Here is a 41,043-nt window from a genome sequence, read left to right on the forward strand (position 1 = left end):
GCTGTGAGGCGTTGAGCTAACCCATACTAATTGCCCGTGAGGCTTGACCATATAACACCCAAACAATCTGCCTTGTGCAGTGGGTGCTCGAACGGTCGAAGCCGATGTAAGCCGAAAGCTTGGCAGGACTTGTAAAAGACACCTAAGCCACATCACATACCCATTCGGGGAAGCGACTCAACACCGATTCCCCAACCCAATTGCTTGACGATCATAGAGCGTCGGAATCATCGTCAAGCACCTATACCTAAAACCCCCAGCCTCGAAAGAGACTGGGGGTTTTCTTTTGCGGGCGGAAAATAGCGGCATGAGAAGGGCACGAGAGCGCGTGGTTACCGCTACGGCGGCCTACGCGCTTGTGCTGGAAGCTGTTGATCCGAACGTGCTTACGCTTTACGGCGTACTGGATGCGTTGAGGGATGCCACAAACGGCGGATTTGAGCCGGCTTCCGTTGAGGCTAGGGTTTTGAGGATTTTGTGCGCCTCACAGGCAGGCGTAGGTATCGCCGCTATCGGGCTTGCGAAGTAGAGATGGTAGAAACGGCGCCTACTGCAAGCGCCGTCTCTGTAATGACGTCAGCTAACGCTGCTGCGACCGCCCCATTCCATGAATTGAATCTTGTGCAAGGCGCCAGACGTATCGCGATAGACGACTTCGGTGGGCGCCACGCCGATCTTGTCAGAATTGTCTGTGCGGTAGAGTACTTGCTCAACATCAAGCTTCATGCCGTATTGATATTTCACGGCTGGAAGGCCCTGGCCGACTTTATCGGCCGGACCTTCCGCGAAGGCAAAAGGAGCAAGGCTGGCTATGAACGCAGATACTGCTTTCGATATTTTCACGCAGACATTCCTTCTTCTTAACTGGAGGTTGGCTAGGCCATTTTCTAACGAAGGGCCTGCCGCTACGTCTTTATAAAAGCGCCTGGAAGGGCCTACTGAACAATTGAAATAATTGTTAGTAAGTATTACCTAAACACATGCTGCGACTTTTGTGAAGCGCTGAAGCTGTTCTCGGATCTCCCGACATGGGCATTGCATGCGTAACCAAGTGCGGGTGATTAGGTTGGCGCCCGTAAGCATTGGATCGAAAGGGCTTACCGCGCACTGCCTCGTACCCTTCGAGGTGCAGCGATACGTGTCTGCTCTTGATTACGCGGATCCGCCTTATTCGCCATAGACTTACGTGTCCGAATTGCTTATTTGCGCTAGCGGACGATTCACTACCCGCTTCCCATATGCGTATTGGCTGCGCTTATGCTCATCGCCTGTTGTGCACTTAGCATGTCAGCCTTGGAAGGGATTGCATTGCTGCATTTCAGGAGGCATCGATACGCTACCGCCCTGCTGCGTCCTAGCGCTTATCTAGACCGGCTGCTGCTGAAACGGAGAGGACTCGCCCATGTGATCAACGGAATAGACACGTGTAGGCGCCATCGATTTGGTTAAGAGTGTGTTTGTTTAGGCCGAAGCTAGAACGACGGAGATATTAGGACCGGTACACAGGGCTGCGAACGGCCGCTGCGGCCATGGTTGGGTCGCTGCTTACGAACATAATACGGCGGTACGTCTCACCTCTATCTCAAAATGCACCGCTGTCCATCCTTGTGTGAAAACGTACCCAACAAAAAGGCCGCCAACGCCGATGCGCTGGCGGCCTTTTTGTGCTGCGATAACGATATCAGTGTTTTATGGTGCCAAAATCGTCGCTAAGCGCGCCTGTAACGTCGTCTCCCTTAGGAGCGTAGTCTTTTGGTGCTTCCGTACCTGTCGGTGCTCTTAGCCGCTCTTTCGAGTTGGAATAGCGGTCATCTTCGTGAAGCGAGGCTAATAAACGCTGCCTTGTCATTTCGTCCAGCGCTAAGCGATTCGCCCCTTCGGACAAATGTTCCTGAACATCCTGGTAGCTCTTAGTTAATTTGCGGACCAGGTTTGCCGTCGTGTTGAAGTGGGTAACCACTTCGCTTTGATAGGCTTCGAACCTTTCCTGCATTTCGTCCAGCTGACGCTGAGTACGCGAGGGCGCCGCGCCGGGTACAGCGCGTGCGATAACGAAACCGATGCCGATACCGGCAAGTAGTGTGAGCACTGGCAATAACCAGGCCATGAGCGACTGTTCCACGAGTCCTTCCTCTATAGGGAGCTTTGCATTACGTTAACGGCTCAAGCCTGCGCTGTATACCGAGACGTTCGACCCGATCCGAGCAGCATAAATTCAGGCGCTCTTTTCAAGTCTTGGGCGGGTGCGTTGTGCAGCCGGGCCGCATTATCCAATAGGTGGGCACGGTTGTCCGCTGGTGCGTCCGCGGAGCACAAACATTCCTCACCTCGCAATGGAGTTCTATCCAGTCATGCGTGAAACACCTGTCACACTCGAGGGGCCAGTTGGCGCGCTCGAGGCGCTTTTGCTCGAAGTACCAGATGCCAAGGGGATCGCCTTGGTTTGCCACCCAAATCCTGTCCAAGGCGGAACGATGCTGAACAAGGTCGTATCAACCTTGCAGCGCACAGCGCGTGATGCTGGCTACACGACCTTGCGCTTCAACTACCGTGGAACCGGAGCAAGCGAGGGCGCACACGATATGGGGCTAGGAGAGGTGGACGACGCCGAATCGGCAACGAACTGGCTTCGGGCACGCTATCCGGATCTGCCACTTGTCATTCTGGGATTCTCATTTGGCGGGTTTGTCGCGGCAGCGCTGGCAGGGCGTCTGGAGGCACGAGACGAAACGGTAGCCAAGCTCTTCATGGTCGCGCCTGCTGTCATGCGGTTGCCAAAGGGCATGGAACTATCGACTCAGTCATCGATGACGATCATTCAGCCGGACGCGGACGAGGTCATTGCGCCGGAAGAGGTCTATGCCTGGAGTCAGGGGTACGCCGAGCGTCCACATGAATTGCTGAAAGTGGCAGAATGCGGCCACTTTTTTCACGGCAAGCTGACCGATCTGCGCGATCTGGTTCAGCCACGCCTCTGACGAGACAGACCGTTACCCATGACCACTCGCGTTCTTACTGGCATTACGACAACCGGCACGCCGCACCTGGGCAACTATGCTGGCGCTATTCGACCCGCCATCATCGCGAGTCGCGACCCAGGAACGGATTCGTTCTATTTCCTCGCGGACTATCACGCGCTCATCAAATGCGATGACCCTGCCCGTATTCAACGCTCCCGAATGGAACTGGCTGCGACCTGGCTTGCATGTGGTCTGGATCCGGACAAGACAACGTTCTATCGTCAATCCGACATTCCCGAGATCACCGAACTTACGTGGCTGCTGACATGCGTCGCCGGCAAGGGCTTGCTCAATCGCGCGCATGCGTACAAAGCCTCCGTGGACAAGAATGTCGAGCAGGGCGAAGATCCCGATGCTGGCGTCACCATGGGGTTGTTCAGCTACCCAATCCTGATGGCCGCCGACATCCTGATGTTCAATGCGCACCGTATTCCGGTAGGGCGGGATCAAATTCAACACGTCGAGATGGCGCGTGACATCGCGCAGCGATTCAACCATCTCTTCGGTAAAGGCGAGGAATTGTTCGTTCTACCCGAAGCGATCGTTGAGGAAGACGTGGCAACGCTCCCCGGGCTCGATGGCCGAAAAATGTCGAAGAGCTATGACAACACCATTCCGTTGTTCGGCTCTGCGAAGCAATTGAAGGACGTGATTGCCCGTATCGTGACGGACTCTCACTTGCCAGGCGAGCCCAAGGATCCGGACAACTCGCATCTATTTACCCTGTATCAAGCGTTTGCTTCCGCGCAGCAACTAGCCGAATTCCGGGAGCAGTTATTAGGTGGGCTCGCGTGGGGTGAAGCGAAACAGCGGCTGTTCGAATTGCTGGATGCCGAGCTCGGCGAGGCGCGCGAGCGTTATCAGCAGCTTATGGAGCGACCTGCGGATCTGGAAGATATCTTGCTTGCCGGAGCCACCAAAGCACGTCAGACGGCGACGCCGTTCCTGGAGCGCTTACGTGAGTCGGTGGGTCTGCGCTCATTCCGGGCTCAAACCGTCACACAAGAAACCCGGAAGAAAAAAGCGGAAAAGACCCTGCGCTTCGTCAGCTTCCGCGACGAGGAGGGCAAGTTCCGCTTCCGGCTGCTGGACGTGAACGGAGAGCAATTGGTGCTCTCCGTTCCCTTCGATGACGGCAAATCTGCTGGCCTCGCAAGCAAAGGGCTGCAAGGTGGTGCGGAGGTCTCTGTTCGTGTCGAGGAGACGTCTGCGGTCGTGCTTGCGGATGACTGTGTCGTCGCACGTAGCGAGCCACTCGCGAGCGCGGTTGACGCTGAAGCCTTCGCGCAACGCATCCGGCAAAGCTTGGCCAGCTGAGGGTAACCTGCGCTTGCCAGGCGCCTAGTTTCTACGCGAAGAGGCGGAGCCGTAGCAAGCCAGGGTTGCCCTGGCTTGCGAGTCATAGACCTCGCGGCTACAGTGTTTGCCCCGTTTAGCCATCTGAATCCGCTATGACTCCCCTAGAGCGCTACCAGGCCGACCTGAAACGCCCCGATTTCTTTCATGACGCGGCGCAGGAAAATGCCGTACGTCATTTGCAGCGTTTGTACGACGATTTGATCGCAGCGGGCGAGCCTAGCAAGCCAGGGTTGTTTGGGAAGTTGCTTGGAAAGAAACCACAAGGCCCCGTAAAGGGACTGTATTTCTGGGGCGGCGTCGGTCGCGGCAAGACTTACCTGGTTGACACCTTCTTCGATGCACTTCCGTTCGAGCAGAAGATGCGCACGCACTTCCATCGCTTCATGAAGCGCGTGCATGAAGAGATGCGGACCCTGAAGGGCGAAAAGAACCCGCTGACCGTCATCGCACGGCGCTTTGCCGATGAAGCGCGAGTGATCTGTTTCGACGAGTTTTTCGTCTCGGATATTACCGACGCGATGATCCTGGCAACGTTGCTCGACGAACTGTTCAAGAACGGGGTCAGCCTTGTCGCGACGTCCAACATCGTACCGGATGGCCTGTACAAGGATGGTCTACAGAGGGCGCGTTTCCTGCCCGCCATTGCGTTGCTCAAGGAACACACGGAAATCGTAAACGTCGACAGCGGCGTCGACTACCGCTTGCGTGCATTGGAGCAGGCCGAGTTGTTCCACTATCCCTTGAGCGAAGAAGTCGAAGCCCAGTTGCTCAAGAGTTTCAAAAGCCTGCTTCCCGAGGGTAGCAAGGTGGAGGAGGGCGTTTCGCTAACGGTCGAAAATCGCGCGCTGACGGCTCGCAAAGTTAGCGGCGACGTCGCGTGGTTCGAGTTTCGGGAGCTGTGCGACGGCCCTCGTAGCCAAAACGACTACATCGAGCTCGGCAAGATCTTCCATGCGGTGATCCTTGCCAATGTCGAGCAAATGGGTGTGGCATCGGACGATATTGCCCGCCGCTTCATCAACCTTGTCGACGAGTTCTACGATCGTAACGTGAAGCTCATCATCTCGGCGGAAGTCGAGCTGAAAGACCTTTATACGGGCGGGCGTCTTAGTTTCGAGTTTCAGCGCACACTCAGCCGCCTGCTGGAAATGCAGTCCCACGAATTTCTTTCTCGGCCACACCGTCCGTAGACGACGAACCTGCGCGGGCAATGAACCCTCCAACCTATTTTGGAGGGTCTATGAGCGACAGCGTACCTTTTCAGGATTGGGATGGCAGTACTGCCGGCGCCCGCGCGCTGCAAACGGAACTGGCCCGTCAAGTATGCTTGGAAGACGATTTCCCTGAGCTACGGATCATCGCGGGCGCGGATGTAGGTTTCGAAGAGGGGGGAACGATAACTCGCGCGTCCATCGTGTTGCTTGATGCGCAAACCCTGCAGCCCATTGCCGAAAGCCTCGCTCGCATCCCAACATCGATGCCGTATATCCCAGGTTTGTTATCGTTTCGCGAGCTGCCTGCCTTGTTCGAGGCGTTGAAAAGGTTGCCCCAGCGTCCAGATCTCGTATTCGTGGACGGTCAGGGTATCGCGCATCCGCGTCGGCTTGGCATCGCGGCGCATTTTGGCGTGGCGACCGGGTTGCCTGCGATCGGTGTGGCGAAGAAGATTCTTACGGGCAAGCATTCACCATTGCCCGACACCCGGGGTTCGAGTGTTCCATTGCATGATCGCGGCGAGGTCATCGGGCACGTGGTGCGCAGCAAAGAGCGCGTGCGCCCTTTGATCGTTTCGCCTGGGCATCGAGTGAGCCTTGCAACCTCCGTTGAGCTTGTATTGCGCTACGTCACCAAATATCGACTGCCCGAACCTACTCGCCTTGCGGACCGTCTGGCATCACGACGCGATCGCCAGCGGCCCGGTGATCAGCAGCAATCATTGCTCTAGCTAAGGGGCGGGATTCGGCTGACGTTTATGAAGCGCTTCGATCTTCTCGAGCAGCTCGTTACTCAGCGTCAGCTCGACGCTGGCGAGGTTGCTTTCCAACTGTTGCAGTGATGTTGCGCCAATGATGTTGCTGGTAACGAACGGGCGGGAGGTGACGAACGCGAGTGCCATTTGCGCCGGGTCCAGACCATGCTCGCGTGCGAGCGCGACATAGCGGGATGTGGCAGCAATGCTTTCAGGATTGTTGTAGCGCTGAAAACGCTCGAAAAGCGTGAGCCGCGCGTTGTTGGGCTTTGCACCATCTTCGTATTTGCCGGTTAGCATGCCGAAAGCGAGCGGCGAGTAAGCCAGTAGTCCGGCCTGCTCGCGAATGGCGATTTCCGCCAGTCCCACCTCGAAGGTGCGATTGAGTAGGCTGTAGGGGTTCTGGATCGAAGCGACGCGGGGCAATCCGCGCGATTCGGCCAGGCCCAGAAATTGGGTCAGCCCCCACGGCGTCTCGTTCGACAAGCCTATATGGCGGATCTTTCCCGCTTTGACCTGCTCTTCCAGTGCTTCGAGTGTCTCCGCAAACGAGGTAAAGCTCTCCTCATTGTGTTGATACCCGAGCTTGCCGAAAAAGTTGGTGCGACGTTCCGGCCAATGCAACTGATAGAGGTCGATCCAGTCGGTCTGTAGTCGCTGGAGGCTGGCATCCAGCGCCGCGACGATATGCGTGCGGTTGAATTTCAGCTGGGCATCCCTAATGTGACTGATGCCGTTACCGGGGCCGGCAACCTTGCTGGCGAGAATCCAGTCGGCGCGGTCGCCGCGTGCCTTGAAATAGTGGCCAATGATGGCTTCGGTACGCGCGTAGGTTTCAGGGCGCGGCGGAACAGGGTACATCTCGGCGGTATCGATAAAGTTAATGCCGGCTCGCTTGGCCCGCTCGATCTGCTCGAATGCCTCCTGCTGTGTGTTCTGCTCGCCCCAGGTCATCGTACCCAGGCAAAGTGCGCTGACGTTCAGGTCCGTACGACCTAGCTGCCGGTACTCCATCGATACAATCCTCGCTTAGTTGAAAGGCGACCATCAAATCAGGTTGCTATTTTCTGTGCAATCTGGATAATTCCGCAGCTTTCCTGGCGGGGATGCCTAGCCTGCCGGGAAGCAGAGGTAGGGGATGCCTAGCCTGCCAACTACGCCGTAATAGGACGCGATGACCCGAGCCCCCGATAGCGTCTGGATTCGGCTGCCCTGAGCTTGCCAGGGCGTGCACTATTCAGTAAGATTCGCCGTCTTATTTTCAGGGCGGCCCCTGAGGCTATAAAGAATGAAGACTTTTACTGCTAAACCGGAAACCGTTAAGCGCGATTGGTTCGTCGTCGACGCTGCGGGTCAGACTCTGGGTCGTCTGGCCACCGAAATCGCTAGCCGCCTGCGTGGCAAGCACAAGCCTGAGTACACGCCTCACGTCGATACTGGCGATTACATCGTCGTTATCAACGCTGAGCAAGTTCGTGTCACTGGTGCCAAGACCACTGACAAGATGTACTACTCTCACTCCGGTTTTCCGGGTGGCATCAAGTCGATCAACTTCGAAAAGTTGATCGCCAAGGCGCCTGAGCGTGTGATCGAGACCGCGGTCAAGGGCATGCTGCCCAAGAACCCGCTGGGTCGCGACATGTACCGCAAGCTGAAGGTGTACAAGGGTGCCGCTCACCCGCACACCGCTCAGCAGCCCCAAGAACTGAAGATTTGACGGAATAGTTCATTATGTCGGCGACTCAAAATTACGGCACTGGCCGTCGCAAGACCGCAACCGCACGCGTTTTTCTGCGTCCGGGTACTGGCAAGATCTCTATCAACAACCGCAGCCTCGAGCAGTTCTTCGGTCGTGAAACCGCTCGCATGGTTGTTCGTCAGCCGCTCGAGCTGACCGAAAACGTCGAGAAATTTGACGTCTACGTTACCGTCCTTGGCGGTGGTGTAAGCGGTCAAGCAGGTGCTATCCGTCACGGTATCACCCGCGCTCTGATCGAGTACGACGAAACCCTGCGCAGCCCGCTGCGTAAAGCCGGTTACGTTACGCGTGATGCTCGTGAAGTCGAGCGTAAGAAGGTCGGCCTGCGTAAAGCACGTAAGCGTCCTCAGTACTCCAAGCGTTAATCGCCTGGTTACGAGAAAACGCCCAGATCCCCAGGGAGCTGGGCGTTTTTTTATGCATTTTTTTTTACGGTGCAGGCTCGCTTTTGAAGAGGCCTCCCGTATGTATCCGCGTCTTGCATGGGCCCGCCCGTTATCTGTTGGCGGTAAGTGAGGACGCGTTGCACGTCGAACAAGGAGGGATGTCTTGGCTGCAGTGAACCGGCTGACCTGTTTTTCAGATCCTGCTGACCATTATTCGCACCGTGTGCGCTTCGTGCTTGCAGAGAAAGCGGTCGAAGTAGATGTCGTCGATGTGCCGCTGGGCCAATGCCCCTCGCGACTGGCAGAGCTGAATCCCTATGGCAGCGTTCCAACGCTGGTCGATCGCGATCTCTGCCTTTACGAGACCACTGTCATTCTCGAGTACCTCGAAGAACGCTATCCGCACCCTCCGCTGTTGCCTGCCTATCCAGTGGCGCGCGCGAATTCCCGTCTGCTGATGCATCGCATAGGGCGCGATTGGTGCGTATTGGTCGACCGAATACTCGATACGCGACAGAATGCGAATTTGCGTGCACAGGCGCGCAAAGAGCTGAGAGAAAGCCTGACGGGAGTATCGGCGCTGTTCGCCGAAAAGCCGTTCTTCCTCAGCGACGACATGAGCCTTGTGGATTGCTGTCTGATACCGATTCTATGGCGCTTGCCGATCCTCGAGATCGAGCTGCCGCGCCCCGCGAAGCCGTTGCTCGATTACATGGATCGCGCATTCGCGCGGGACAGTTTCATTGCAAGTTTGTCGCAAGTTGAGCGCGACATGCGCTGATCAAAGAGGAGTGTATACATGACCTCGAGTCGTCCCTATTTAATTCGTGCGCTGTATGAGTGGATCGTGGATAACGAATGCACGCCGCATTTGTTGGTTGGTGTGGAATATCCGAATGTCCAGGTGCCGGACGGGTATGCAAGTGAGGGGCAGATCGTTCTCAACGTATCGCCGAGCGCGGTACGCCATCTGAATCTAGGAAACGACGCGGTTAGCTTCGAAGGCCGTTTCGGTGGCGTTGCACACAACTTGTTCATTCCAGCGGCAGCGGTCATGGCGATTTACGCGCGGGAGAACGGCCAGGGCATGGTGTTCGAGACGGAAGCACCCACCGTCGCCGAGGATGCCGCACCGGTGGCGCCCGAGGTGGACCGTGGGCCGAAAGACGAGGGCCCTGATGACGAGCCACCGCGTCCCAGCGGCCGGCCGAGCCTCAAAGTAGTGAAATAAGTCCGACTTTCAACTGTACCCTGCATGACTTAAAACGCCCGATGCAATCCATGCATCGGGCGTTTTTGTATTGCCGATAAAGCGCGCCTTTCAGCGACGCCACGCTGGGATGAAAGCCGGAGTTCAGCCGACTTTCGCTCAGGTGGAGAGATCCGCTTCCCGTTCTTCCGCTGCCGCAGCGCGAGACACGCGGGATTTGATGTACTTCCAGTCGGCCTCGTCGATATAGATTCCGGACGGACCGCTGCCGCCTTCCAAATCGATTGCAACGTGCGCAGACACCTGGGGTTTTACCGATGCAAGGATAGGTACGAATCCAAGTTGCAGGCTTGTCTCGATGAGTGCTTGCTGGTTTCGTTCGTCGATATCGGCAGCTTCATCGAGGTAGTAGGGGAGACGTATGCGGCCTGCCTGCTCGCGGTCCATCAAGTGCAGCAGCAGATACATATTCGTAAGCGCCTTAATGGTCATGGTCGTCCCATTCGACGCTGCGCCATCGATGTCGGTGTGGATGACGGGCTGCCCATGCACCTTGGTAATCTCGAACGCCAGCTCGAAAAGGTCCTTCAAGCCCAACTGGTTTTGATTGGCCGCCACTAGACGAGCGAGATACTCCTTCGCCTCTTCGTTCTTTGCATCCTGCTCTGCCGTATGAGAAAGATCGAAGACAGACAGCGTCTCACCTTCCTCATATTGCCCGGCGCTATGGATGATCTGGTCGATGTGGCGCAAGGCGTCCTTATTCGGGGCCAGCACGATTCTGAAGCTCTGCAGGTTGGAAACTTGCCGCTTATTGATCTCCCGGTTGAACAGCGCCAGTTGATGTTCGAGATTGTCGTAATCGCTTCGGATATTGCGCAGCGTGCGTGCGATATCGGTTACCGCTGCGCGGCGTGCTTTCGCGAGCGTTAGGGCCTCATCCTGCCGGTGGGCATAGGCATTGACCAACAGTTGAAGACGACGCTCTGGATCATCTTCGCTATCGAACTTTGCGACACCTTTAAGGCGGATCTGGGCATAAAGCGCTTCTATCTGCCCATCGATCCGCTGAAGTGCGGACCAACTGTCCTGATAGTCGTTGAGCAGTGGGAGCAGGTTATCCAGCGAATCATCGACGGGTTCCATGTAGGGCGTGCCGAATGGAAGATCGGCCGGCAGCAGCTGGCGACGGCGTAGCGCGTCATCCAGCGTGCGCTCTTTGGCCTCGAGATCGGCTACCTGTCGACCAATTAATTGCAGCTTTGCCGACAGTTGTTGAACACGCTCGCTGAAGGCGTCACTGGATCGCTGCAATTCTTCCTGGCGCGCTTCGGATTCGGCCAGTGACTCCAGTTTGCTGGGCTCTTCGGCCATCAGCGTTTGGCATTTACGGAATTCCTCAACGGCTTTTTGCGCATCGAGGACCGCCTGGTAAAGCGATTCAGCCTGCGCTTTGCTGGCCGCTTTATCCGCGGCAATGGCCTGCTGCGTCTTGAGCTGCTTGAGCTCTCGCTCAAGACGATCCTTCTGGTCGCGAAGTGCTGCGCGATCAGCGAGCGCCTGCAGCGCGGGCGGGTCGATGTTCGACAGATCGATGGACAGTCCCGGTGCCTCAAACTGTTCGCCTTTGAAGCCATCGAGTATCGCCTCGATAGACTTGACCCATGCGCCCTCGCCATCGAGCACGATGCCTTTCTCACCCAGCGGCAAGCTGAACAGCTGCCCATTGAACAACCGCATGAGCCGGTCGACATCCTGCTGGGAAAACTCCTCGCGCAAACGGGAATAGCTGTTGTTGTCCGCATGGTCGAGCTGTTGCTTGACGGTGCGCAACCGTGTTTCCAAATCGCGAACACGCTCGCCCAGGTCATCGGCCGAGAACTGTCGCGCCTGAGCCAATGCGCCAGCGAGTTCGTCGTGAGCATCTTTTGCCGCCAGAAGTTGCTGCTCTAAAACCTTGACGTCATCGACCAGAGCGAACCGGTTCTTCAGAACTGAAAGCTCACCAAGCCAACGCTGCAAATCACTGATTTGGCGCTCGAGGCGCATCAGTTCCTGCGTGCTGTCCCGCTGGCCTTGCTGCAGACCATCCTGCTCCTGCTGGAAGTGTTCTGCCTGCGCCACGAGCTCCGCTTTGCGATCACCGGAATAGTCCTGCCAGGTACCCAGAAGTGAGTCGAGTAACGGCGAAAGACGATGGAGTTTGCCTCGGAGAATGTCTCGCTGACTCACACCGGATGACAGGGCCTCGACAAGCGGGCCGGCGGAGACCAGCGCGCGGTAGTCGCCCTCCATGCGCCGCACATCCCGGAATGCCTCTTCGGTCGCGGCAATGTAATCGACGCTACCGGAGCGAAGGCTGTGTTCGAAGGCGTCCAGAAACAGCTGTTTGAGCTTGGCCGCGGTGATCTCACGCATGTGCAGCAAGTTGATGAACAGTGCGCGGAACGTCTTCAGGCTTTGCTCGCTGGTGGAACGGAGGGGAATCAGCGTCAAATCGAGCGGAATCGATGTATGCCCGCCCACCAGCAAACGGCGCAGTTCGTCGGGCTTGAGTTCGTATGCATTGATTCCGTCGGTCGCCAGCGCTTTGAACAATTCCCGCTGGCGAAGGCAGGTGCCGTTCTGCTGATAGTGTTCGAGCTTCAGCTCGCCGGCATAGGCGAAGAATTGGTGCCCGAAGCCGCCCCCAGGGCCGCGCCCAGCCACCCCGATGACGTGCGGCCCGTGAGGCAGCGCGATTTCCACCAGGATGTAGCTGGTGTCGGTTGCGAAATAGAATTTGCGTGATTGTTCCAGGCTGTACTTGCCAAAGCTCATGTCCGACATGCGCGCAAGGATTGGAAACTGCAGCGCATTGATCGACGCGGACTTGCCGAGGTTGTTCGCGCCGTATACCGACAGCGGGTTTTCCAGCGGAAACAGGCCAAGGCTGTATCCAGCGGTGTTCAGTAGTGCAAAGCGGCGGATGCCATAGCGTTCCTGGGTCATGCGTCAAACTCCTGTTCTTCGGCTATGGCGCGAGCCAACGCGTCTTCCTCGGATTCCTCTGCACTTTGCTCGTCGAGCAGCACCGGCGCAGGGAGCGGAAGATCCTTGCTGTGCAGTGTCGCCGCGAGGTCGCGGTCCTGTTGGACGGAAAGGCAGACGTCGAGGAATCGATGCATCGGTGGAAGAAAGCGGTAGATACCATTGCTGTCTTCGGCGAACCCGAGCTGTGTCAGGCGCCGAATGATCTTTTCCTCGAGTTCTTCGAGGGTCGTTACCTCTGCCTGCACGAACAGGTCACGGTACTTTTCCAGCAGCGCGGGAAGCTCATCGCGCCCGACGGTTCCGCCATCAAGTACGGCGAGCGGATCACGCCCTTGATCTGCCAGGCTCTCCACGAGAATGAACGTGAACAGCGCAAGGCGTTGCGCGGTCTTGTTGACACCGACACTGACTTGCTCGGGTACGAAGTAATAAAAGCCGCGCGGGTCGCAAACCAGTTCATAACCGAGCGCCTTGAACAGCGCGCGGTATTGGTCCTGCATCGTGGATAGCTGCGCGTAGCATTCCGGCTCGCTACGCGAGAGGTGGTAGCCCTTGAACAGTTCGCGGAAGATCGGCGCCAACTGCGTCATTTCTTTCAAATCGATATTCATCGTGGCACTCACTGAGGTGTCGCGCGTAAGACAGGCATCATCCACACGCGCACGTTGTTAGCCTTGAACGGAAGGGGGTGACAGCAGCGCGAAGGAACTCAGGCTGACGTGGTGCCCGGCCGTGAGGTACTCGCGGCGCTCCAGGCGTTCGCGTTGGAATCGTGGGTCGCGGGACAGCCGGGAGAACCAATACAGCAACTCATCGGTCGCTCCTTCAGGCTCTTGTTCCAATAGCCAAGCCATGAGGTCCGGCAGAGGGAGCGCTTGTTCGCAACGATCGAGCATTTCCCGGGCGGTTTGTGGCGCGCGCGCCGTGCCGCTTTTACGGTTGCCGGTGGCCTTGGGAAAAAGCGCGGGTTTGGGCTGGAAGCGCGCCAACGCGTAGACGTAGGCTTCGACCTGGCTGGCGGCGCCCAAAAAGTTGCTTTGCGGACGGGTGAACAGCGGCATCGCGGCCTGGGGCACGGCGTCGAGACCGCGCTTGCGGATCACCGACAGCGCAAGGGCTGCGCCACGCGTTACCGCGTTATGCCGACGAGCCTCTTCGCGCAATGGCAACAGCAGCTCGCGCGCCCGGCGGAGGGTCAGCTGAGCGCTCGTTTGCATCTCGAGGATGCGCGCGTGCGTGCGCAACAGCAGATCGTCGTCCACGAGCTGGCCCAGGCGTTGCTGTTCGCCGAGTAGCCGCAGCAGGACCTGCTCGACACGCCGGACGCCCTGTTCGAAGGCCCCGTCCGCCGCCACGAGTTGGATCATGGGTTCGACATATTCGTCCCAGGTGGCCAATACCTCGGCGTAGCGCTGGCGGAGGGGGATTTGCCGGTCGCCTGTCTTGGCGCGCTCGGCGACGCCAACCAGTGCCTGCTCGTCGTTATCGAGTTTTTTCAGGACATCCCGGACGCGCATATCCAGCAGCCGTAGCTGCCGCGCCAGGTCCTGCCCATCCCGAATTTCGAACGCATCCTGGATATGCCCCGCAAGGCGTTCCAGATGGCGCAGGTACGCTTCGATTTCCAGGCACAAGCCGAGCCGGTGCTCGCGACGTAGATAAGCCAGGAAGTCGTGAATCTGTGCATTGAGTTCGAACCGGTTAGGGCTCTTGGCTACCGGCACTAGAATGTCCAGGCGTATCCACTGGTCCAGTAGCGCGGTGATCTCGGCGGGGCTGGCGTCCTGCAGCGCGGCGCCGAGTTGAAGACGCAACTCCGGAAGGCTGAGCGTGCCCGCATCGAAGCGTTCGCAGAGCGGCTCGAGCAACGTCCAGTGTTCAGCAAGGGCGCGCAGAACGCGTTTGGGATCGATCATTGGGCGAAGGGCTTCGTGAAAAAAGCGGGAATTGTACTGCAGCTGTGCCTGTGTCTCAGCCGTTCTCGACAAGAAGTGCGATGGACGAATCGATCGGCCGCGCTTTGCCTGATCGGCGTTTCCGGCGACAATCCCGCGTATCGAAAGCGCAGAACCCGCAGATTCAAGGATCGCAATGATCGAAGAAGGCCGTCGTAGGGCTTACCTGGACGCGATGCAAATCAATACCTGGTTGCCGAGATGCGAATTACCGTTCGCGGCGCCCTCGCGTCCCGAGCTGCTGCAGCCCATCGTGGTAAGGACCGATGCCGTTCCTGAGCCGGCTGTTGCGCTTGAGGTGTTGCAGGCGTCGGTCGTGCCCGCCAGCGAGCCGGTCGCGGAACGGCCCTCGGTGCGAACGATCCCGCCGGCGGCGAAGGGACTGTCGCTTGCCGAGCGAATAAAGCAGGGCATTGGCAAAGGCAATACGCCAGCCCAGCCCGCTGTCTCGGTCCAAGCGCCTGCGGCTGAAGTCGTGGAAGACGCCGCTGCAGCGCCTGCATCGGCACCGGCCGCGCCGCCTCGGTTCACGCTACAACTCGCGCGCGCGGGTAAGTGCCTGCTCCTGGTCGACTTGCCCACGGGCGAACCCTTCCAGCGCCGTGATCCGGCTTATCTTCTGCTCAAGGATATCCTGCGCGCGGCTGGGCTTACGGACAGCCCGGAGTGGATCGGCGAGCCGGTTCGATGGCCGCAATTCGCCGGAACAAACTTCGATCAGGGCCCCGCGGCGGCCCGCGACTACGTGCAGGGGTTCATTGCCGGGCGAATGGACGCAGGCGACCGATGCCACTGCCTATGGCTGGTCGGCCACGCCGCCGTCCGCTTTGCTGGAAACGGTGATCAGGACAGCTACGACACCGAAATGCAGATCGACGGCCTGGGCACCGGCTTCGCCATGCCAGGCTTGGAAGACATCATGGACGAGCCTCAACGCAAGGCGTCCCTTTGGAAGGCAATGCGATCAATACGCCAGCGCTGGTTGGAACAACAGGAATGACGGACGCCGTTAGCTTTCGCCGAATGATCGAGGCGGATTTGGATGCCGTGCTCAAGATTGAATATGCCGCGTTCAGCCATCCCTGGACGCGGGGTATCTATCTGGATGCGCTCAAGTCCTACGAGTGCTGGCTGATGTTCGAAGGCCAGCAGCAGGTAGGGCATGGCGTGATCAACGTGATCGTCGACGAGGCCCATCTACTTAACATCACGGTAAAGCCTGAAAGTCAGGGGCGCGGTCTGGGCCTGCGCCTCTTGGAACGCCTGATGGCGCGGGCGAGTGAGCTGAAAGCCAACGAGTGCTTCTTGGAGGTACGAGCCAGCAATCAGTCGGCGTACCGCCTATATGAGCGCTATGGCTTCAACGAGATCGGCCGACGGCGGGACTACTATCCCGCCGTCGACGGACGCGAAGATGCGCTTGTGATGGCCTGCACATTATTCGACTAGATCCTGTCGCGGCTCACTCGCCGAAGGAGCCGCCGTCCCGCGTGTGCTTGCGATTCGCTTCGAGGGCATCATCGCCCGCCAATTCATCGTCGATCGTAACGCCGGGCTCTGGCTCGAGCGGCTCGGTTGGATCGCCGTCCCAAGCTTTGTCATCCAGCGGATGACGACGACCGAGCTCAGCTTCATCGAGGCCATACCCGCCGCCGATGTCCCCTGCATCCACTTCGGTCAATTCCTTGTCGGCGGGATAGGCATCGCCGGGCTCCCGTGGCGAACGTGCGCCCGATTCGTCCAGTAGCGTCTCGGGGCTTACGTCGTCCATGCTGACGCCATCTTCGTGGATGCCGGTACCCAGTGTCTCCCCGCCACTCAAGCCGGCTTGTTGCACGCGCTCGTCTGGAAATTCGCGTTCCGCTTCTTCGGGCGAACGCTCATCGCCGACACGCCCCTGACGCTCATCCTGCCGTTCGCTGAAATCCAACTGATCGATGGATCCCATGCGGTCTTCCGTATCGTCGATCTCTCGTGGGGTATACGGTTTGCGCTCTGTGCTCATCGTTCTGTACCTCGTCAATACACTTGAAATAGTGACTCGAACGTTGCGGGAAAGATTCAGTACCGTCGGCGAAACCGCCGCAAGCGGACCGCTCGGTCGACGAAACACGTGAATACGAATAACCCTTGGAACGCTGAGGATTCGCCACCAGTCTGAAAGGCATGAGCGAATCAATCCCCAGCGGACGGCTGAGCCTCCGCGATACAGCGTTTTTCTTCGATGTCGACGGCACGTTGGCAGACATCCAACCTCGCCCGGAACTCGTATTCATTCCTGGCGCCACCCACCATGCGCTGTCGCGTCTTCAAGCGCTTGGGGCGGCAGTCGCGGTCGTCTCGGGGAGGCCGCTGGTCCAGCTCGATACGTTGCTGCAGCCACTGACGCTGCCCGCCGCGGGTGTTCATGGTGCTGAAAGGCGATCCGCTGACGGTGCAGAGCAAGCCCTAAAGTTGGACGATGTCATGCGCGTCGCTCTGGAGGCAGAGCTTGCCGCCGCGGTCGATCGGTACCCCGGGCTGATGGTGGAGAACAAGCGAATCGCGTTTGCCCTTCATTACCGGCAAGCGCCCGAGTTGGAAGCCGACATTCGCGCGCTGGTGCATGCGCTCATCGAGCGATATCCCACGCTGGTCGTACAGCCAGGCAAGTGCGTCTTCGAATTGAAGCCCAAAGGTGCGAGTAAAGGCGAAGTCATTCGCACTTTCCTGCAAGAGCCACCGTTCGCAGGAAAGACACCGGTCTTTCTCGGCGATGACCTGACCGACGAGGCCGGATTCGAAGTGGTCAATGCGCTTGGGGGGATATCCATAAAAGTGGGGGAAGGCGAGACCTGCGCACACTATCGGCTCGATTCCGTCGCCCACGTGGGTACTTGGCTGGACGATTTACTCGCCCATGCGGCGAGCATTAGTGAAGATCAAATAGAGAGGGGAGGCCCGAAATGAGCCGCTTGGTAGTGGTATCCAATCGTGTCGCACCAATCAAGGAAGGCAAGGTCGCGGCGGGCGGATTGGCAGTAGGTGTTTACGATGCGTTACGTGAGTCTGGCGGTATCTGGTTTGGCTGGAATGGCGAAACCTCCAGCAACCCGATGCTGGTCTGCGAAACGCAGGGCAACATAACGTACGCGACGATTGGCCTGACGAAGCGCGACTATGACAACTATTACCGCGGCTTCTCTAACGCAACGTTATGGCCGACGTTCCACTACCGCGTGGACTTATCACGCTACCTACGCAAGGAATATGAAGGTTACCGCCGGGTTAACGCGATGCTCGCCGAGCAGCTGAAACCACTCCTGCAGCCGGACGACATCATTTGGGTTCATGATTACCACCTCATTCCATTTGCGGACGAGCTGCGGCAGCTGGGCGTTCGCAACCGCATCGGCTTCTTTCTTCATATCCCATTCCCCGCACCCGAAACCCTCACCTCGATACCGCCACACAACGAGTTGTTCAGGACGCTGTGCGCTTACGACCTGCTGGGCTTCCAAACCGAAGTCGACCGTCAGGCCTTCGAGGACTACATCACGCGCGAAGTCCGTGGCGTGGTTAGCAAGAACAATACGATGACGGCCTACGGACACACCTTCAAAGCCGCGGCGTACCCTATTGGGATCATGCCCGACGAGATCCAGGAGCTGGCGGCGAGCTACAAGGGACGCCGCCACATTTCCGGTCGTGGACGCGAAGGCGAACCGCGCAAGACCATCATCAGCGTTGATCGCCTCGATTATTCCAAGGGGCTGGTGGAGCGTTTCGAAGCCTATGAGCAATTGCTGGACAACTATCCCGAGCATCACCGCGAAGTGGAGTTCGTTCAGATCGCACCGACGTCACGCTCGGACGTAAAGACGTATCAGCGTATTCGCCAGCAGTTGGAGACGCAGGCGGGCCATATCAATGGCCGCTACGCGGACCTCGACTGGATGCCCGTGCATTACCTGAACAAAAGCCACGATCGAAAAATTTTGATGGGGCTGTTCCGGACCGCATCGATTGGCCTGGTAACACCCTTGCGCGACGGCATGAACCTGGTGGCCAAGGAATACGTAGCGTCGCAAGATCCGCAAAATCCGGGAGTGCTCGTACTGTCCCGCTTCGCAGGTGCAGCTCGCGAATTGACCTCCGCACTGATCGTCAATCCTTACGACCGGATGGGGATGGCCGAGGCGCTTGACCGGGCCCTGCGCATGCCCCTGGCCGAGCGTAAGGACCGTTGGGAAAACATGATGCGCGTGCTGCGCAAGCAGAATCTGGCGACCTGGCGTGACGATTTCGTTCGCGATTTGCGAGGGTCGGCGCAGCGCGCCGCGGCAAAGGGGTGGGCAGTTCACGCCCTATAAGAGGGAGTTGAGGCAAGCCGTGCGGCGCGGGCTACGCGGCTTGAGGCATGGATCGTCACTATTGCTCGACCGGACGCTGAGCTGCCATACCTTGTTTGAATATTCGCTTCTGGAGTCTGCATCACGCATGCCATGCGTGCGCGGGACACACGACGTTCACTGCGCATGCTGTTAGGCAAATGTCAGTGCAGTTATGGCATTTCGTCGGGCAAAAGAAAGGCCCGCGCGAAGCGGGCCATAACACACACACCAAGAGGAGGCCGAATCCGTTCAGCTGTGTGGACTATGCGCCTCCCCCTGTAAAAATTCCGTGAAAAGAATATTCACTCTTCATTAGCGACCCACCAGCGATGTGAAACGCTTCGATCACGGGATATGGACCTGCAGGCTGCTGAGTGCCCACTTGGCAACCAGCGCCCAGCCAACCGCTCCGATCACGGTAAGAGCGCCGAACCCCACAATGATGCCCAAGGCAATTTGTTTCCATAGCCCGGCATGGCTGGTGGACGGTTGTTGGCGGGAAAAGGGAACGTCACGTTCCGCCCTAATGTTATCGAAATCGTCTTTCATGATGGTCCTGGACAGGGGCCTGGAATGGCGCGCTTGTGGCAAAGGGCCGACGATAGTCGGCACGCTATTCTCGGACCAGGTGATGCCGGCTTCAACTGGCACGCGGCGAAAGGATTTTCGACCCGTTGAGCCGCAATGACTCGTCGAACCTGTCGCGGACATGGCCCCCTCCGGCAGGCCGCTTCCCCATGTGTGGGAGCGGGCGGGACGGCCATCCGCGGGGCGGCCATTCGCCGGGCCCGCGACAACTGTTCCCCCGGTAATAAATGCTCGCGCTTACAGCTTGAACCGTTGCACCAACCCATTGAGGTCCACGGCCAGCCTGGACAGGTCCTGGCTGGCGGCATTCGTCTGGTTGGCGCCGGCTGCGCTCTGCATTGCAAGATCCCGAATGTTCACTAGGTTCCGGTCCACCTCACGCGCCACCTGTGCCTGCTCTTCGGACGCACTGGCAATAACTAGGTTGCGTTCGGCGATCTGGCTGATTGCGGCTGTGATTGTTTCCAGCGATTGACCCGCCGCCTGGGCGATCTCCTTCGCTGAATGAGCGCGCTCGTTGCTTGATTGCATCGCTTGAACAGCACCCGATGTATCGCCCTGGATGCCTTTCACCATGGTCTCGATTTCTCGGGTCGATTCCTGGGTGCGATGTGCCAACCCGCGAACCTCGTCCGCGACCACGGCGAAGCCGCGGCCTGCTTCCCCTGCGCGCGCCGCTTCGATGGCGGCATTCAAGGCGAGCAGGTTCGTTTGTTCGGCGATCGTACGAATAACGTCCAGCACTCGGGTGATGCCGTTAATCTTTGCCGCCAGCTCCTCGACCTGCGCTGCCGTGCCGTTGACATCTTGCGCCAAGGCATTGATGGATTCGACTGCGCGATTGACTTCCTTCTGACCGTTGCGCGCAACGTGATCCGACTCGCGAGAGGCTTCCGATGTGGCAACGGCGTTGCGGGCCACTTCGTCCACCGCGGTAGTCATCTCGTTGACCGCCGTCGCGGCCTGCTCGATTTCACCGTTCTGTAGTTGCAATCCACGGCTGGCGTCTTCGGTTACCGCGTTCAACTCTTCGGCAGCCGAGGCGAGCTGGTTGGACGAATCGGCGATGGATTGGATCGTGTCGCGCAAGCTGGCCTGCATTTCTGCGACTGCGTGCAAGAGCTCCGCAGGTTCATCCTTGCCACTAACGTGCAACGTCCGCGTCAGGTCGCCCGCCGCTATCGTTTTTGCCGCAGCAAGGGCCTCTTTCAACGGCGCGACGATGCTACGGGTCAGCAGTAGCGCCAACGCTATGGTCAGCGCGGCCGCAATGATGATGAAGGTGATGATCCCCGTCATCGAGCCGGAGTACACCTCGGTCGAATGGGCTGCAGCATCGTCGGCAGTCTTGCGATTGATGGCGATAAGCGCTTTGTAGGATTCGCCCAGCGCATCCGAAATCCGTTTGTAATCGCCTCCCAACAAGGCACGAAGAGCGTCGAGCTGCCCTTGCGTCGAGAAGTTCACGGCCTGCTGATTGATTGCGAAGTATTCGTTCAAAAGGCCATTGAAAATCTGGTACTGCTCGCGCTCTGCGTCAGAGCTCAGCAGCCGAGCGTATTGCTCGTTGGCAGTCTTGAGCTTCTGCGTGAGTTCGTCGGCGCGGGCGGTGCTTTCCTTGACCTCGTTTGGATCGCGATCCACATACAGACGAAATGCCACTACGCGTACGCGAAGAATATTTTCGTTCAGCTCACCCAGCCGCGCATAACTGGCGAGGCTGTCCTCCCGCACGCGGGATGCTTCGCTGTGCATCACGCTCAATTGCCGCAGGGCATACATACCCAGCAGTAACACGACCATCGCGATCAAGGCGAAGCAGATCGCAGCCCTGGGCGCGACCTTAATATTACGAAGAAACATAGAGCCCCTCCCGGTGGCGGCAGCCCCCGCCATGTGCGGCTTGGGACGTTCCAGATATCGGCCCGGCGGGTTGTTCCTAGATCACCGTTGGTCGGCCACCGGACGGCCTTTCTGTCAAGTGCAAAAGGCTCGGAACCTGCCGGACCGTCTGGGTCAGTGATGAGGAGCGGACGGGAGATCGCCGAGCTGCGGCCCTTCCGCGAAAACTCGACGAAAGGCGCTTCGACGGTCCTACGGCGATGGCGGGTTAAAACGTAGGGAAAGTCGTTTGACTAGTACTTTTTGCGGGCTTTACGGCGCTCTCGCGGCGGGTTAGCGTGCGCGACATGGCATATCGCCACAGAACTGATTCACCTCCGAGGTTAAAGGAATGGCCCGCCGTCACAAGACAACTCCCCTTGAAGACCTAATGTATGTCGCCGCGAAATTCCCGTGGTGGCTAACGCTCGCGCTCGCCGCATTCAGCTTTCTATGGCTGCGCGCCTATGTCGGTCAGCCCATCGTCACAGTCACCGATCCCAAATTGATGGCGAATGCACTGCCAGGGCAATCGCTTCGTACCCTCGCCAGCGTCGGCCAATACCTGCTGCCGCTGGCATTGCTGTGCGGAGCGGCGGCGTCAATTTTCGCGCGGGACAAACAGCGCAAACGCGTTGATGGCGTCGCGCGCGTTTTTGAATCAGAAAAAACACTCGACGGCGTTAGCTGGCAGGTGTTCGAGGCGCGGGTGCGGGAGGCTTTTGTCCGGAACGGCTTTTCCTTCGTTGACGTGAATGGGGAGGGCGCTCGCGAAGAGAGCCACTTCCTTTTGCTCAAAGATAGCGAAAAGCATGTCGCGCTCTACCAACACTGGCGCTCGAGCAAAGTCGGTATCGACGCTATTCACGACTGCCTTGGCGCCATGGCGGCCGAGGGCGCGGTCGGTGGGTTCATCGTTACTGACGGCGCGTTCACCCGCGGTGCTAGGTCCTTCGCCCACGAACGCGGCATTCAATTGCTGGACGCAAGCGCGTTGAAGCGTTGGAACGCTAAGCCCGCCGGAGCGGGTTCTAGTGGCACGCTTCAGCCGGTGAGCAAGGTAACAGCGGGCGATGACGTATCGATCTGCCCGGTCTGCTGCGGCCCCAAGAATGTGTGTGAGGAGAAAAGCGGCGCGTGCTGGCAACGCATCGTCGGGATGTAGGCCAAGAACGACGCTAGCCGAACGCGCAACACTCGCGCGTTCGGTGCGGATGCCTAGAAAAACGCAGGCATAAAAAAAGGGATTCAGCTTTCACTGAACCCCTTGGAAAAGGTGGTGGCTACGCAGGGACTTGAACCCCGGACCCCAGCATTATGAATGCTATGCTCTAACCAGCTGAGCTACGTAGCCAACGTGGCGCGCATTATTCTCATGAGCCGCAAGCCTGTCAACCCCGTTCAGCATCAAAATCAACCGCCTGATCAACCTCTTACGACGCACGGTGTGCGACGCCCGGCCTGAAAGGGCTGGTCCGCGTTCACGCGGAGACTGACCCCGCACCGCCAGCGAGGCAGGCCGTATCGGCCAGGGGTCGGAAGACGCTATCGGGTTGGGCCGATCGGGAGGTTGCCGACGGCCGTTCAGCCAGGCAGCCACTCCTGCAGTGTTAGCTCGATGGTGATGAAGGAGAGGTTGCGGCCTCGCGCCAGAAGGCCTGCGTAAATCTTGCCGTCGGCGTCAGCAACGACCGCTTGTAATCGACTGTCGCCGGCACGGATTTCACCCGTAATGCTCAAGATCTCCACGCCGGGACCCGTGACGGGAATGAGTTTGAGTCCCTCCCGGCTGTGATATTCGAGATTGGCATCGATCAGGCTACCTAACCCGCCCCGCACGACGGCAGCGCCGATACCGTGGGCGGCGCACAGGGCTTCGGCGCTGTCCATGATGTCCTCGTTCGGTTTGAGGCGGGCGACAACGAGCCGACCCAGGCGACCACTCTGAATTTGAGTCTCATCGAGTACGGCGGCGTTCATACGGCCTCCTGTAGCACGGGATGTAGCAGGCTGAAGTGGGTTTCGCTGTCGGGTTTGACCTGATAGGCGACGTGGTTGAACAGGCACAAACGAATGACCAGCGGTTCGCTGCCGACGACGATCCGATCCAGCACCAGATGGCCACCGTGCTGCCCACCTTCTCGGTCGATGAAGCCTGCGTGGCAGTGCAGCAACGCCTTGTCCTGTGGGTCGCGGCCGACGGTGATGGCGCCGCTGACGAAGGTGATGTAGCCGTCGAGTACCACGGGCGCGCCATAGTCGTAGGGCTTTTGCTCAGAGGTGGTCACGACCATGCGGTGGTAGGCGAGATGGGACGCGCCTCCGCTCAATAGACGACCCACCGCACTGGCGTAGCGTCGGCCTTCGAGTACTTCGAGCAGCGTCTTGCCGACATTGGTGCCGGGAGCTAGGACAATGCGCAGTTCTTCACCCTCGGCCACCTCGCAGTCCAGCAGACGAGGCTCTTGCGGTTCTCCACCGTGGATGAAGTGGCGAACGTCGCCTTGTTGTTCGAAATGGGGTTGCATCAGGCCACCTCCTTGCGCTCTTCGAGCAGTGCGCGGATCTGTTTCTTGACGATCTTGCCGTACGCGGATTTGGGCATTTCGCTCCAGCGCACGAAGCACTTGGGCCACTTGTAACGCCCAATACGTGGTTCCAGATGAGCAAAGAGTTCATCGTCGCTGACATCGCCATTGGTGACGATCACCGCCACGCCGCACTCGCCCCATTTCGGGTCTGGCACACCGAGTACGGCGACTTCGCTGACGGCGGGGTGGAGGAGGAGGGCTTCCTCGATTTCGCGTGGGTACACGTTGGAGCCACCAGATATGTACATGTCCGAGGCGCGACCGGTGATGAAGAGGAAGCCTTCTTCATCGAGATGGCCAAGGTCTCCGGTGTTGAACCAACCATGCTTGAAGGATTTCGCGTTGGCCTCCGGGTTGTCGTTGTAGCCGCTGAAGACCGCAGGGCCGCGCACGCAGATGTCACCATCCACACCCGCCGGCAAACGGTTACCGTCTTCGTCGAGGATCCCCACCTGCATGCCGGTGCGCGGATAGCCACAACTGCCGACTTTCATACCTGGGCCGTCCTCCGCGTCGTGCAACTCCGGCGGCAGCACCGTGATGTTGCCGGTGACTTCGCCAAGGCCGTAATACTGCACGAGTACCTTGCCGAGCTTGCGCAGCGCGTGCTGTTGGTCCGCGCGGTACATCGGGGCGCCCGCGTAGATCACGTAGCGCAGGCTGCTGTGATCGTATTTATCGACGGCTTCATTCTCGGTGAGCATCTTCACGATGGTGGGCACAGTGAACATGTTGTCGACCTTGTGCTCTTGCACCAGCCGCCAGGCCTCGTCGCAGTCGAGCTTGTCACCTGCCGGCAAGATGGAGGCAGCGCCGCGCGCGGCATTGATCAGCGCATGAATGCCCGCGCCGTGGGAAAGCGGCGCGACGACCAGTGAGCGTGAGCGATGCGTAAGGCCGGGCATGAGGTCGGCAATGTGGTTGGTGATGACGAACGCCATTTGCCCGTGGGTCAGTACGCCAGCCTTGGGGTGGCCGGTGGTGCCGGATGTGTAGAAGAACCACAGCGGATCGTCGTAATCGACCTCGGCCGGCTGGAAGCTGTTGCGGGTCTGTAAGCCCTCGTCCAGCAAACCCGAATAACTCAGCTCCCCTTCACGTGGTTGCCCAATGGCAATGACATGCTGCAAAGCGGGGGAGACGGCTTTCACCGCGTCGACGTAATGTCCAAACCCTTCGTCGTACAGCATGGCGACAGCGCCGCTGGAGCTGCCCAGGTAGGCGGCTTCCGGTGGGGTGATGCGTACGTTGGTCGGCACCCAGACCGCACCGAGGCGGAAGGCGACCCAGGCGCTTTCGAACAATGGAAGGTTGTTGCGTGAATGCACCAGCAATTTGTCGCCCTTACCGATGCCACGTGCACGCAAGGCAGTGGCGACGGCGTCCACGCGTTCGAGTAGCTGGCGCCAGCTCACGTGATCGTTGCCACGGATAAAGCCAGGTTCATCAGGCAGGCGGCGGGCGACTTGTTCCAGCAGCTCGCCGAGGTTCATGACGTTCTTGATACCCATGAGTCGCTCCTTCACTTCACGGTTTCTAGAATGCTGACGTAGTTGGTAACCGCCGCGCCGCCCATGTTGAAAACGCCGGCACGGCTGGCCTTGGCGAGTTGCATGTCACCGGCCTGACCACTGAGCTGCATGGCGGCCATCACGTGCATGGAGACGCCGGTGGCGCCAATCGGATGGCCCTTGGATTTCAGCCCGCCGGAGGGATTGACCGGCAACTTGCCGTCCTTGCGGGTGATGCCCTCGGTGATGACGCGCCCGCCCTGGCCGCGCTCGGCAAGGCCCATGGCTTCGTACTCGATGAGTTCGGCAATGGTGAAGCAGTCATGGGTTTCCACCAGCGACAGGTCGGACAACCCGAGTTCAGCCTCCTTCAGCGCCTGTTGCCATGCGCGAGCAGCGCCTTCGAACCAGGTCGGGTCACGACGCGAAAGCGGCAGGTAGTCGTTCACCTGAACGGCAGCGCGGAAACGCACACCTTGGCGAGCGTCGCCGATGGCATCTTCGCGGCTGATGATCAGCGCGGCGGCGCCGTCCGTGATCAAGGAGCAATCGGTACGTTTTAGTGGGCCTGCAACGAAAGGGTTTTTCTCGGACGGGTTGCGGCAGAAGTCGAAATCGAAATCGCGGCGCATGTGTGCGTAGGGGTTGAGGACACCGTTTGCGTGGTTCTTCGCCGCGATCATCGCCAGTGCATCGGACTGGTCGCCGTAGCGATCGAAGTAATCTCCGGCGATCACACCAAACACGCCAGCGAAGCCGCCTTCGATTTCGGCTTCTTCCCGGGTGTAGCAGCACTTGAGCAGTACCTTGCCGACTTCCGCTGTGGGCAGCGTATTCATCTTTTCGAAGCCCAATACCAAGGCATGCTTCGACTGACCGCTGAGCACCGATTGCAGCGCCGAATGGATAGCTGCCGAGCCGGTGGAGCATGCGTTCTCAACCCTCACTGCCGGTTTGAAGCGCAGCGCCGGAATGCTGTTGGCCAGGAGCGTGGAGGGGAAGTCCTGGTAAAGGAAGCCGGCGTTGAAGTGGCCGACGTGAACCGAGTCGATCTGCTCGGGATCGAGGCCTGCGTGCTCGATTGCGCCGATACCGGCGTCGGCAATCATCTGCTCTGGGTCGAGCCCATCGAACTTGCCGAACTGCGAGTGATACCAGCCGGTGATGACGGGTGAGTGCATGTGAGACTCCCTGTGATTGTTGTTTTGTGGGGCTTCAGCAAAACGAATGCCAGCCCGGAGAAAAACGCCGGAAGCGCGGCGGCTCAGGGGTTGGTGGCGTGAATGGCGAAAAAATGTGTCACCGCAGATGGGCGGTCAGGTGTCGCATGGACCCTGTACAGGTGATACCCCTGCGACACCTGTGACAGCGGGGCTGATTGCCTGCCCGGTTTCAAGTAGTAAGTCCAGCTCTTTGGTTTTCCCTATGGAAAACAATTAATTAGTCGGCTGTTCCAGGCCGCGGATGGCCCACTTCCCTGCGCAGGGCGCAGTGGCGAACGGCTGGCATTCGAATTGCTATGTCTCCTTCACCTCGTTCGCCACGGTCTGGCGATCAGTCAACAAGAACAACAATCAGGAGACTCGAACATGGCCGATTTCTCGCGCCGCAATTTCCTCAAGACCGCATCCTTCGCATCCGCGGCGATGGTGGCTGGTGGGCTCGGCTTGTATAGCCCGAACTCGCGTGCCGCCGACTTCCGCCTCAAGTTCGCCAACAACATGCCCATGACGCACCCGATGAACGTGCGGTCGCGGGAAATGGCCAAGGCGATCAAGGAAGAAACCGATGGCGCGGTGCAGATCCAGGTGTTCCCCAGCAGCCAGCTGGGCAGTGACACGGATACGCTGGCGCAGCTGAGGGCTGGTGCAGTGGATATGTTCGCGCTGTCTCCGGTGATCCTCGGGACGATGGTGCCGGCGGTGCAGATCAGCGCCATTGGCTTCGCCTTCAAGGATTACGATCAGGTTTGGAAGGCGATGGATGGTGAGCTCGGCACGCATGTGCGGGGCGAAATCGAGAAAACGAAGACCTTGTTCGCGTTCGACAAGATCTGGGACAACGGCTTTCGCGTCACCACCACCAGCTCCAAGCCCGTACCAACGCCGGAAGATCTGGTGGGCATGAAGCTGCGTGTGCCGCCGAGCCCGATCATCATGTCGATTTTCCGTGGCTTCGGCGCGGCGCCAGCGAGCATCAACTTCGCTGAAACCTATTCCGCCCTGCAGACGCGCATCGTCGAAGGCCAGGAAAACCCTCTGACGCTGATTTCGTCCGCCAAGCTCTACGAAGTACAGAAGTACTGCTCACTGACCAACCACGTATGGGATGGCTTCTGGATGCTCGGCAACAGCGCAGCGTTCGCCAAGCTGCCAGCGGACATGCAAGCCATCGTGCGTAAACATGTGGATGCAGCCGTCGTGGCGCAGCGTGATGACCTGGCCAAGCTGCAAGGCAGCATCCAGGACACCTTGAAGCAGCAGGACATGGAGCTGGTCGAAGCTGCTCCAGAGCCGTTCCGCGAGAAGCTGCGCGCTGCGAACTACTACAACGACTGGCATGAGAAATTCGGCGACGACGCCTGGGCCATTCTCGAGAAGTACGCCGGATCCCTGGTCTGACCGTGAACACGCACGTCGCCACGGCCTCCACTACTTCAATGCGCCTGCCGGCCCGGGCGCTCGTCTGTCTCAATCGCTGGGTGATGAACGTCGTCGGCTTTCTGGCCGTGGCGTTGCTGGTGATCGAAACCTGCGTCCTGCTTGCCGGGGTGTTCTTCCGGTATGTGCTGCACAGCCCATTGATCTGGTCGGACGAACTGGCGTCCTCGCTGTTCATCTGGCTCGCCATGTTCGGCGCCGTGCTGGCGCTGGACCGCGGTGAGCACATGCGCATGTCGGCCATCGTCAACAAGCTGCCGGAGTCCTGGAGAGGGTTCTGCGAAACGTTGTCGGCGATGATCGTCTGCCTCTTCGTGGCGATGATCATCTCGCCTGCGATGCAGCATTCCCATGAGCAGATGTGGATCACCACGCCTGCCCTCGGGATTCCGGATGGCGTACGTGCAGCGGCATTGCCCACGGGCGCGGTGCTGATGCTGCTCGCGGCTGTTGCACGGATGGCGAAGTATTCCAGCGTGCGCCAGTTCGGGTTTGGCCTTGGTGTACTGGCGGCGGTGACGGCCGTGCTTTGGGTCAGCGAGCCGCTGCTCACGGCGATGGGCAACTACAACCTCATCATCTTCTTTTTCGTTTTGCTGGGCGCGTGTGTCTTCGGCGGTATCCCGATCGCGTTCGCCTTCGGTACGGCGACCATCGCCTATCTGGGGATCGTCACGCATGCGCCGCTGATGATCGTGGTTAGCCGAATGGACGAGGGCATGTCGCACCTTGTGCTGCTGGCGGTGCCGTTGTTCGTGATGCTGGGCGTGGTGCTGCAACTGTCGGGCATGGCGCGCACCCTGATCGACTTCATGGGATCGCTCATCGGCCACGTCCGCGGCGGCCTGCAATACGTGTTGCTGGGGGCGATGTTCCTAGTGTCGGGGATTTCCGGTTCGAAGGTTGCCGACATGGCAGCCGTGGCGCCGGCACTGTTCCCAGAGATGAAGAAGCGTGGCTCCAAGCCTGAAGAGCTCGCCGCGTTGCTGTCGTCCACGGGCGCAATGACCGAGACGATTCCGCCAAGCCTGGTGCTCATCACCATCGGTGCGGTGTGCAGCGTATCCATCACCGCGCTTTTCATTGGCGGTCTGGTACCGGCGGTAGTGGCGACGATCGCCATCGCGCTCGTCTGTTGGTGGCGTTCGCGCAAGGAAGAGATGCCCAAGGTCGAGCGTGCGCCGCTGTCGGTGATCGGCAAGACCTTCGTCATCGCGTTACCTGCACTGGCGCTGCCGTTGCTGATCCGTGTGGCCGTGCTGGAAGGCGCCGCAACCGCGACCGAGGTGTCGACGATCGGTGTCGCCTACGTCGTGATGGTCGGCTTGGTGATGCACCTGTTCATGCGGCACATCGACTTCCGCAAGGTGTACCCGATGATGGTGGAGGCCGCGGCGCTGTCCGGCTCTATTCTGCTCATCATCGGCATGGCGTCAGCGATGGCCTGGGCGTTGACCCAGTCGGGCTTCTCCGCCGCGCTGGTCGACGTGATCAGCGAGATCCCCGGCGGGGCGATCGGCTTCATGATCATCACCATCCTTACCTTCATCGTGCTGGGCAGCGTTCTGGAGGGCATTCCTGCCATCGTGTTGTTCGGCCCGCTGATGTTCCCGCTGGCCGAGATGCTCGGCATTCATCCCGTGCACTACGCGATGGTCGTGATCCTGTCGATGGGTATCGGCTTGTTCGCACCGCCGCTAGGGGTGGGTTTCTACGCTGCGTGCGCGATCAGCAAGGTCTCGTCGGACGGCGTGATCCGCCGGGTTTGGGGTTACCTGGGCGCGTTGATCGTGGCACTGATCGTCGTCGCCTGCTTCCCGTGGCTCTCCATCGGCTTCCTTTGATTCTGGGATTATCTTCATGACTCAAGCAGCTAGAAAACAGGCTTCAAACAATGCGGTGGGGCGAGTGGCGCTAGTCACCGGCGCCGCGATGGGGATTGGTGCTGCGATCGCCGAGCGACTCGGGCATGACGGCCACACGGTGGTGATCGCGGATATCAATTTGAGTGCGGCGGAAGAAATGGTGGTGGCGCTGGCGGCGCAGTCGGTCGAGGCCTATGCGTTGACGGTCGATGTCAGTGATGCCCTGTCTATTCAGTCGGCGTTCGAAGAGGTCGAACGACGCTTCGGCCGCTGCGACGTGCTGGTGAACAATGCAGGAATCGCCAAGACCTTGCCGTTCACCGAGTTTCCGTTGGACAACTGGCAGCGCACGCTGGACGTGAATCTGACGGGCGCGATGTTGTGCGCGCAGCACGCCGCGCGACTGATGCGCAAACAAGGGTGGGGGCGGATCGTCAACGTCGCGTCCATCAGCGGCATGCGCGCCAGCTCCGGGCGAACCGCCTATGGAACCTCCAAGGCGGCGCTCATCGGGCTTACCCGGCAGATGGCGATCGAGTTGGCGGAGTACGGCATCACCGTCAACGGTATCGCCCCCGGCCCGGTGGACACACCGCTGACGCAACTGATGCACACCGAAGCGACCCGTGCGTCATACGCCCGCGCAGTACCGATGAAGCGTTACGGCACGCCCGCGGAGATGGCTGGAGCAGTGGCCTTCCTGGCGTCGGACGATTCGTCCTACGTCAGTGGGCATGTGATCCCGGTGGATGGCGGGTATATGGCGTCTGGGATTCTGGAAATTTGAGTTGGGGGTTGAGCTAATGCTGTTCACTCGAGCCTGGCCTGGTAGTTGCTGTGGGAGCGGGCCATGCCCGCGATTTGCAGGTATCGAGGGGATTACCTGGAGTTGAACTCGGCGTGACATCCCTTTTCGCCCTTTTCGGGCGAGTTACGTTTTCTTGCGTGGCCAAGAAAATGTAACCCAAAAGAAGGCCACCCCTGCATCCGGCCCCATACGAAGCGGGCTTCGTATGGGGTCCCCTCGTTCCATCGCCGTTTTGAGGGCACGTTGCGAAGGGCCATCCATGGCCCATCGCAACTCTCGCGACATCCATGTCGCTCAACCCTCAAAACGACGACTCCACTCGGCCTTCTGATGGGGACCCCGTGTGGCGTCTGGGACTCCGCGTAAATCTTAATGAAGATTGGTCATCTCGTAGGGCGGGTGCAACCCGCGCATGCCACCGACGCCGCGGGTTACACCCGCCCTACGATTCAACACCGCTCCTCCTCACTCCAGGCCGCCTCGACATCGCGCCAGGCCTGCTCAGCGCTCTCCACGAACGTCGCGATACAGGGGTTGTGGTTGTCGTTCTTCCACACCGCCACGACCTCGATGATTGGCGCGTTTTTCAAGGGTTTGAAGGTGGTCGTGCTCAAACGCATATTGCGCATGGAGCGCGGCACGATGGCGATGCCCATGCCTTCGCCGACGAGGTTGACGATGCTCTGCTGCATGTTGATCTCAAGCCCGACGTTCGGCGTTACCCCATGCTGCAGACAGTAGGAAACGATCATGTCGTGCAAGGCCGGAGCGATGCGTTTGGGCGTGACGATGAATATCTCGCCTGCCAGTTCGGCCGGGTCGATGACGTCGCGTCCGCGTAGTCGGTGGCCGGGCGGCAGCACCACCATCATGGGCTCACGGAAGATGGTGATCGTCTCCAGCCCGGTGCAGTCCTGCGGGCGGTACATGATGGCGACGTCTTTATTCCCGCTGTAGATGTCTTCGGCCAGATCCAGCGGAAGTGTTTCCGCAAGCTTCAGGTTCACCTGCGGATAATGCGCGGCGTAGCGACGGGTCACCGTCGGCGTGATGCTGTAGGCCGTGGACATCATGAAGCCCACTGACAGTTCACCGGCATCCCCACGCGCCGTTGCCAGCGCGTTTCGTTTCGCCTGTTCGAAGGCCGAAAACACGGCGCCCGTATCCAGATAGAACCGGCGGCCCGCTTCGGTCAGCTCTACGCGGCGGCGTGAGCGGTCGAACAGCTTTACCCCGAGCGCTTCCTCAAGCAGTGCGATCTGTCGTGAGAGCGGCGGCTGGGATATATGCAACAACTCGGCAGCCTTGCCGAAGTGAAGCGTCTCAGCGAGCACCCGGAAGTAACGGAGATGGCGTAGCTCGATCACTGATGCTCCAAAAGGTATCAATGGATGCTGAATTATGGATTGGAAAAAATAAGTCTGCCTCTCTATCGTCAGTCGGGAAAGCCAAGAGCCCGCTGCGTCACAAGCGCCGCGCCTCGCATAGTCACAAGCTATAGAACAATAAAAGGTGACCGTCTCATGCCTGCTTCGTCCGGAGTTGCCCTGCGCAACGAACAACCGCTCGACTCTGTTTCCAATCTCTCCGACTGCGATATTGCCAACGACACCGACCCTCAGGTTCGGCAGGCGTTTCGCCGTGCATTGCGTCTGCTCGAACGCGGGATTTCCGTGTTGATCCAGGGTGAGACGGGAACCGGCAAAGAAGTCCTTGCCCGTGCGCTTCACGATCACAGTGAGCGCCGTAATGCGCAGCTCGTAGCGGTCAATTGCGCGTCGATTCCTGAAAGTCTCATCGAAAGCGAGTTGTTCGGTTATGCCAAAGGCGCTTTCTCCGGTGCGTTGACCTCCGGCAAAAAGGGCAAGGTGCAACAGGCCGACGGCGGCACGCTGTTTCTCGATGAGATCGGCGACATGCCCTACGAGCAACAGACGAGATTGCTGCGAGTCATCGCCGAGCGTGAGATCACCCCGCTGGGTTCCGAGCGTAGCCTGCCGGTGAATTTCACCCTGATCTGCGCAACTCACCAGAACCTGTCCGAGCGCATCGAGACTGGCGAGTTTCGCGAAGACCTGTTCTACCGCATCGCCACGGGCGTGGTGCAGCTGCCGCCATTGCGGGAGCGTACCGACCGCGCCGAGCTGATCTGCGCCATGGTCGCGCACGAGCTACCGGGTAGCGATCCTCGTCAGTTGATTGCCAGCGATGTGTGGCAACTGTTGATGCAGCATTCGTGGCCGGGAAACCTGCGGCAGATGAGGGCGGTGATTCGTTATGCCTGCGCGGTCATGGAGGGTGATCGCATTCAATGCTGCGATCTTCCGGCGGATTTCATCGCCTCTGCGGGCGGGCCTTCGCTGCGCGCCTATCCCAACGTCACCCCTATTCGCCAATCCATGCCGACGGTAGCCATGCCGTCCGAGGCAGGGCAGGGCGAGCAACGCCAGGAAATCCTCGAGGTGCTCAACGAGTGCCGCTGGAACATGTCAGCCGCCGCACGTGAACTCGGCATTTGCCGGGCGTCGCTGTATCGGGTGCTGCGTCGACTGGAAATCCCTCCACTGCGGGATCAGGTGGCCCAGGGGGCCTACCCCTCGCTGTAAAACGGCAGGCAAAGCGCCCTGCCGAAACACGACTCGCAGGGTTACTCGCACCCTGTAGGAGCCAGCTTGCTGGCGATCCAGATCCAACCTGCAACACGGTTGCGTCTGGGCGAACGCGATCGTCAGCAAGCTGATCGCAGCCCTACTACGTGATCGACAGCTCCCCTGTGATACCTGGTTCTCGGAGGTTTTTTAGAGGTTTCTGTAGGCCCCAACACCGTATGCAACCTTGGGAGCATTGCTTCCATGCCCTCTACCCTTGTCGGAATAACAACAATGAATACCGAACCTATCTCCTTCGACCTGCATGGCCGTAACGCACTGGTAACGGGCGCCGCACGTGGTATTGGTTACGCCGTCGCGCTGGCGCTTGGGCAGCGGGGCGCGGCCGTAGCTGTGTGTGACCTCGATCTTGAGTCGGCTGAACGCGCTGCGGCTGCATTGGCGGAGCAGGGCATTCGCGCCATCGGTCTGCGCGTGGATGTCTCCAGCGAAGAGCAGGTCGCGGAAATGGTCAGGGCAACCATAGCCACGCTAGGCAGCATCGATATTCTGGTGAACAACGCAGGGATCTGCTCGACCGCACCGTTGCTCGAGGTCAGCGCGGCAGAGTGGCGCAGGGTCATGGCAATCGACCTGGACAGCGTGTTCTTCTGCGCGAAGGCCGTGTTGCCGGGAATGATGGACCAGCGCCATGGACGCATCATCAATCTCGCGTCGGCGGCAGGGAAACGGGGCGGTGGGCTACTTGGCAACAGCTGTTATGCCGCGGCCAAAGGAGGCGTGATCGCGCTGACCAAAGGGCTGGCCCGCGAGGCGGGACCGTATGGAATTACCGCCAATGCGATCTCACCAGCGCTGACGGATACCGAGATGACCAGCATTCTTGCGCCCGAAGGACGTGCCCGTGTGCTGGCGGACATGCCCCTTGGCCGCGCAGGTACACCACGGGATATCGCCGGTGCGGTCTGCTTCCTCGCCTCGGAGGCCGGCAGCTTCGTGACGGGCGAAATCATGGACGTGGATGGCGGGTTCATGCGGGATTGAGGGGCGGGCATGTGTTGCCCGAACCGTTAAGGCGACTGGGGCGGATGTCCGCCCCGTCGCCCCTAGAGTGCGATAGATCGTGTCGCCGGCGGTGCGATTGGATGCACTTGTAGGGGCGACTTTAGTCGCCTTTCCCCGTTCTATCGGTAAGCGTCGCTATCCATGCGGTACCAGCGCCAGAATGACTGACACAGTCACCAACGAGCACACCGTCGAAAACAGAATCGCCCGCGACATGGTCGTGGCTTCACGCCCATAAAGCTCTGCGAGCATGAATGGGCCATTGCCGATGGGCAGCGCGCTCAGCAGCAGGGCGCTGTAGGCCCACAGCGGCGGCAGGTCGAAGACCCAGAAAGCGAAGACCGCGGTAATCGCTGGCTGCAGGATCAGTTTCAGGAACACCAGCAGGGAAAGCGTCTGCGTCTTCACAGGCGCTGCGCCTTCGCTGCTGGGAGAGGCCAGGAACAGACCGATCGACACTAGCGCGCAAGGACCTGCGGCCGCACCCAGGTACTTGAACAGCTGCTGGATGCCGGAGGGCAGTGCGATGCCGCTCAACGAGACCAGCATGCCCAGTATCGGCGCGACCATGATCGGGTTCCTGATCAGCGCGCGGCCGACTTTCAATAGCGTTCGGCCCAGATGTTTTTCGGCCTGACGAGACATCTCGATCATCACGATGGCGATCGCGAATAGCAGGCAAGCGGTCATTAACGTCCCGATGATCGCAGGGGGCAGCGATGCTTCGCCAAAGGTCAGCAAACAAAGCGGAATACCGAGGAAACCGGAGTTGGGATAGGCCGAGCCCAGCGCATCGATGGTCGCATCGATGAAATGCGCGCCCTGACGCAGCCGCAAGAACAGGGTGATGAGGTACACACCGGCCATGCCTAGCAGGAATGCAACAACGTAGCCGACGTTGAACGCTTCAACCGATGACAGCCGTGACATCGCTTCGAAGAGCAGCGACGGCAGACCGAGGTAGATGACGAAACGGTTGAGCTCGGTCGAGGCATTTGCGCCGAGGATGTTGCGCCTCCGGCAGAAAAAGCCGACGAAGATGAGGCTGAAGACGGGGAAGGCGACGTTGAAGACGGCAAGCATGGATAGGCCTTACTGCGGGGCGTGGGAAATGGAGAGGGAGGGGTTTCGCGAGAGAGATAAGATCGGTACACGGCCGCAGTTCGCTCGGCTGTTGGTTTGAGTGCGGCAGAACGCCTGTAGGAGCGAGCTTGCTCGCGAATGCGGTCCTTCCGGCGCGTATGGGTTGTCTGGTCTGACGCATTCGCGGGCAAGCCCGCTCCTACAAAGGCTTGATAGCGCCCCATGGATTGCTGGTTAGTCTGGATCGAATTGTAGGAACGAGCCGGGCTGCGATCAGCTTGCTCGCGAATGCGGCCCTTCGAACACGCAAAGACTATCTGGTCGCAAGTGCGATCGATCAGACGCAACCTCACGCTCCCCAGCCAGTAGGCAGGGGAGAACTTCGAAACGAGGCCACGCTTTGGATCACGCATTCAGGCACATTTCAGAGTCAGGCCTCCATCGACGATGAGATTGGTGCCAGTAATGTAGCGGGCATTGTCCGAGGCGAGGAATAACGCGGCATGGGCCACGTCCCAGGCGTCGCCCATGAAGCCCATCGGGCATTGGGCGTGGCGTTTTTCCAGCATCGCATCCGTGTCGCCGCCATAAGCGCTGGTCAGTGAGGTGCGGACCATCGGGGTTTCCATGAACCCAGGTGATACGCAGTTGGCACGGATGCCTTTGGCGGCGTACTGCACGGCAATGTTCTGGGTCAACGCGATGGCGGCAGCCTTGGTCGCTGAATAGCCGACGTAAGGAAACCCGAGCCAGCGCTCAGCGGCGATCGAGGCGATGTTGACGATGACACCGTGCCCCTGACGCTCCATAACGGGCAGCGCGTACTTGCAGGTGAGAAACAGGCTGGTCTGGTTGACGGCCACCAGACGGTTCCAGCTTTCCTCGCTGGCTTCCACCGGGCCACCCGTTTCGGCAATGCCCACGTTGTTGTGCAGCACGTCGAGGCGGCCGAAATGGTCGATGGTGGCCTGGACCATGCGGCGCATATCCCCGCTATCGGAGACGTCGCCGCTGAACACCTCACATTCGCCGCCCTCTTCGCGGATCATTGCGCAGGTCTCTTCCGCAGACTGCGCATTACGATCTACCGCCAGCACGCGCGCACCTTCACGGGCATAGAGCACCGCTGCCGCGCGGCCGTTGCTCCAACCCTCGGCGATGGCTCCAGCGCCGGTGACGATAACCACCTTTTCGTTCATCAGCTTTTTCATTGTTGTTATCCAGAATCCGGAAAGAAGCGCCGGTCATTAGCCGGCGCCTATTGGTCAGGCCACAGCCTTCATCAGTTCTTCGAGACAGTTGTCATCCAGTGTCTGGATCGGCGTGAAATCGCGGTGGGCGATGTAATCCGGGCGCTGGAATTTCTGAATCGCGTTGTCCACCGAGTTAGTGGTGACATACAGCGTATTTCGGTCCCAGGGCGACAGGTTCGGCGCGGATGCATGGACCAGCGTGCTCTGGAAGATCAGCACGGTGCCAGCCTTGCCTTTAGGCGCAACGATGCCGCCGTCCTCGACCAGCGCGGCCACCTTGTCGTTGTCCAGTGTCCACAGCGGATAGCTCGTGGTCGTGCGATCATGGCCCGCTTCGATACGGCCATTCTTGTGCGAACGAGGGATGAACATCAGTGGGCCGTTGAATTCGTTCACGTCGTCGAGGAACACGGCGACGTTCATCGCCCTCGGGTTCGGCATGCCATCGTCCTCGTGCCAGGTCCCGAAGTCCTGGTGCCACTGCCACACGTCACCGTTGAAGGCCGCCTTGGCGTTGATCTTGAACTGGTGCATATAAACGTCGCTGCCCAGCAGCTCGCGAGCCGGTTCGATCAGGCGGGGGTGGCGCGCAACTCGGGCGAACACGTCGTCGAAGGTGTGCGCCGCGAACACGGTGCGCACTACGCCGCTCTTCTCCTTGATGACTTCATCGCGGTCCATGCGATACAGCGCGGGAAGGCGCGACTTCATCAACGCGGCTTCTTCACGACTGAACAGGCCGTCCAGAGTGATGTAGCCAAGGTCTTCATAAGCTTCGATTTGTTCTTGTGTCAGCTTCATGAGGCTCTCCGAGGGGAGGGTGGTTGTGCAGGGGTTAAGCCTGCTTTCGTTTAGACGCGTGCTCCTCGTCATCGAGGCGTCGCGCCAGGTTTTCCGCTGCGCTTTCGGCGTGCTGTCTTGCCCGCACACCAGCTTGTTGCTCGTCTCCGGCGAGGATCGCCAGCAGGATATTTTCGTGTTCGTCCCAGACGCCATCGAACGTCCTGACATCGCTTTGCAGGATGGCACTCATCACCCGGCGGATGTGGTGCCAATGAATCGCGGTGGTCTCACCGATCACCGGATTACCGGACATGCGATAGATGAATTGGTGGAAGGCAATGTCGGCTTGCACCCGTCGGTAATCGTTTTCTCCCACTGCGGCTTCACGGCCTTGGCGAATCAACTTCTCGCCTTCGGCGCGGTAGGGCTCCGCACCGTGCTCGCGAACGCGGCGCGCAGCCTCGCTGGCGGCTAGCGCATCCAGCGCAGCTCGCACCTGATAGAGCTGAACGAGGCGAAGCGGGTCGAGGGGCGTGACGATGACGCCCTTGCGACCGCTTTCTTCGATGAAGCCTTCGCGCTTGAGTATCTGGAACGCTTGAAGGATCGGCTGGCGTGAAACGCCCAATTGTTCAGCCAGACCTTCCTGGGTAATACGCTCGTTGGGCGGCAGTGTGCCGTCGCAGATGGCATCGAGGATGGCGACGTAGACCTGTTCGATCAGTTGGGCTGGCGTTTGCAGCTTCTTCATAATGATCACTGAATGTTGAGTTCTGTATACAGACTACGAATCCGTGATTATGCTGTCAACGCCGTCATCGCATTTCCGTATCGAGATGCGAGATGTGTGTGCACTAAAAACCAAAAAAAGCCTCTCGTACAAAAACAATAAGAGGAACATCGCATGACTGGTCTTACTCGTCGTCATTTCATCCGTAATGCATCTCTCCTGTCCGCGGCGGTCGCAGCCAGCAGCACGGGCCTCTACAGCGGCCCCGTGCGGGCTGCCGAATTCAATCTGAAGTTCGCTAATAACCTGCCCATCGGCCATCCGATGAACGTGCGCGCGCGGGAAATGGCCAAGCGTGTGAAGGAAGAGTCGGAAGGGCGTGTCAATGTGCAGGTATTCCCCAGCAGCCAGCTGGGCGGGGATACCGATATGCTGGCGCAGGCGCGCTCGGGCGCCATCGACTTCTACTGCGGCCCGCCGGTGATTCTTGGGACGCTCGCGCCAAGCGTGCAGATCAGTGCCGTGGGGTTCGCCTTCAAGGATTACGACCAGGTCTGGGCCGCGATGGATGGCGAGCTGGGTGCTCACATCCGCCAGGAGATCGAGAAGACCGGCGTGCTGTTCGGCTTCGAAAAGATCTGGGACAACGGTTTCCGTGTCACCACGACCAGTACCAGGCCGATTGCAGCCCCGACTGACCTCGTGGGAATGAAGCTACGTGTGCCGCCAAGCCCAATCATCATGTCGATGTTCCGCAGCTTCGACGCCTCGCCCGCGAGTATCAACTTTGCCGAGGTCTATTCCTCGCTCCAGACGCGCATTGTCGAAGGGCAGGAAAACCCGCTGACGTTGGTGGATTCTGCCAAGCTCTACGAGGTGCAGAAGTATTGCTCCATGACCAACCATATGTGGGATGGCTTCTGGGTACTGGGCAATCAGCAACGCTTCAAAGCACTACCGGCGGATGTACAAGCGCTAGTCACCAAGCACATCAACGAAGCGGGCGTGAGCATGCGTGCGGACCTGCGCAGCTTGCAGGCGAACGTTATCGAAGTTCTCAAAGGCAAAGGGTTGCTGCTGAGCAAGGTCACGCCCGAACCGTTCCGCGAGAAGTTGCGCGCTGCCGGCTATTACGAGCAATGGCATGAGACCTTCGGTGACGAGGCCTGGGCGCTATTGGAGAAGACCGCCGGATCATTGGCATAGGCGATACCGTTTAGTCGTAGGTCGGGTGATAACCCAAAGACCGTGCTCCCCAGGCGAAGGAGCCGCGGGTTTTACCCGCCCTACGACTACAGAGCGACTTGGGACACTTTATCCGTGCTCAGGCACTCCTGCTGTAATACAGGGCTCCAACGTTTCTATCCGTTGTGTTGGAGTCCTTCTCATGTATCGCCTTGGCTTTGCCTGCCAGTACCGTCATCCCGGCCATAGCGAATCGCTGAAAGCGCTCGAAGCCATCGAGCGCACGTTCAACCCGCGCACGACGACGTTGCGCTGGATAAACAGCGTCCAGCGAGAAGTGGCGGAAGAGAAGCTGCGCGATGTCGTCGGGCATAACCTGGATGCACAGCTGCGTCTGCTCGAATACGTCGGCAGCCTGCCGCCGCCCTTGCGCATGCTGCGCTTGAGCAGTGACCTGCTGCCGTTGTACAGCCACGCTTCGGTAAAGGACTTCTATCAGCAACCTGAAATCCAGGATTGGCTATCGAACCGCTTCGGTGAGATCGGGGCTTTGGCGCGTAATCATGGCGTGCGGGTTTCGATGCACCCGGGGCAATTCTGCGTGCTCGGGTCGGACCGGCCGGAGGTGGTGGAAAACAGCATCGCGGAGTTCGAATATCACGCGGACATGATTCGCATGATGGGCTTCGGTCGACAGTTTCAGGATTTCAAATGCAACGTGCACATTGCGGGCCGGTTGGGGGCGGAGGGCATCCGCACGATCTGGCCCCGACTTTCCCAGGAGGCGCGCAATTGCATCACCTTCGAGAACGAAGAGAAGACCTACGGCGTCGACGATTGCCTGAAGCTCGCCGACCTGGCGCCGGTGGTGCTGGACATTCACCATTGCTGGATCAACGAAGACGCTTACATCGATCCGCACGAGGAGCGCGTCGAACGAATCATCGAGAGCTGGCGTGGGGTGCGGCCGACGATGCATTACTCGCAGCCACCGGAAAAGTTGATCGAGCTGGGGTTCTGGCCGACCCGCAAGCTGGAGATGCCGACCGTGCTGGTGCGTGTGTCGAAGCGCGAGTTATACGGGCACAGCAAACGGATGTGGAATGACTGGACCAATCGTTATGCCTGCGAATTCCTGGATCGGTTCGACATGATGTTCGAGGCCAAGGATAAGAACCTAGCGACGATGGATTTCTATCAGGAGTACCTGACGGCGTAACGGAATCGATTAATAGCCGAAAAGCCGCGGGTTGCACCCGCCCTTGTATGTCGACTCCCGTCTCCAAAGAGGCGATAGTCCCCGACTGATCATCGGGGGAGGACCGCAAGCCGCACCCGCCCTTAAGCCTCGAGCTTGTTGTGTAGAT

38 protein-coding genes, 1 tRNA gene and 1 pseudogene are annotated in these 41,043 nt (G+C 59.4%); 20 read left to right on the forward strand and 20 right to left on the reverse strand.

Annotated features, from left to right (window positions below; genetic code table 11):
- Positions 1-576: 576 nt before the first annotated feature.
- Positions 577-843 (reverse strand): DUF2790 domain-containing protein, encoded by a 267-nt coding sequence (locus tag IEY47_RS19930; protein WP_188985998.1) that lies wholly within the window; start codon positions 841-843, stop codon positions 577-579.
- Positions 844-1,681: 838 nt separating this feature from the next.
- Complete coding sequence (locus IEY47_RS19935; RefSeq protein WP_188985999.1) at positions 1,682-2,122, reverse strand: Z-ring associated ZapG family protein; 441 nt, start codon at positions 2,120-2,122, stop codon at positions 1,682-1,684.
- 229 nt (positions 2,123-2,351) lie between these two features.
- Here IEY47_RS19935 and IEY47_RS19940 point away from each other — a divergent pair, with 229 nt between their 5' ends.
- The 4 genes from IEY47_RS19940 to nfi all read left to right on the forward strand — a co-directional run bounded on the left by IEY47_RS19940 (position 2,352) and on the right by nfi (position 6,324).
- Positions 2,352-2,978, forward strand: coding sequence for an alpha/beta hydrolase (locus IEY47_RS19940; protein WP_188986000.1), 627 nt, complete (start codon positions 2,352-2,354; stop codon positions 2,976-2,978).
- 18 nt (positions 2,979-2,996) lie between these two features.
- Positions 2,997-4,337: a tryptophan--tRNA ligase gene (locus tag IEY47_RS19945; RefSeq protein WP_188986001.1), complete on the forward strand. Its 1,341-nt coding sequence runs from the start codon at positions 2,997-2,999 to the stop codon at positions 4,335-4,337.
- Positions 4,338-4,471: 134 nt separating this feature from the next.
- Complete coding sequence (gene zapE, locus IEY47_RS19950; RefSeq protein WP_188986002.1) at positions 4,472-5,569, forward strand: cell division protein ZapE; 1,098 nt, start codon at positions 4,472-4,474, stop codon at positions 5,567-5,569.
- 50 nt (positions 5,570-5,619) lie between these two features.
- Positions 5,620-6,324 (forward strand): deoxyribonuclease V, encoded by a 705-nt coding sequence (nfi, locus tag IEY47_RS19955; RefSeq protein ID WP_188986003.1) that lies wholly within the window; start codon positions 5,620-5,622, stop codon positions 6,322-6,324.
- On the opposite strand, the gene IEY47_RS19960 is transcribed toward nfi, so the two are convergent.
- Positions 6,325-7,362, reverse strand: a complete 1,038-nt coding sequence (locus IEY47_RS19960) for an NADP(H)-dependent aldo-keto reductase (RefSeq protein WP_188986004.1) — start codon at positions 7,360-7,362, stop codon at positions 6,325-6,327. It abuts the gene before it with no gap.
- 274 nt (positions 7,363-7,636) lie between these two features.
- Between IEY47_RS19960 and rplM the strand changes: the two genes are divergently transcribed.
- From rplM to IEY47_RS19980, 4 genes are all read left to right on the forward strand, one after another.
- Positions 7,637-8,065, forward strand: a complete 429-nt coding sequence (rplM, locus tag IEY47_RS19965; protein WP_090447657.1) for a 50S ribosomal protein L13 — start codon at positions 7,637-7,639, stop codon at positions 8,063-8,065.
- Positions 8,066-8,079: 14 nt separating this feature from the next.
- Positions 8,080-8,472 carry a 30S ribosomal protein S9 gene (gene rpsI / locus IEY47_RS19970; RefSeq protein ID WP_188986006.1) on the forward strand — a complete coding sequence of 131 codons (393 nt, stop codon included), beginning with the start codon at positions 8,080-8,082 and terminating at the stop codon, positions 8,470-8,472.
- A gap of 184 nt (positions 8,473-8,656) precedes the next feature.
- Complete coding sequence (locus tag IEY47_RS19975; RefSeq protein ID WP_188986008.1) at positions 8,657-9,274, forward strand: glutathione S-transferase N-terminal domain-containing protein; 618 nt, start codon at positions 8,657-8,659, stop codon at positions 9,272-9,274.
- 18 nt (positions 9,275-9,292) lie between these two features.
- Positions 9,293-9,724 (forward strand): ClpXP protease specificity-enhancing factor, encoded by a 432-nt coding sequence (locus tag IEY47_RS19980; RefSeq protein ID WP_188986010.1) that lies wholly within the window; start codon positions 9,293-9,295, stop codon positions 9,722-9,724.
- A 138-nt stretch (positions 9,725-9,862) separates the two neighbouring features.
- Here the strand turns inward: IEY47_RS19980 and mksF are convergent, their stop codons facing one another.
- From mksF to mksB, 3 genes are read right to left on the reverse strand one after another with little or no spacing between them, the layout of a single operon-like run.
- Complete coding sequence (gene mksF, locus IEY47_RS19985; protein ID WP_188986012.1) at positions 9,863-12,694, reverse strand: Mks condensin complex protein MksF; 2,832 nt, start codon at positions 12,692-12,694, stop codon at positions 9,863-9,865.
- Positions 12,691-13,347, reverse strand: a complete 657-nt coding sequence (gene mksE, locus IEY47_RS19990) for an Mks condensin complex protein MksE (protein ID WP_188986014.1) — start codon at positions 13,345-13,347, stop codon at positions 12,691-12,693. The genes mksF and mksE overlap by 4 nt, the downstream gene beginning before the upstream one ends.
- 57 nt (positions 13,348-13,404) lie before the next feature.
- Positions 13,405-14,652: an Mks condensin complex protein MksB gene (gene mksB, locus IEY47_RS19995; protein WP_188986016.1), complete on the reverse strand. Its 1,248-nt coding sequence runs from the start codon at positions 14,650-14,652 to the stop codon at positions 13,405-13,407.
- A gap of 175 nt (positions 14,653-14,827) precedes the next feature.
- Between mksB and IEY47_RS20000 the strand changes: the two genes are divergently transcribed.
- Complete coding sequence (locus tag IEY47_RS20000) at positions 14,828-15,691, forward strand: energy transducer TonB (protein WP_188986018.1); 864 nt, start codon at positions 14,828-14,830, stop codon at positions 15,689-15,691.
- Positions 15,688-16,140, forward strand: coding sequence for a ribosomal protein S18-alanine N-acetyltransferase (gene rimI / locus IEY47_RS20005; RefSeq protein WP_188986020.1), 453 nt, complete (start codon positions 15,688-15,690; stop codon positions 16,138-16,140). The genes IEY47_RS20000 and rimI overlap by 4 nt, the downstream gene beginning before the upstream one ends.
- A gap of 13 nt (positions 16,141-16,153) precedes the next feature.
- On the opposite strand, the gene IEY47_RS20010 is transcribed toward rimI, so the two are convergent.
- Positions 16,154-16,696 carry a phosphotransferase system, HPr-related protein gene (locus IEY47_RS20010; RefSeq protein ID WP_188986022.1) on the reverse strand — a complete coding sequence of 181 codons (543 nt, stop codon included), beginning with the start codon at positions 16,694-16,696 and terminating at the stop codon, positions 16,154-16,156.
- 161 nt (positions 16,697-16,857) lie between these two features.
- Between IEY47_RS20010 and otsB the strand changes: the two genes are divergently transcribed.
- Both otsB and otsA read left to right on the forward strand, forming a co-directional pair.
- Positions 16,858-17,640 (forward strand): trehalose-phosphatase, encoded by a 783-nt coding sequence (otsB, locus tag IEY47_RS20015; RefSeq protein WP_188986024.1) that lies wholly within the window; start codon positions 16,858-16,860, stop codon positions 17,638-17,640.
- A complete protein-coding gene (gene otsA / locus IEY47_RS20020; protein WP_188986026.1) occupies positions 17,637-19,043 on the forward strand; it encodes an alpha,alpha-trehalose-phosphate synthase (UDP-forming) in 1,407 nt (468 codons plus the stop codon). Before otsB ends, otsA begins: the two co-directional genes overlap by 4 nt.
- Positions 19,044-19,409: 366 nt before the next feature.
- Here the strand turns inward: otsA and IEY47_RS20025 are convergent, their stop codons facing one another.
- The 3 genes and pseudogenes from IEY47_RS20025 to IEY47_RS20855 all read right to left on the reverse strand — a co-directional run.
- Entirely contained in the window at positions 19,410-19,613 is a 204-nt protein-coding gene (locus tag IEY47_RS20025) for a hypothetical protein (RefSeq protein ID WP_188986028.1), read from the reverse strand.
- Positions 19,614-19,889: 276 nt separating this feature from the next.
- A complete protein-coding gene (locus IEY47_RS20850; protein ID WP_373293645.1) occupies positions 19,890-20,753 on the reverse strand; it encodes a methyl-accepting chemotaxis protein in 864 nt (287 codons plus the stop codon).
- Positions 20,745-21,548 (reverse strand): annotated as a pseudogene (locus IEY47_RS20855) (MCP four helix bundle domain-containing protein); the annotation flags it as partial. The pseudogene IEY47_RS20855 and the gene IEY47_RS20850, both read right to left, overlap by 9 nt.
- A gap of 337 nt (positions 21,549-21,885) precedes the next feature.
- On the opposite strand from IEY47_RS20855, the gene IEY47_RS20035 reads away from it, so the two are divergent.
- Positions 21,886-22,698 carry a restriction endonuclease gene (locus IEY47_RS20035; RefSeq protein WP_188986032.1) on the forward strand — a complete coding sequence of 271 codons (813 nt, stop codon included), beginning with the start codon at positions 21,886-21,888 and terminating at the stop codon, positions 22,696-22,698.
- A 112-nt stretch (positions 22,699-22,810) separates the two neighbouring features.
- Here the strand turns inward: IEY47_RS20035 and IEY47_RS20040 are convergent.
- From IEY47_RS20040 to IEY47_RS20060, 5 genes are all read right to left on the reverse strand, one after another.
- Positions 22,811-22,887 (reverse strand) — tRNA-Met (locus IEY47_RS20040).
- A gap of 230 nt (positions 22,888-23,117) precedes the next feature.
- Complete coding sequence (locus IEY47_RS20045; RefSeq protein ID WP_188986034.1) at positions 23,118-23,513, reverse strand: PPC domain-containing DNA-binding protein; 396 nt, start codon at positions 23,511-23,513, stop codon at positions 23,118-23,120.
- Positions 23,510-24,061 carry a PPC domain-containing DNA-binding protein gene (locus IEY47_RS20050; RefSeq protein ID WP_188986036.1) on the reverse strand — a complete coding sequence of 184 codons (552 nt, stop codon included), beginning with the start codon at positions 24,059-24,061 and terminating at the stop codon, positions 23,510-23,512. Before IEY47_RS20050 ends, IEY47_RS20045 begins: the two co-directional genes overlap by 4 nt.
- Positions 24,061-25,635, reverse strand: a complete 1,575-nt coding sequence (locus tag IEY47_RS20055) for an acyl-CoA synthetase (RefSeq protein WP_188986038.1) — start codon at positions 25,633-25,635, stop codon at positions 24,061-24,063. The genes IEY47_RS20050 and IEY47_RS20055 overlap by 1 nt, the downstream gene beginning before the upstream one ends.
- An 11-nt stretch (positions 25,636-25,646) precedes the next feature.
- The gene (locus IEY47_RS20060) at positions 25,647-26,816 is read right to left on the reverse strand and encodes an acetyl-CoA acetyltransferase (RefSeq protein WP_188986040.1); all 1,170 of its coding nucleotides are present in this window, start codon (positions 26,814-26,816) and stop codon (positions 25,647-25,649) included.
- A 408-nt stretch (positions 26,817-27,224) separates the two neighbouring features.
- Between IEY47_RS20060 and IEY47_RS20065 the strand changes: the two genes are divergently transcribed.
- The 3 genes from IEY47_RS20065 to IEY47_RS20075 are packed head-to-tail and all read left to right on the forward strand — an operon-like array spanning position 27,225 to position 30,947.
- The gene (locus tag IEY47_RS20065) at positions 27,225-28,256 is read left to right on the forward strand and encodes a TRAP transporter substrate-binding protein (protein ID WP_188986042.1); all 1,032 of its coding nucleotides are present in this window, start codon (positions 27,225-27,227) and stop codon (positions 28,254-28,256) included.
- 2 nt (positions 28,257-28,258) lie between these two features.
- Positions 28,259-30,139 carry a TRAP transporter large permease gene (locus IEY47_RS20070; RefSeq protein ID WP_229779554.1) on the forward strand — a complete coding sequence of 627 codons (1,881 nt, stop codon included), beginning with the start codon at positions 28,259-28,261 and terminating at the stop codon, positions 30,137-30,139.
- Between the two features lie 16 nt (positions 30,140-30,155).
- Entirely contained in the window at positions 30,156-30,947 is a 792-nt protein-coding gene (locus IEY47_RS20075) for an SDR family NAD(P)-dependent oxidoreductase (protein WP_188986044.1), read from the forward strand.
- A 470-nt stretch (positions 30,948-31,417) separates the two neighbouring features.
- Here IEY47_RS20075 and IEY47_RS20080 read toward each other — a convergent pair whose 3' ends face one another.
- Positions 31,418-32,335, reverse strand: a complete 918-nt coding sequence (locus tag IEY47_RS20080) for a LysR family transcriptional regulator (protein ID WP_188986046.1) — start codon at positions 32,333-32,335, stop codon at positions 31,418-31,420.
- Between the two features lie 156 nt (positions 32,336-32,491).
- Between IEY47_RS20080 and IEY47_RS20085 the strand changes: the two genes are divergently transcribed.
- A complete protein-coding gene (locus tag IEY47_RS20085; RefSeq protein ID WP_229779558.1) occupies positions 32,492-33,574 on the forward strand; it encodes a sigma-54-dependent Fis family transcriptional regulator in 1,083 nt (360 codons plus the stop codon).
- Positions 33,575-33,850: 276 nt separating this feature from the next.
- The gene (locus IEY47_RS20090; RefSeq protein WP_188986050.1) at positions 33,851-34,621 is read left to right on the forward strand and encodes an SDR family NAD(P)-dependent oxidoreductase; all 771 of its coding nucleotides are present in this window, start codon (positions 33,851-33,853) and stop codon (positions 34,619-34,621) included.
- Between the two features lie 156 nt (positions 34,622-34,777).
- On the opposite strand, the gene IEY47_RS20095 is transcribed toward IEY47_RS20090, so the two are convergent.
- The 4 genes from IEY47_RS20095 to IEY47_RS20110 all read right to left on the reverse strand — a co-directional run bounded on the left by IEY47_RS20095 (position 34,778) and on the right by IEY47_RS20110 (position 38,512).
- Entirely contained in the window at positions 34,778-35,725 is a 948-nt protein-coding gene (locus IEY47_RS20095) for an AEC family transporter (protein WP_188986052.1), read from the reverse strand.
- A gap of 413 nt (positions 35,726-36,138) precedes the next feature.
- A complete protein-coding gene (locus IEY47_RS20100) occupies positions 36,139-36,936 on the reverse strand; it encodes an SDR family NAD(P)-dependent oxidoreductase (RefSeq protein WP_188986054.1) in 798 nt (265 codons plus the stop codon).
- Positions 36,937-36,990: 54 nt separating this feature from the next.
- Positions 36,991-37,779 (reverse strand): phytanoyl-CoA dioxygenase family protein, encoded by a 789-nt coding sequence (locus tag IEY47_RS20105; RefSeq protein WP_188986056.1) that lies wholly within the window; start codon positions 37,777-37,779, stop codon positions 36,991-36,993.
- 34 nt (positions 37,780-37,813) lie between these two features.
- Positions 37,814-38,512: a GntR family transcriptional regulator gene (locus tag IEY47_RS20110; RefSeq protein ID WP_188986058.1), complete on the reverse strand. Its 699-nt coding sequence runs from the start codon at positions 38,510-38,512 to the stop codon at positions 37,814-37,816.
- 153 nt (positions 38,513-38,665) lie between these two features.
- Here IEY47_RS20110 and IEY47_RS20115 point away from each other — a divergent pair, with 153 nt between their 5' ends.
- Together IEY47_RS20115 and uvsE are read left to right on the forward strand one after the other, a co-directional pair.
- Positions 38,666-39,697, forward strand: a complete 1,032-nt coding sequence (locus IEY47_RS20115; RefSeq protein ID WP_188986060.1) for a TRAP transporter substrate-binding protein — start codon at positions 38,666-38,668, stop codon at positions 39,695-39,697.
- 181 nt (positions 39,698-39,878) lie between these two features.
- Positions 39,879-40,895, forward strand: a complete 1,017-nt coding sequence (gene uvsE, locus IEY47_RS20120; RefSeq protein WP_188986062.1) for a UV DNA damage repair endonuclease UvsE — start codon at positions 39,879-39,881, stop codon at positions 40,893-40,895.
- Positions 40,896-41,043 lie beyond the last annotated feature (148 nt).

Origin of the sequence: Pseudomonas matsuisoli (genome assembly GCF_014647635.1) — a bacterium.
GTDB classification, from domain to species: domain Bacteria; phylum Pseudomonadota; class Gammaproteobacteria; order Pseudomonadales; family Pseudomonadaceae; genus Pseudomonas_P; species Pseudomonas_P matsuisoli.

What these genes read in the sequence shown, in the direction of transcription:
- IEY47_RS19980 (WP_188986010.1), top strand. Translation starts at nt 9,293, where the DNA reads ATGACCTCGAGTCGTCCCTATTTAATTCGTGCGCTGTATGAGTGGATC.
- zapE (WP_188986002.1), top strand. Translation starts at nt 4,472, where the DNA reads ATGACTCCCCTAGAGCGCTACCAGGCCGACCTGAAACGCCCCGATTTC.
- IEY47_RS19940 (WP_188986000.1), top strand. Translation starts at nt 2,352, where the DNA reads ATGCGTGAAACACCTGTCACACTCGAGGGGCCAGTTGGCGCGCTCGAG.
- mksF (WP_188986012.1), bottom strand. Translation starts at nt 12,694, where the DNA reads ATGACCCAGGAACGCTATGGCATCCGCCGCTTTGCACTACTGAACACC.
- IEY47_RS19945 (WP_188986001.1), top strand. Translation starts at nt 2,997, where the DNA reads ATGACCACTCGCGTTCTTACTGGCATTACGACAACCGGCACGCCGCAC.
- mksB (WP_188986016.1), bottom strand. Translation starts at nt 14,652, where the DNA reads ATGATCGATCCCAAACGCGTTCTGCGCGCCCTTGCTGAACACTGGACG.
- rimI (WP_188986020.1), top strand. Translation starts at nt 15,688, where the DNA reads ATGACGGACGCCGTTAGCTTTCGCCGAATGATCGAGGCGGATTTGGAT.
- IEY47_RS20095 (WP_188986052.1), bottom strand. Translation starts at nt 35,725, where the DNA reads ATGCTTGCCGTCTTCAACGTCGCCTTCCCCGTCTTCAGCCTCATCTTC.
- IEY47_RS20065 (WP_188986042.1), top strand. Translation starts at nt 27,225, where the DNA reads ATGGCCGATTTCTCGCGCCGCAATTTCCTCAAGACCGCATCCTTCGCA.
- IEY47_RS20045 (WP_188986034.1), bottom strand. Translation starts at nt 23,513, where the DNA reads ATGAACGCCGCCGTACTCGATGAGACTCAAATTCAGAGTGGTCGCCTG.
- IEY47_RS20115 (WP_188986060.1), top strand. Translation starts at nt 38,666, where the DNA reads ATGACTGGTCTTACTCGTCGTCATTTCATCCGTAATGCATCTCTCCTG.
- IEY47_RS20110 (WP_188986058.1), bottom strand. Translation starts at nt 38,512, where the DNA reads ATGAAGAAGCTGCAAACGCCAGCCCAACTGATCGAACAGGTCTACGTC.
- rplM (WP_090447657.1), top strand. Translation starts at nt 7,637, where the DNA reads ATGAAGACTTTTACTGCTAAACCGGAAACCGTTAAGCGCGATTGGTTC.
- IEY47_RS20085 (WP_229779558.1), top strand. Translation starts at nt 32,492, where the DNA reads ATGCCTGCTTCGTCCGGAGTTGCCCTGCGCAACGAACAACCGCTCGAC.
- IEY47_RS20850 (WP_373293645.1), bottom strand. Translation starts at nt 20,753, where the DNA reads ATGCAGGCCAGCTTGCGCGACACGATCCAATCCATCGCCGATTCGTCC.
- IEY47_RS20035 (WP_188986032.1), top strand. Translation starts at nt 21,886, where the DNA reads ATGGCCCGCCGTCACAAGACAACTCCCCTTGAAGACCTAATGTATGTC.
- IEY47_RS20075 (WP_188986044.1), top strand. Translation starts at nt 30,156, where the DNA reads ATGACTCAAGCAGCTAGAAAACAGGCTTCAAACAATGCGGTGGGGCGA.
- IEY47_RS20105 (WP_188986056.1), bottom strand. Translation starts at nt 37,779, where the DNA reads ATGAAGCTGACACAAGAACAAATCGAAGCTTATGAAGACCTTGGCTAC.
- otsA (WP_188986026.1), top strand. Translation starts at nt 17,637, where the DNA reads ATGAGCCGCTTGGTAGTGGTATCCAATCGTGTCGCACCAATCAAGGAA.
- IEY47_RS20050 (WP_188986036.1), bottom strand. Translation starts at nt 24,061, where the DNA reads ATGCAACCCCATTTCGAACAACAAGGCGACGTTCGCCACTTCATCCAC.
- IEY47_RS20010 (WP_188986022.1), bottom strand. Translation starts at nt 16,696, where the DNA reads ATGAGCACAGAGCGCAAACCGTATACCCCACGAGAGATCGACGATACG.
- rpsI (WP_188986006.1), top strand. Translation starts at nt 8,080, where the DNA reads ATGTCGGCGACTCAAAATTACGGCACTGGCCGTCGCAAGACCGCAACC.
- mksE (WP_188986014.1), bottom strand. Translation starts at nt 13,347, where the DNA reads ATGAATATCGATTTGAAAGAAATGACGCAGTTGGCGCCGATCTTCCGC.
- otsB (WP_188986024.1), top strand. Translation starts at nt 16,858, where the DNA reads ATGAGCGAATCAATCCCCAGCGGACGGCTGAGCCTCCGCGATACAGCG.
- IEY47_RS20090 (WP_188986050.1), top strand. Translation starts at nt 33,851, where the DNA reads ATGAATACCGAACCTATCTCCTTCGACCTGCATGGCCGTAACGCACTG.
- uvsE (WP_188986062.1), top strand. Translation starts at nt 39,879, where the DNA reads ATGTATCGCCTTGGCTTTGCCTGCCAGTACCGTCATCCCGGCCATAGC.
- nfi (WP_188986003.1), top strand. Translation starts at nt 5,620, where the DNA reads ATGAGCGACAGCGTACCTTTTCAGGATTGGGATGGCAGTACTGCCGGC.
- IEY47_RS20025 (WP_188986028.1), bottom strand. Translation starts at nt 19,613, where the DNA reads ATGAAAGACGATTTCGATAACATTAGGGCGGAACGTGACGTTCCCTTT.
- IEY47_RS20055 (WP_188986038.1), bottom strand. Translation starts at nt 25,635, where the DNA reads ATGGGTATCAAGAACGTCATGAACCTCGGCGAGCTGCTGGAACAAGTC.
- IEY47_RS19960 (WP_188986004.1), bottom strand. Translation starts at nt 7,362, where the DNA reads ATGGAGTACCGGCAGCTAGGTCGTACGGACCTGAACGTCAGCGCACTT.
- IEY47_RS20060 (WP_188986040.1), bottom strand. Translation starts at nt 26,816, where the DNA reads ATGCACTCACCCGTCATCACCGGCTGGTATCACTCGCAGTTCGGCAAG.
- IEY47_RS20100 (WP_188986054.1), bottom strand. Translation starts at nt 36,936, where the DNA reads ATGAAAAAGCTGATGAACGAAAAGGTGGTTATCGTCACCGGCGCTGGA.
- IEY47_RS20000 (WP_188986018.1), top strand. Translation starts at nt 14,828, where the DNA reads ATGATCGAAGAAGGCCGTCGTAGGGCTTACCTGGACGCGATGCAAATC.